Annotated in this window: 38 protein-coding genes; 16 read left to right on the top strand and 22 right to left on the bottom strand. The window is 70.3% G+C overall.

Features of this window, described 5'->3' with window-relative positions; translation table 11 throughout:
* Positions 1–126: 126 nt before the first annotated feature.
* From ACIBBA_RS08965 to ACIBBA_RS08945, 5 genes are all read right to left on the bottom strand, one after another.
* On the bottom strand, positions 127–4866 hold the full coding sequence (locus ACIBBA_RS08965; protein WP_396695278.1) for a discoidin domain-containing protein: 4740 nt from the start codon (positions 4864–4866) through the stop codon (positions 127–129).
* A 139-nt stretch (positions 4867–5005) separates the two neighbouring features.
* Complete coding sequence (locus ACIBBA_RS08960) at positions 5006–6925, bottom strand: glycoside hydrolase family 127 protein (RefSeq protein ID WP_396695276.1); 1920 nt, start codon at positions 6923–6925, stop codon at positions 5006–5008.
* Positions 6926–6927: 2 nt separating this feature from the next.
* Complete coding sequence (locus tag ACIBBA_RS08955) at positions 6928–7845, bottom strand: carbohydrate ABC transporter permease (RefSeq protein WP_396695274.1); 918 nt, start codon at positions 7843–7845, stop codon at positions 6928–6930.
* Complete coding sequence (locus tag ACIBBA_RS08950; RefSeq protein ID WP_396695272.1) at positions 7845–8762, bottom strand: carbohydrate ABC transporter permease; 918 nt, start codon at positions 8760–8762, stop codon at positions 7845–7847. Before ACIBBA_RS08950 ends, ACIBBA_RS08955 begins: the two co-directional genes overlap by 1 nt.
* Positions 8763–8879: 117 nt before the next feature.
* Complete coding sequence (locus ACIBBA_RS08945) at positions 8880–10178, bottom strand: ABC transporter substrate-binding protein (RefSeq protein ID WP_396695270.1); 1299 nt, start codon at positions 10176–10178, stop codon at positions 8880–8882.
* Between the two features lie 788 nt (positions 10179–10966).
* On the opposite strand from ACIBBA_RS08945, the gene ACIBBA_RS08940 reads away from it, so the two are divergent.
* On the top strand, positions 10967–11362 hold the full coding sequence (locus ACIBBA_RS08940; RefSeq protein ID WP_396695267.1) for a VOC family protein: 396 nt from the start codon (positions 10967–10969) through the stop codon (positions 11360–11362).
* A 10-nt stretch (positions 11363–11372) separates the two neighbouring features.
* On the opposite strand, the gene ACIBBA_RS08935 is transcribed toward ACIBBA_RS08940, so the two are convergent.
* The 6 genes from ACIBBA_RS08935 to ACIBBA_RS08910 all read right to left on the bottom strand — a co-directional run bounded on the left by ACIBBA_RS08935 (position 11373) and on the right by ACIBBA_RS08910 (position 19093).
* Positions 11373–11867 carry a hypothetical protein gene (locus ACIBBA_RS08935; RefSeq protein ID WP_396695265.1) on the bottom strand — a complete coding sequence of 165 codons (495 nt, stop codon included), beginning with the start codon at positions 11865–11867 and terminating at the stop codon, positions 11373–11375.
* A 77-nt stretch (positions 11868–11944) separates the two neighbouring features.
* Positions 11945–12958, bottom strand: coding sequence for an ABC transporter permease (locus tag ACIBBA_RS08930; protein WP_396695263.1), 1014 nt, complete (start codon positions 12956–12958; stop codon positions 11945–11947).
* Positions 12955–13917 (bottom strand): ABC transporter permease, encoded by a 963-nt coding sequence (locus ACIBBA_RS08925; RefSeq protein WP_396695261.1) that lies wholly within the window; start codon positions 13915–13917, stop codon positions 12955–12957. Before ACIBBA_RS08925 ends, ACIBBA_RS08930 begins: the two co-directional genes overlap by 4 nt.
* Positions 13910–15436: a sugar ABC transporter ATP-binding protein gene (locus ACIBBA_RS08920; protein WP_396695259.1), complete on the bottom strand. Its 1527-nt coding sequence runs from the start codon at positions 15434–15436 to the stop codon at positions 13910–13912. The genes ACIBBA_RS08925 and ACIBBA_RS08920 overlap by 8 nt, the downstream gene beginning before the upstream one ends.
* A complete protein-coding gene (locus ACIBBA_RS08915) occupies positions 15436–16500 on the bottom strand; it encodes an ABC transporter substrate-binding protein (RefSeq protein ID WP_357054646.1) in 1065 nt (354 codons plus the stop codon). The genes ACIBBA_RS08920 and ACIBBA_RS08915 overlap by 1 nt, the downstream gene beginning before the upstream one ends.
* Positions 16501–16606: 106 nt before the next feature.
* Entirely contained in the window at positions 16607–19093 is a 2487-nt protein-coding gene (locus tag ACIBBA_RS08910) for a LamG-like jellyroll fold domain-containing protein (protein ID WP_396695257.1), read from the bottom strand.
* A gap of 260 nt (positions 19094–19353) precedes the next feature.
* On the opposite strand from ACIBBA_RS08910, the gene ACIBBA_RS08905 reads away from it, so the two are divergent.
* From ACIBBA_RS08905 to ACIBBA_RS08895, 3 genes are all read left to right on the top strand, one after another.
* Positions 19354–20190: a DeoR/GlpR family DNA-binding transcription regulator gene (locus tag ACIBBA_RS08905; RefSeq protein ID WP_350873850.1), complete on the top strand. Its 837-nt coding sequence runs from the start codon at positions 19354–19356 to the stop codon at positions 20188–20190.
* A 73-nt stretch (positions 20191–20263) separates the two neighbouring features.
* A complete protein-coding gene (locus tag ACIBBA_RS08900; protein WP_396695255.1) occupies positions 20264–21766 on the top strand; it encodes a sugar ABC transporter ATP-binding protein in 1503 nt (500 codons plus the stop codon).
* Between the two features lie 56 nt (positions 21767–21822).
* The gene (locus ACIBBA_RS08895) at positions 21823–22167 is read left to right on the top strand and encodes an MmcQ/YjbR family DNA-binding protein (protein ID WP_357054657.1); all 345 of its coding nucleotides are present in this window, start codon (positions 21823–21825) and stop codon (positions 22165–22167) included.
* Between the two features lie 14 nt (positions 22168–22181).
* On the opposite strand, the gene ACIBBA_RS08890 is transcribed toward ACIBBA_RS08895, so the two are convergent.
* On the bottom strand, positions 22182–23078 hold the full coding sequence (locus tag ACIBBA_RS08890; protein ID WP_396695252.1) for an RNA polymerase sigma-70 factor: 897 nt from the start codon (positions 23076–23078) through the stop codon (positions 22182–22184).
* Positions 23079–23270: 192 nt separating this feature from the next.
* Between ACIBBA_RS08890 and ACIBBA_RS08885 the strand changes: the two genes are divergently transcribed.
* A complete protein-coding gene (locus ACIBBA_RS08885) occupies positions 23271–23939 on the top strand; it encodes a HEAT repeat domain-containing protein (RefSeq protein WP_396695250.1) in 669 nt (222 codons plus the stop codon).
* Between the two features lie 6 nt (positions 23940–23945).
* The gene (locus tag ACIBBA_RS08880) at positions 23946–24950 is read left to right on the top strand and encodes a HEAT repeat domain-containing protein (protein ID WP_396695248.1); all 1005 of its coding nucleotides are present in this window, start codon (positions 23946–23948) and stop codon (positions 24948–24950) included.
* A gap of 19 nt (positions 24951–24969) precedes the next feature.
* Here the strand turns inward: ACIBBA_RS08880 and ACIBBA_RS08875 are convergent, their stop codons facing one another.
* From ACIBBA_RS08875 to ACIBBA_RS08865, 3 genes are all read right to left on the bottom strand, one after another.
* Positions 24970–25158 (bottom strand): ribonuclease, encoded by a 189-nt coding sequence (locus ACIBBA_RS08875; protein WP_396695246.1) that lies wholly within the window; start codon positions 25156–25158, stop codon positions 24970–24972.
* A 61-nt stretch (positions 25159–25219) separates the two neighbouring features.
* Positions 25220–26374, bottom strand: coding sequence for a GTPase HflX (gene hflX / locus ACIBBA_RS08870; RefSeq protein ID WP_396695244.1), 1155 nt, complete (start codon positions 26372–26374; stop codon positions 25220–25222).
* Between the two features lie 164 nt (positions 26375–26538).
* On the bottom strand, positions 26539–27954 hold the full coding sequence (locus ACIBBA_RS08865; protein ID WP_396695242.1) for a hypothetical protein: 1416 nt from the start codon (positions 27952–27954) through the stop codon (positions 26539–26541).
* A 274-nt stretch (positions 27955–28228) separates the two neighbouring features.
* Here ACIBBA_RS08865 and ACIBBA_RS08860 point away from each other — a divergent pair, with 274 nt between their 5' ends.
* The 5 genes from ACIBBA_RS08860 to ACIBBA_RS08840 all read left to right on the top strand — a co-directional run bounded on the left by ACIBBA_RS08860 (position 28229) and on the right by ACIBBA_RS08840 (position 34149).
* On the top strand, positions 28229–29527 hold the full coding sequence (locus ACIBBA_RS08860; RefSeq protein ID WP_396695240.1) for an RICIN domain-containing protein: 1299 nt from the start codon (positions 28229–28231) through the stop codon (positions 29525–29527).
* Between the two features lie 183 nt (positions 29528–29710).
* A complete protein-coding gene (locus ACIBBA_RS08855) occupies positions 29711–31627 on the top strand; it encodes a glycerophosphodiester phosphodiesterase family protein (RefSeq protein ID WP_396695238.1) in 1917 nt (638 codons plus the stop codon).
* 277 nt (positions 31628–31904) lie between these two features.
* Positions 31905–32606 carry a WXG100 family type VII secretion target gene (locus ACIBBA_RS08850; protein WP_396695236.1) on the top strand — a complete coding sequence of 234 codons (702 nt, stop codon included), beginning with the start codon at positions 31905–31907 and terminating at the stop codon, positions 32604–32606.
* An 11-nt stretch (positions 32607–32617) separates the two neighbouring features.
* Complete coding sequence (locus tag ACIBBA_RS08845) at positions 32618–33424, top strand: hypothetical protein (protein ID WP_396695234.1); 807 nt, start codon at positions 32618–32620, stop codon at positions 33422–33424.
* Positions 33425–33459: 35 nt separating this feature from the next.
* A complete protein-coding gene (locus ACIBBA_RS08840) occupies positions 33460–34149 on the top strand; it encodes a hypothetical protein (RefSeq protein WP_396695232.1) in 690 nt (229 codons plus the stop codon).
* A 20-nt stretch (positions 34150–34169) separates the two neighbouring features.
* Here the strand turns inward: ACIBBA_RS08840 and ACIBBA_RS08835 are convergent, their stop codons facing one another.
* Both ACIBBA_RS08835 and ACIBBA_RS08830 read right to left on the bottom strand, forming a co-directional pair.
* Positions 34170–34556: a VOC family protein gene (locus tag ACIBBA_RS08835; RefSeq protein WP_396695230.1), complete on the bottom strand. Its 387-nt coding sequence runs from the start codon at positions 34554–34556 to the stop codon at positions 34170–34172.
* 92 nt (positions 34557–34648) lie between these two features.
* Positions 34649–35539, bottom strand: a complete 891-nt coding sequence (locus ACIBBA_RS08830; protein WP_396695228.1) for a hypothetical protein — start codon at positions 35537–35539, stop codon at positions 34649–34651.
* 65 nt (positions 35540–35604) lie between these two features.
* Here ACIBBA_RS08830 and ACIBBA_RS08825 point away from each other — a divergent pair, with 65 nt between their 5' ends.
* The gene (locus ACIBBA_RS08825) at positions 35605–35934 is read left to right on the top strand and encodes a transcriptional regulator (protein ID WP_396695226.1); all 330 of its coding nucleotides are present in this window, start codon (positions 35605–35607) and stop codon (positions 35932–35934) included.
* Between the two features lie 157 nt (positions 35935–36091).
* Here the strand turns inward: ACIBBA_RS08825 and nhaA are convergent, their stop codons facing one another.
* Positions 36092–38023 (bottom strand): Na+/H+ antiporter NhaA, encoded by a 1932-nt coding sequence (nhaA, locus tag ACIBBA_RS08820; RefSeq protein WP_396695224.1) that lies wholly within the window; start codon positions 38021–38023, stop codon positions 36092–36094.
* Between the two features lie 148 nt (positions 38024–38171).
* Between nhaA and ACIBBA_RS08815 the strand changes: the two genes are divergently transcribed.
* Positions 38172–38699 (top strand): DUF488 family protein, encoded by a 528-nt coding sequence (locus ACIBBA_RS08815; RefSeq protein ID WP_396695222.1) that lies wholly within the window; start codon positions 38172–38174, stop codon positions 38697–38699.
* Positions 38700–38798: 99 nt separating this feature from the next.
* On the opposite strand, the gene ACIBBA_RS08810 is transcribed toward ACIBBA_RS08815, so the two are convergent.
* From ACIBBA_RS08810 to ACIBBA_RS08800, 3 genes are read right to left on the bottom strand one after another with little or no spacing between them, the layout of a single operon-like run.
* Complete coding sequence (locus ACIBBA_RS08810; protein WP_396695220.1) at positions 38799–40304, bottom strand: tripartite tricarboxylate transporter permease; 1506 nt, start codon at positions 40302–40304, stop codon at positions 38799–38801.
* Between the two features lie 23 nt (positions 40305–40327).
* On the bottom strand, positions 40328–40789 hold the full coding sequence (locus ACIBBA_RS08805) for a tripartite tricarboxylate transporter TctB family protein (RefSeq protein WP_357054708.1): 462 nt from the start codon (positions 40787–40789) through the stop codon (positions 40328–40330).
* 1 nt (position 40790) lies between these two features.
* Entirely contained in the window at positions 40791–41813 is a 1023-nt protein-coding gene (locus tag ACIBBA_RS08800; protein WP_396695218.1) for a tripartite tricarboxylate transporter substrate-binding protein, read from the bottom strand.
* Between the two features lie 146 nt (positions 41814–41959).
* Between ACIBBA_RS08800 and ACIBBA_RS08795 the strand changes: the two genes are divergently transcribed.
* Complete coding sequence (locus tag ACIBBA_RS08795; protein ID WP_396695216.1) at positions 41960–42643, top strand: response regulator transcription factor; 684 nt, start codon at positions 41960–41962, stop codon at positions 42641–42643.
* Between the two features lie 6 nt (positions 42644–42649).
* Positions 42650–44131 carry an ATP-binding protein gene (locus tag ACIBBA_RS08790; RefSeq protein ID WP_396695214.1) on the top strand — a complete coding sequence of 494 codons (1482 nt, stop codon included), beginning with the start codon at positions 42650–42652 and terminating at the stop codon, positions 44129–44131.
* Positions 44132–44166: 35 nt separating this feature from the next.
* Here ACIBBA_RS08790 and ACIBBA_RS08785 read toward each other — a convergent pair whose 3' ends face one another.
* On the bottom strand, positions 44167–45201 hold the full coding sequence (locus ACIBBA_RS08785; RefSeq protein WP_396695212.1) for a TAXI family TRAP transporter solute-binding subunit: 1035 nt from the start codon (positions 45199–45201) through the stop codon (positions 44167–44169).
* A 198-nt stretch (positions 45202–45399) separates the two neighbouring features.
* Here ACIBBA_RS08785 and ACIBBA_RS08780 point away from each other — a divergent pair, with 198 nt between their 5' ends.
* Positions 45400–45756: a YciI family protein gene (locus ACIBBA_RS08780; RefSeq protein ID WP_396695210.1), complete on the top strand. Its 357-nt coding sequence runs from the start codon at positions 45400–45402 to the stop codon at positions 45754–45756.
* Positions 45757–45915: the final 159 nt, after the last annotated feature.

The following is a 45915-nucleotide window of genomic DNA, read 5'->3' as shown; positions in this document are numbered from 1 at the left end:
CCGGGGCCCCCCCGGGGGCGGGGGGGGGGGCGGGGCGCCCCCCCGGGGGGCGCGCGGGGGGGGGGGCGCCCGGGGGGGGGGGGGGGGGGGGGGGGGCGGGGGGGGGGGCCCCCCCACCAGTGAGGGTCAGCCGCAGCTGATGGCGCCGTACGGCGCCTCGATCTGTGTGGTCACCGGCTGGCCGTCGACCGTCCCGGTGGCCTTCACCGTCGCGGTGCCGGCCTGGACGGTCTTGGCTCGCGCGTTGAACGCCTGGTAGGCGGAGTTCCCCGCGGCGACGTCGGAGACCGTGCGCGACCCGTACGGCGTGATCAGCTCGATGGTGAGCGGGACGTCGTCGCCGTTGCGAGCGTTGACCGAGACGTAGGCGTTGGTCCCGATGCACTGGGTACGCGCCTGGACCTCGACGTCCCACTCCGGGGGCGGCGGCACGTCGCCCACGGTGAGGGTCAGCGTGGTCCGGGTCGCGCCCGCGTTGCCCACGTAGTCGGGCCGGATCAGGTCACCGATGACGGTGTAGCGACCGGGAGTCTTGACGATGTTCTCGTCGAAGTGCCAGTCGACGCCGATGGCCTGGTTGTCCCGGGAGCCGTCGTTGTAGGAGACCTCCACCTTGTTCGGCAGGTACGGCAGCTCGCCCACGTCGACGGCCTGCTCGAACGACTCGACGCCCTGGATCGAAATGCCGCCCGGGGCCGTCTCCGGCCGTACGTAGACGCGGGCCTCGGCGATCAGGCCGTACGCGTCGTTGGTGCCGTAGACCACGAACGGCTCGACGTTGGTCTCCGCGACCATCTCGGGCGTGATCTGCTGCCAGTTGAAGGCGACGGCGCCACGAGCGCCGCTGGCGTAGACCGCGTCGAGCGTGCCCGGCAGAGTGGGCACCTGGCCGACGGCTGTCCGCATCAGCACCGGCGAGCGTACCGAGTCGACGGTCTCGCCGTTGGCGCGCCAACGCAGCACGCCCGTACCCGCACCGCCACTCATCACACCCCAGATGCGGATCCGCAGGTAGCTGGTCGTGACCGGCTGGAAATCGAGGTGGTTGTAGGTGTTGGTGGCCAGCGCGTTGCCGTACGACGAGCCCTCCGCGAGGGTGACCGGCGTCCAGGTGGTGCCGTCCGCGGAGCTTTCGATCGCGTACGTCGTGGCCGTGGGCCGGCGGGTGCCGCCGTTGTCGTCGTACCAGTAGATGTCGGTCGACGACAGCCGCACCGGCGAGTTCCACCGGTACTGGATCCACGCCGCCCGCTCGGTGCTGGTGCCGTTCTGTGGTTGGCCCCAGTTGCCCCAACCGCTCCCGGCACCGGGGTTCGAGTTGTTCGGCGTGGTGGCCTCGTTGACCCGCTGGTGGTTCTCCCACGACGCGGTGCCGCTGGTGCTGATCGTCGCCGAGGAGCCGAACTCCGCGGTGACCTCGCGCTCGGTGATGGTCACCGCGACGGTCGCCTCGGAGCGCTTCTCACCGTCGTTGGCGAAGAAGCGGAACACGTAGTCACCGGCGACCGTGCCGGTCACCCGGGTCGCGAGCGCCTTGGCGTCGGCGAAGATGACCGCCGCCCCCGCGGGGGCCGAGACGGTCTCCCAGCCGAAGGTGAGGTCGCTGTCGTAGGGGATGCCGTCGTCGGACGCGGTGCCGACGAGCCGGGTGGAGAGGTTGCCGTCCGCCGAGCCGTCGCGGGTGGCGGTGACGGTGGGCGCCTTGTTGGAGACGGGTGGCACGTCGCGTCCCGAGTCGAACACCTGGATCTCGGAGATCGCAGTGTAGAAGGTCGGGTTGTTCGTGAACGCGATGCGCACCTTGTTCGAGGTCACGGATCCGAAGAGCGCCTCGTTGAACTTCGCCGCCGGGACGGTGGGGTTCTTGAACTGGCCCGGCACCTCCTTCCAGCCCCCGTTCCCGTCGGGCACCTGGACCCACCAGCGTGCGGGCTCCCGGTAGCCGCCGGCCTGGCGGTCGCTGACGAAGGTCACCTTCACGTTGTCGAACGACTTGGCCGAGCCCAGGTCGAGTTCGACGTAGCCGTTGCGGTCGGTGGTGCCGTGGTTGCCCCAGTACGGCTCGTTGGCGGTGACGCCGTCGGTCACGGCCGCCAGCGACACCGGCCGCTCGGTCTCCTTGATCGCGCCGGGGGTGTAGTTCATCGAGGTGGTGCTCCAGCCGGGCGTGTGGAACTGCCGCCACGGCGTCGAGCGGGCGCCCTGCTGGGTGTACGACGATTTGAGGCTCGCGCCCGCCGCCAGGTTCGGCGCGTCCTCGGTGAGGTCGATGCCGGCCGTCTTGAGGTACGTGACGACGCGGTCGTCCTCGATCGAGGTGGTCACTGCGGTCGGGAAGGTGGTCCCGGTGGTCGCGGTGAAGGTGACGGTCAGGCCCGCCTCGGCCTGGACCTGGTTGGTGTTCGGGTCGTAGGTGAGCTTGCCGATCTGGTCGGTGCTGACCTTCTTCTCGCCGTTGAGGAACAGGCTGTAGCCGGCGCCCAGCCCGTATCTGCTGCCGTCGGGGTCCCAGACGATCGTGACGTCCTGCCCGTGGTACCGCAGGTTGTTGACCATGAAGTGGTCGTAGCCGAACTTGATCGGCCACAGCTCGATCTTGTCGTCGGAACGCGGCTGCAGGCCCGCCATGTCCTCGACGAAGATGTAGTTCATGTTCCCGAGCATCACGTGGTTCGGGTTGTTGCGGTTGTAGGTCTTCTCGGCCGCGTTCCAGTTGGAGTAGTACTCCGCCTGGTTCGGGGCGCGCAGGTCGGCGTTGGGGTAGATGCTCCAGGCCATCCAGTCCAACAGCCGCTTGGCGTACGCCGGGGTGACGTACTTCTGCTCCCGGTCGTAGTGGCGCAGCGCCGAGCGGACGCCCCGGTACTGGACGGTGAAGTTGATGTTCGAGAAGTTGTTGGAGCCGCCGACCCCGTAGGCCGTCCGGTCGTACTGGTTGGCGGTGTAGAACGGGAAGATCGGGAAGTTGTCGCCGTAGGTCAGGAAGCGGTACCCGTCGACGTAGGTCTGCCACTGGTCGAACGGGATGAGGTTCTCGGCGTAGACGTCGTAGAGGTTCGACTCCTTGGCCGGGATCAGGTCACGGGCCTCCGCCGGAAGCGGGTTGGCCCGGCCGTTTGAGCTGGCCGCGGAGGTGGCTCCGTGCGAGGTGCCGGCCAGGAACATCCGCATCTCCGGGCTCCACAGCCGCCCGAGAATCGCCTCGCGGATGCCGTCGGCCGAGGCGGCCATGGCGTCGACCTTCGCCTGGTCGGCGCCGGAGATCTGGTAGAGCTGCCGGGCCGCGTCGAACGCGCCCCACACGTACGCCGACTCCGGGCGTTCGATCGTGCGGGCGCCGGGCGCACCGCCGTTGGCCTTCGGGAAGCCGAAGGAGATGGCGTCCGCGTCGTTGCCCGGCATGTAGTTGGTGTCGTAGGCGATCAGCTTGTCGCCGTTGCCGTCGTAGTGCTCGAGCTGACCGACGCCGTCACCCTCGAAGTAGCCGGCGAACTTGCGGGCGATCTCCGCTCCCCCGCCGTGCACGTTGTAGGCCTCCAACCCGGCGGTGCCCAGGTACTGCGAGTAGTGGTTGTTCCAGCTGGTGTGGCCGGGGCTGTCCAGGAAGGCCGAGGAGCCGGACAACTCGCCGATGTTGAGGATCTGGCCGTACGGCAGATAGGGCGTACGGATCCACTTGGTGTCCTGCAGGTGCATCGGCTGGGTCAGCGCGACGGAGTTCTGGTAGAGGTTCACCCCCTCGATCGTCGTGGGGTACTGGTAGACGTAGCCGGGCGCGTTGGCGTCGAGGCTGTTGTAACGCTCGCCCCACCAGCGGTAGACAATCGCCTTCTCCATCGCGGGGTCCGGCACGTCGATGTAGGGGATGTCCTGGGCCCAGCGCCGGTTGAACTCGGTGATGCCGTTGCGCACGGCCTCGGCCGGCGACAACGCGGCGTAGTCCCGGTAGCTCTCGACCGTCTCCGGCAGGGTGGGCGAGGAGACGGCGCCGACGACCGACAACGACACCGAGCCGCCGGCGGGCACCGTGACCTCGCGGTCGAGGTTGGTGCCGCTGCGGGTGAAGCCGGCACCGGTGAGGCCGATGCTGACGGTGTTCCAGGCGGTGTCGACCAGCCCGTTGTTGGAGCCGCTGGTGATCGTACGGGTGCCGGAGAGCTCCGCCGGGCCGCTCCCGGCCTGGGTGGCCAGGGGCGAGGCGGCGCGGACGGTGAACGTCGCGGGCGCGTCGCCGGGGTTGCTGAAGTCGATGGCGGTCACCGCCACGTTGTCGTACGTGATGAACTTCGTCAGGTTGGCGGAGACCCCGGTGGCGCCGATCGTGTACCGGCCCCTGGCGTGGCTCGGGGCGTTGAACCGATCGGCGTTGACCTCGGTGACCGTCTGCCCGGGCACGGTGACGGTGTACAGGTTGCCGAGGTTGTTGGGGCCGCCGACGAAGGTGCTGCCGGCAAAGCCCATGACGGTGAAGTTGTTGTTGCTCGCGCCGCGCATGTACAGCGAGCGGCCCCGGGTCATCAGCACCGCCGACCCGACCGGCCCGCTGACGCCGAGGACCCGGTCCAGGTAGTAGTCGGTGCCGCCGGCGGCGAGATCCTTGTCGAAGATCGACTGGTGCATGCTCGTCGCGGTGAACGGCACGCCGGGCTTCAACTGGTTGGCGACGTCACCGACGTTGTTGTAGACCGGATCCCCGATCTCCATGGCATGGCTCTGCCCGTTGGTGTAGACGCCCACGTCGCTTTCGTTGCCGGGCAGGACCGGGCTGTCGGCGTGTGCCGGGGACGGCACACCGACAGCCCCTCCCACCACGAGCGCGGTCAGGGCGGCCCAGAGGGGCGCCCTCCGCACGCGCGGACGGATCATGTCTTCTCCTCCTCGTTATCGGTGCGGCCGGCATTCGAGGCGCCGCCGGCGCCGCACCTCGGGTGGTGGGTTCGATCCGGTACGTGTTAGCGCTAACATGCGGCACGTTGTTCAGCTTGCTCAAGGCGTTTCCTGGTGATCAGTCCTCGGTGGAGAGCCAGACGCGCATCGTCGAAGGCCCACGGTTGGCCCAGGCGTGATACGCCACCAGCGGCACCTCGTCGAGCTGCTCGTCCACGAGGCGAGCCGGCTCAGGGTTGACCCGGTAGGGCCAGTCGTCGTCGTCCGGGCGCACCCGCCGGCAGCGCACGGTGACCCTGCCGTCGACCACGGTGGGCGGCCCGCTGGTGTCGACGCGGAGCTCGTCGACGGTCTCGACGCCGGCGACGTCCACCGACTCCAGAGCGAGCACCACCGGGCCGCGCTCCACCGCGACACAGCCCCGGACGGCGTCGATGCGGGGATCCGGGTAGGTGAACCGCGGCGACATCGGCAGGGACAGGACGACCTCGTCGCCGCGTCGCCACCTCCGCCGCTCGGTCACCACCCCCGGACCGACCGGACGGGTGCCGCCGGCAACGGTGACCGTCGCGCCCTCGGCCGCCCAACCCGGCACCCGCAACGACAGCGACCAGGGCTGGTCGTCGTCGCTGTCGATGCGCACCCGGACCTCGCCGTCGTGGGGATAGTCGGTCGCGATGCTCAGGCGCCGCTCCCGCCCGTCGGCGAGGCGGTGCTCGACCGTGCCGGCCAGGTACTGGTGCAGCTGGAGGCCGTCGTCGTCGGACGTCGCGACGTACGCCGCCAGGCTGGCCAGGGTGCGGGCGACGTTGGTCGGGCAGCAGGAGACCTCGTACCAGGGCGCCCGCAGGGACGCCGCCGCGCGCAGGCTGGGCCGGTCGGCGTCGGGTAGCGTGCCCAACTCCCGGCGGTGCAGGGTGTTGGTGTAGAAGAAGCTGCGCCCGTCAGCCGACGGCGAGGCCGACACGACGTTGAACAGCGTCCGCTCGATGAGGTCGGCGTAGCGGGACTCACCTTCGGCGAGCAGCAACCGCCAGGCAAGCATCACCGAGCCGACACCGGCGCAGGTCTCGGAGTAGGCCCGGTCGGGTGGCAGCACCCAGTCCCCACCGAACGCCTCATCCTGGTGGCGGGAGCCCTGCCCCCCGGTGACGTACGTACGCCGGGCGACCGCTCTCTTCCACTGGTCGCGCACCGCCTCCAGCAGGCCGGCGTCCTTCAGCTCGACCGCGACGTCGGCGGCGCCGGCGGCGAGATAGTTCGCCCGCACCGCGTGCCCGCGCAGCACCGCCGCCTCCCGCACGGGAAGGTCGTCCTGGAAGTACTCCCGACCGAACTCCACATCGCTGAGCCGGCCGTGGCCCCTGCGGTCGACGAAGAGGGCGGCCTGGGCGAGGTAGCGGTCGTCACCGGTGGTCCGGGCGAGTTCCACCAGCGCGCACTCGATCTCCGGATGCCCGCACAGGCCGTCGATGCCGTCGGGCCCGAACGTCTCGCACACGTTGTCGGCGGCCCGCCGGGCGACCTCGAGCAGCCCGTCGTCGGCGCCGGGACGCGTCCGGGCGCGGGCCACCGCGGCCTGGAGCAGGTGACCGACGCAGTAGAGCTCGTGGCCCCATTCGAGGTCGGACCACCGCGGCGCCTGCCCCCGACGGCCGAACCTGGTGTTGAGGTAGCCGTCGGGCTCCTGCGCCGCGGCCACCCGCCGCACCACGGCTCGGAACCGCGACTCGAGCCCGGCATCGCCGGTCCGGCCGATCTCCCACGCCAGCGCCTCGAGGAACTTGTAGACCTCCGAGTCGGAGAACTCCCGCCCCCGACGCTCGCCGGACAGGTCGCCCTGGACGGCGAGGTCGAAGTTGCGGATCCAGCCCTCCCGCTCGAGCCAGTACTGGACGTGCTCCAGGCTCGCGCCGGCGTTGACCGACTGACGCTCGGCCCAGAATCCGCCGGTGATCCGGACCTCCCCCAACCCGAGCGGCCGAAGCCGGCCACGGGTCGGCAGGACGGGCGCGGCCGTGGGTGCCGTGCCGCTCATAGTCATCCCTTCAGCGCGCCGGACATGAAGCCGCGCACGTAGTGTCGTTGGAGCAGGAGGAACAGGACGATGCACGGCAGGGCCAGCACGACGACGCCCGCTTCGGTCGCCCCGTAGTCGACGACGCCCTGTACCTGCCCGCGCAGGTTGGAGACCGCGAGCGGCAGGGTCATCCGCTCGGTGTCGTTGATGAGGATCAGCGGTGCCATGAAGTCGTTCCACGCGGCCAGGAACGCGAAGAGCCCGACCGTGATCAGGCCCGGCTTGACCGCGGGCAGCAGCACTCGCCACAGCGCGCCGAAGGACGAGCAGCCGTCGACCATCGCGGCCTCATCGAGTTGGCGTGGCACCGCTTCGAAGGAGATGCGCATCAGGAAGGTGGAGAAGGGCAGCTGGAACATGGTAAGCACCAGCGCCACCCCGACGAGCGAGTTGTCCAGCCCCACCTCGTTGAGCAGCACGTAGAGCGGAATCAGCAGCGTCGCGTACGGGACCATGAGGATGGCGAGCGTGACCAGGAACAGGACGTTCTTGCCGGGGAAGCGGAACCGTGCGAACGCGTAGCCGCCGAGCAGGGAGAGCAGCAGCGTCAGGGCGACCGTGAGCAGCGACACGAAGGCCGAGTTGCCGAGGTAGACCCAGATGCCGGCCTGGTAGTCGGCCAGGGTCTTGTAGTTGCCGAGTCCCCAGCCATCCACCTGGTTCGTGCCGGCCTGCGGGGCGACCGAGGCGACCGTGGTCCAGACGATCGGCGCCAGGAAGATCAGCCCCACCGCTCCGGTGAACACCCAGTACGGCGTCCGTAGCGCGATCCCGGCGAGGGTGACGCCACTCGACCTGCTCCGGCCGTTCCGGGCCGTGCCGGGCGGGCGGGGCGGTCCGCCGGCAGCGGTTGACGTGGCACCGGTGGCGATGGCCATCAGCTCTCCTCGGACCGGAAGGCGCGCAGTTGCAGCGCGTTGATGAGGATCAGGGCGAGCAGCACGATGACGGAGAGGGCCGCCGCCACACCGAGGTCGTTCTGGCCCTGGAACGCCATCATGTAGATCAGTTGGACGACGGTGATCGTGCTGCTGTCCGGGCCGCCCTTGGTGAGGATGTAGAACTGTTCGAAGGCGAGCAGGGAGCCGGTCACGCTGAGCACGGTCGTCAGTGCCAGCGTGGGACGCAGCAGCGGCAGGGTGATCTTCCGGAAGGTCTGCCACCGGCTGGCGCCGTCCGAGCGGGCGGCTTCGTAGACGTCCGCGGGAATTCCTTGCAGGCCGACGAGCATGAGCACCATGTAGAAGCCGGCGTAGCGCCACACGATGAGGAAGGTGGTGGAGAAGAGCGCCGCGTTCGGTGAGCCGAGGAACGTCACCCCCAGGCTCTCCATCAGGGGAGCCAGCGGACTCGCGTACGGCGAGTAGAGCACGTAGAACAGCAGTGACGCCGAGGCCAGCCCCAGGGCACTGGGAATCAGGAACGACGCGCGGAGCAGGTTGTTCCACCGGCTCGACTCCTGCACGAGCAGGGCCAGACCCAGCCCGAGGACCAGCAGCAGTACGGTCGCGAGCACGGTGTACTTGATGGTGAACACCACCGAGTCGGTGAAGAAGCGGTGGTCGATCGCCTTCACGAAGTTGTCGGGGGCGTTGATTCCCTGGTCGCCGGTCAGCAGAGGCCATCTCGACACCGACATCTTGATCACGAGCAGCAGCGGCACCGCGAACAGCGCCACCACGAAGACCGCCGTCGGCGTCGCGTAGAGCCAGCCGAGCAGGGCGTGGCGGCCGCGGGAACGGACACGGCCGCGCGTCGCCACCGTGGGCGGGCGAGACGGCGCGTTGACACTCATGGGAACCCCTCGTTCATTCGGCAGCGAGCAGATCGTCGACGCGTCCCGGGCAGGGCCGCGCCGCAGGCGTATGTCGGCCGATGGACCCGTCGGTCGCCATACGCCCGCGGGCAGCGGCTACTGCTTGAGCACGCCGGTGATCTCGTCGTTGTCCTTCCGGACGTCGCCGCCTCCGTTGAGCACCTGGTTGCGTACGAGGGTCAGCCAGGGGCTGCTCGGCGCGTTGAACGCCTGCTGGAAGTTCAAGGCGACGGGCGTGTCGCCCTTACCCGCCACCTCGTTGATGGTGACCAGCCGCGGGTCCTCGGCGGCGTACTTGTTGCTCGCCAGGTCGGAACGCGACACCACGTCCTTGTTCTTCGCCAGTACCTCAACCTGGGCGTCCTCGGACATCATCCAGCTCAGGAAGTTCCAGGCCTGGGCGGCCTTCTTGGAGTCCTTCGAGACGCCGATGCCGTCCCCGCCGACGAACGTGGAGGCCCCGCCGCTCGGGCCGGGGATGCCGGCGACACCGACGTCGAACGGGGTCGACGAGAGCAACGTCGCCGGGTAGAACATCAGGCCGACCTTGCCCTCGGTGAACGCGGCGGTCCAGGTCGGGCCGGTCTCGTCCGCCGAGGCGGGCAGCACGGCGCCGGACTTCCACAGGTCCTGCCAGGTGCGGTAGACCTTCTGGGCGGTGTCGTCGGCGAGCTTGGACTCCTTGCCGTCCGCGCTCAGCACCTCACCGCCGTCGGCCCACACCGTCGGGAACCAGGTGAAAACCAGGCACCCGCCGCAGTTCAGACCGGCCGCCGTGCCGTAGACGCCGTCCTTCTTCATCGCCTGGACCGCCTTGGCGGCGGCGGCGTACTCCTCGAGCGTCGCCGGAGCCTTCTCCGGGTCCAGCCCGGCCTCCTTGAACAGCTGCTTGTTCCAGAACATCATCGACAGGTCCAGCACGAAGGGCAGCACATGCGCCTTGCCCTCGACCGTGCCGGCCGACAGGTGCCCCTTGTTGATGGTGTCTTTGAAGCTGAGGCCGTCGATGTTCGCGCTGAGATCCTGGAACAGCCCCTGGTTCACCCAGTTCGGCACGTAGACGATGTCGGCGGCGAAGAGGTCCGGAAGGCCGCCGGAGCCCGCTGCCGCACCGACCTTGGCGACGTAGTCGTCGTTGGGGACGACGGTCAGCTGGACCTTGTTCTTGTGGCTGGCGTTGTAGGCGTCGACGAGGAGCTTCGCCTGCTTCTCCAGCGGGGCACGGGTCCACAGGGTGAGTTCACTGCCGTCGTCGACGCCGTTGGGTCCGGCCTCGGCCGCACTCGAACCGGCCGGGTCGTCGCCGCTGCACGCCGCCACCCCGACGCTCAGCGCCGCAACGAGGACTCCGGCCAACGACCGCAGGGCAGTTCGCCTGCCCAGAGGTCTTGTCATGGTTCTCTCCTAGGGTTCGTCGTTCACCGGGAGCCGCTGCGCGGTCCCGCGGAGCCGATGTCTCGTGTTCGTCACTTCGTGTTTCTCGATGAGGTGGAGCTGTCGCCGCTGGGTCAGCCGGCAGCAGGAGCTGTTGCGGCACCCGCGCTCGGCGGACCAGCGGCGCTCGATCGCGGTGTCGCCTGGCGCGCTCGACGCCCCACCAGATCGCCCGTCGGTGAGTTCATCGCAGTAGGAGCTGAAGGCCTGGCCGGCCGGTTGGCGACTTTCGCCGGTAGCGGCCGGAATCTCGTCCGGGTAACCGTGCATTCGTTCGTGGACGGCGCGGCCGTCCACCACAGCGCCCGGGACGTGAGCCACGACGGCCCGACCGGACAGCGCACCACAGTCGACACCCCGCCCTTGTCAGCGGAGTGAGCGATAACAGCGGGCGACGGCATCGGTGGCTCCTCACAGGGATAGTGCGAGGCCAAGGCGGGGGCTCCCGGGCCGTTGTGAGTGGAGTCACAGATGATGTTAGCGTTAACTTCGTCGTCGTCAATACTTGGTGACGTGATTGTTTCCGGCAGATTGCGGCCGGGAAATCCGGGCGGACGCGCCCACCGGAGCAGGGTCCCGGGACACCATCCGCACCGCCGTGGGGCCGTGACGTCCGTGCCTCACCGCGTCGGGACGGGCATCGGCCGGTCCCTCCCCCGCTCCGCCCGAGCGGCCCACCTACCGGTGTCCTGGCGCGCTCGAAGCGTCTCGCTCCCCGATCGGCGCGGCGAATTGCTTAGGCTCACCGCATGGCAGGCATCGCCCAGCTCAGCGGCATCGCCCTGGAATGCCCGGACCCGGCCGCGCTGGCGGCCTTCTACAGTGCCGTCACCGGCTGGCCGATCGTGTACGCCGCCCCGGACTGGTACTCCATCGGACCCAGCGAGGACGCCCCACTGCACCTGTCGTTCCAGTTGGCGCCCGGCCACCAACCGCCGACCTGGCCCGACCCCGCCTCGTCCATGCAGTTCCACCTGCACCTACGCGTCGACGACGTGGAGGAGGCCGAACGGAGGCTCGTCGAACTGGGCGCGACGAGGTTGGCCGAGCAACCCGACCTCGCAGACGTCCGGGTCCTGGCCGACCCGGCCGGCCATCCGTTCTGCCTCTGCCCCCGCCCGATGGCACCCGAAACGCCCAGCTGAACCCTGGCTGTCATTGGTAGTCGTGAAGGGTGGGTCCGTCGGTCTTGCCACGGCTGGCGGGGCTGGGCCAGGCGACGGCAGGGCAGGCCGGTGCGCCGGTGGCGGCGCAGCCGTTCTGTTCGCGGCTGCGGCGCCACTGCTCGTGCGCGGCGAAGACGCGGTTCAGCCCGTCGTACTCGTCGCGTAGCTCCAGGAACTCGTCGAGCAGGTCGAACAGGGTCTCGACGACCCGGGCGTCGAGGTCGGGATCCAGGTCTCGGAAGGGCTTGGGGCCGATGGGCTCGGTCAGGTGGGCGACGATGCTCCACCAGACGTGGTTGTCGAGGCCGTCGGCTCGCGTCACCAGCCACGGTTGGAAGCCGGTCAGCAGGCTCCGGGCGTTCGCCTGGTCGCATCCTTCGACGAAGGCCACGACGCTGGCGAAGTCCGCTCGGATGAGCCACATGCCAGGACGCCTGCGGATGTCGGCGAACAGGTCCCGGTAGTTGGTGATCGAGATCGGCACGGCCGAATTGTGCCTGGCGACGACCCCGGTCCGGGCGGTGGCCCGGCCGCGGCGGTGACGCCTGCCGCGACCCGACCTCAGGACAACCGCTGCGCCCGGTGCAGGAGCCGCTGAGTGACCACCACCAGAGCGAGGAACGCGCCGCTGACGACCTGCTGGAACGACGAGGTGAGCACCCCGATCTGGTTGATCAGGCTCTGGATGACGCCGAGCAGCAGCACGCCCGCCATCGTGCCGGTGAGTCCACCGGCGCCGCCGGTGAGCAGCGTGCCGCCGATCACGACGGCGGCGATGACGTCGAGTTCCATGCCGACGCCGAGGATCGTGACGCCGGAGGAGAGCCGGGCGGCGTTGAGCGCGCCGGCCAGCCCGGCCAGCAGACCGGAGATGAGATAGACGAGGACCTTGACCCGGGTGACCGGTACGCCCATGAGCACCGCGGCCTCCTCGCTGCCGCCGATGGCGAACACGTTCTGCCCGAAGCCGGTGCGTTGCAGCAGCACCCCGCCCAGCAGGACCAGAGCCAGGGTGATCCAGACCGGGACGGTGAGACCCAGGAAGGCCGCCTGGCCCAGGGCGCTGAAGGCGTCGTCGCGCACCAGGTAGGTGTTCGCCCCCTCGTCGGAGACCGCGAGCATGAGGCCTCGCATGCCGAGCAGCCCGGCCAGGGTCACGATGAACGGTGCCATGCCGGTACGCGCCACGATCAGCCCCTGGATCAGCCCGATCGCGCCGCACACCGCGAGCGGCAGCAGCAGCGCGACGAGCAGCCCGTACCGGGAGCCGTAGGCGGCCAGCACCCCGGCGAGCACGAAGGACGAGCCGACGGAGAGGTCGATGCCGCCGCTGATGATGACGAAGGTCATCCCGATCGCGACGATGGCCAGGAACGACGACGACACCACGATGTTCGCGGCGTTCTGCGGGGTGGCGAACGAGTCGAATGTGGCGGCCCCGACCAGGACGGTGACCGCCAGCACGACGAGCGCGCCGTGGTGCTGCAGGAGGTGGCCGATCCGTTCGCGGCGCAGCGCGCCCGGTCCGCGTCGCGCCTCGGCGCCGGTGTCCGCGTCGGCGATGGTGGTGGTCATGCGCGCCTCCCTCGAGCGGCGTAGACGGCGGCCAGGATGATGACCGCCTGGGCCATCTGGGTCCAGGACTGCGGCAGGTTGTGTTTGATGAGCGTGGCCTGGAGCAGCTGGATGAGCAGGGCGCCCATCACCGTGCCGAGGACCCGGACCCGACCGCCGGTGAGCGGGGTGCCACCGACCACCACGGCGGTGATCGCGGAGAGCTCCATCAGCAGGCCCAGGGAGGTGGGGTCGCTGGCCTGCAGCCGCGACGTGGCGAGGACGCCGGCCACCGCGGCGAGCACGCCGGAGATGACGTAGACGGTGACCAGGATGCGCCGTACCGGTAGGCCGGACAGCCGGCTCGCGGCCCGGTTGCCGCCCACGGCCACGAGTTGGCGGCCGAAGGTGGTGCGCTTGACCAGGAACGCGACCAGCACGGTGAGCACCGCCGCGATGACGACCACGAGCGGCAGGCCGAGCACCGACCGACTGCCGAGCGTGATCAGCGTGGGGTTGCGGAACTCGGTGAGCTGCGGCACCAGCACGTTCGCCAGGCCGCGTACGCCCACGAGCAACGCCAGCGTCGCCACGATGGGTTGCACCCCCACGTACGCGACCAGCGCGCCGCCGCCCGCGCCGACGGCCGCGCCGGCGATCAGGGCGGCGATGATCGCGACCGGGGCGCCGTATCCGAGGTAGAGCACCACCATCGCCGAGGCGAGGGCCATCACCGAACCGACGGAGAGGTCGATCCCCTCGGTGCCGATCACCAGGGCCATGCCGAGCGAGGTGATCACGATGGGCGCCACCTGGATCAGCTGGGTCCGGAAGTTCGCCACCTCCAGGAAGTGCGGCGTGAACGCCACGTTGAACAGCAGGAGCGTGAGCACCGACGCGTACACGCCGTACTCCTGCAGCCACGCGAGCAGGCGTACGCGCCCGCCCCACGCGCGCGGCGCGGCCGCGGTCTCAGCCATCGGTGTCTCCCGTCGCGGCAATCGTCGCCATGATCGCTTCTTCCGTCACCTCGTCACCGCTCAGCTCGCCGGCGACCGCGCCGTCGCGCAGCACGACGACCCGGTCCGCGCCCTCGACGAGTTCCTCCAGGTCGGAGGAGATCAGCAGCACGCCGAGCCCTTCGGCCGCCAGCTCGTCGATGAGCGCCTGCACCTCGGCCTTGGCGCCGACGTCGATGCCGCGGGTCGGCTCGTCGAGCAGCAGCACCTTCGCGCCGGTGGCCAGCGACCGGGCCAGCAGGACCTTCTGCTGGTTGCCGCCGGACAGCTCGGAGACCTTCTGGTGCGGCGAGGCGGCCTTGATGCGCAGCCGCCGCATGAAGCTGTCGACGAGCCGGTCGATCCTGGCTTCGGACACCACTCCGGAGCGGGACAGTCGGGGCAGGGCGGCCAGCGCGATGTTGTCCCGGACCGACAGGGTGGGCACGATGCCCTCGGCCTTGCGGTCCTCGGGGACGAGGCTGACGCCGGCCCGGATCGACGCGGCCGGGGAGCCACGCCGTACCTCCTGCCCGGCCACGGTCACGGAGCCGCCGTCGACCGGGAGTGCCCCGGCGATCGCCTTGGCGGTCTCGCTGCGTCCGGCGCCGAGCAGCCCGCCCAGGCCGACCACCTCGCCCGGGCGTACCTGCACGGACACGTCGTGCAGGACGGGCCGGCGGGACACCGAGCGGGCTTCCACCAGAGGTTCGCCGGCGGCGGCCGTGTGCTCACCGGAGAACTTCGTGGCGCCCTCCCGCCGGATCTCGGCCGGGTCGCGCCCGAGCATCAGCGCGACGAGGTCCACCCGCGGCAGTTCGTCGAGCGGCCCGGCGTGCGCCACCCGGCCGTCACGCAGGACGGTGACCCGGTCGCAGATCCGGTACAGCTCGTCGAGGCGGTGGCTCACGTAGATCACCGAGATGCCCTGGGACCGCAGGTCGGCGATGACGCCGAAGAGGGTGTCCACCTCTCGCGGTTCCAGGGCCGAGGTGGGCTCGTCCATGATCACCACGCGGGCCTCGACGGAGACCGCGCGGGCCAGGGCCACCATCTGCTGGGTGCCCATGCCGAGCGAGCGAAGCGGCCGGCGTACGTCGGTGCGGATGCCGTACCGGGTCATCACCCGCTCAGCCTCGGCGTTCAACCGCGCCGTGTCGATGACCCCGAACCGGCTGCGGGGCTCCCGCCCGAGCAGCAGGTTCTGCGCGAGGCTCATCTGCGGGACGAGGTTGACCTCCTGGTAGATGGTCGAGATCCCGGCCCGTTGGGCGGCGAGGGGGTTGTCGTAGCTCACCGGCTCGCCGTGCAGCAGCAGCATCCCGCGGTCCGGCCGGTAGACGCCGGTGAGCACTTTGATGAGGGTGGACTTGCCGGCGCCGTTCTCGCCGACCAGGGCGTGCACCTGCCCCGCGTCGAGCCGGAAGGACACGTCGTCGAGGGCGAGGATCCCGGGGAACCCCTTCGAGATTCCCCGGGCCTGCAGAACCGCGGTAGCCATCAGTAGGCGTTCCCCAGGCTCTCCTTGGCGTTCGCCGTCGTGTACTCCCGGTCGCTGATGATGACCGTGGCCGGGATCCCCTCCCCGTCCAGGAACTTCTGGGCGGTGGAGAAGGCGAGCGGCCCGAAGCGCGGGTTCGACTCGACGACCGCGGCCAGCCAGCCGTCGACGATGCCCTGCACGGCGGCGCGGGTGCCGTCCACGGACACGATCTTCACGTCGCCGGGCGACTTGCCCGCGCCCTTGAGCGCCGTGACGGCGCCGAGCGCCATCTCGTCGTTCTCGGCGTAGATGCCCTTGGTGCCCGGGCGGGACTGGATCAGCTGCTCGGTCACCTGCTGGCCCTTCTCGCGGGTGAACTCGCCGGTCTGCTCGAAGGAGATGGTGATGCCGGGCGCCTTCTGCTGGATCTGGTCCTTGAATCCCTTGGTCCGGTCGGTGGTGACGTTGTTGCCGGGCGCGCCGAGCAGGATGGCGACGTCGCCCTGGCCGCCGAGGGCCTCGATCATGCGGTCGGCCGCCCGCTGGCCCTGCTGGTAGAAGTCCGAGCCGATGAAGGTGAGGTAGTCGGTGCACGGCTGAGCGTTGATCTTGCGGTCGATGGTGATGATCGGGATCTTCTTCTCCGCCGCCTGCCGCAGCACCGGCTCCCAGCCGTCGGAGTTCAGCGGCGCGATGACCAGCAGCTTGGCGCCCTGGGCGATGAGCTGCTGCACGTCGGAGATCTGCTTGGAGAACTGGGACTGCGCGTTGGTGACGCGCAGGTTGGCGATGCCCAGCGTGGCGGCCTCGTCCTTGATGGACCTGGTCTCGGCGATCCGGAACGGGTTGGCTTCCTTCTCCGACTGCGAGAAGCCGACCACGTCCTTCTTGAGGTCGAACTTCTGCCCGCCGAAGCTCTGCAGGGTGCAGGTCGGACCGGTGGCGCCCGAGCTCTGCACGACCTGGTTGCCCGCGCTGCCGGCCGGCTCCGGCGTGCCTGCGCCGTCCTCGCTCTTGGCGCAGGCCGCGGTGGTCAGGAGGGCGGCCAGCGCGACCGCCACCAATCTGGATGTCCTGGACATGGCGTTTCCTTCCTGAGGCGGAGTTGTCAGTCGCGGGGGGATGGTGCGGGGGCGGCCGTCGCCGCGGCGAGCGCCGCCGCGGCGACGGCGGTGCGGCGAACTCGCCTCACCGGAGCCCGCCGGAGGAGTAGAGCTGGCCGACCTCGGCGGCGGACAGCGGGCGGTCGTAGACCCGCACCTGGTCGATCGCGCCGCGCCAGTAGTCGACCGGGCCGCCGTTGAACTTGGCCCGCCCGATGACGGTCGGCCCGCTGGACGCCTCGCCGAAGCAGGAACTGGCCGCGCCGGCGGGCTGCCCGTCGACGTACAGCGTCAGCGTGCCGGCGGCGGCGTCGCGCACGCCGACCAGGTGATACCAGCGGCCCGGCTCCGGTGGGCTCGGCGCGAGCGCCCGGACCCCGGCGAAGCTGAACGCGAAGCGGTTGTCGGCGCCCGAGTACTGCAGGAAGAAGGCGCTGTGGTTGTTGCCGTCCTGGCTCACCGCGGTGGCGAAACCGCCGAGGCTGTCCAGCTTGACCCAGGCCGAGGCGGTGTAGTTGCCGGTGGTGTCGAGGATCGCGGCGCCGGTGTCGACGTACTGGTCCACCCCGTTGAGCTGCACGGCGCCGCCGGTGCGGCCGGTCGTCCAGGTCGCGCCGTTCACCAGCGTCCCGTCGTGCTCGCCGGCCCGGTCGTCGGTGACCGTGCCGCTGCCCTCGTCCAGCGGCCACCAGCCCACGCCGGTGAGGCCGGGCGTGCCGGGCGGCAGCTGCGGCGTGTCCCCGCCGGTGCCGTCCACCGAGCGGACGATGGCCCGGTTGATGTCCCGGACCCGGTCGAAGTCCATCTTCTTGATCTGGCGGTCGTAAGTGTAGAAGCCGTTGACCTCGTGCTCCACGTCCGTGGTCTGGGTGTAGACGGCGCCGGAGAGCCCGCACCGGTTGGCCACGGTCAGCAGGTCACGCTGGTTCTCCACGTAGCGCCGGGTGAGGGTGGCGCTGTCCGGCGTCATCTCGTAGCCGTGCCCCTCGCCGAACCACATGTGCCCGGGCACCTCCAGTCCGAGCCCGCCGTGCTCGCCGTCCACGGCGACCCGGTCCCCGCTCGGCGTCGGCGAGGCGGGGCCGAGGTACTGGTGGAAGTCGATGATGTCGCCGCGTCCGGAGTCGCCCTTGGAGTCACAGCAGTTGACCCCGCTGTGCGCGTTGACCATCCGGCTCGGGTCCTGGACGCGCAGCTCGTCGGCGATCCGCCCGGTGGCCGTACGGTCCCACTCGCCCCAGCCCTCGTTGAACGGCACCCAGACCGTAATCGACGTCCAGCTCTGGTGCTCGGCGACGATCTCCTTGAGCTGCCGCTCGAACTCCTGCTGCGCGTCGACCGGCGGGATACCGCCGGTACGCATGGACGGCATGTCCTGCCACACCATCAGGCCCAGCCGGTCGGCCCAGTAGTACCAGCGGTCCGGCTCCACCTTGATGTGCTTGCGGATCGTGTTGAAACCGAGCCGCTTGGTCTCGGCGATGTCGAAGCGCAGCGCCTCGTCGGTCGGCGCCGTGTAGATGCCGTCCGGCCAGTAGCCCTGATCCAGGGTGGACATGTTGAACAGGATCTTGCCGTTGAGGGCCAGGTGCAGCTTGCCGTCGGCGCCCCTGACCTTGCTCACCTCGCGCATGCCGAAGTAGGAGTCGACCTGGTCGACCACCTTCCGGCCGTCCAGCACCCGCACCTTCAGGTCATAGAGGTACGGGGAGTCGGGCGACCAGAGCCGCGGTTTCGGCACCGGCACGCGCAGCTCGGTGCCGGCCGGGCCGGACGCGCGGCCGACGACCTTGTTGCCGGCGTACGCGACGGCCTCCACCGTACGACCGTTGCCGCCCGCGACCTCGGGGGTGACCCGCAGGCTGGCGTCGTCGAGATCCGGCGTCATCGGCAGCCGCTCGACGTGGCTCGCCGACACCGGCTCCATCCAGACGCTCTGCCAGATGCCGGACGACGAGGTGTAGAAGATGCCCCGGTCCGGCACGTTGCGCTGCTTGCCGACCGGCTGCCACGTCTGGTTGGTGCGGTCCTCGACGCCGACCACCAACTCCTGGGCGCGTCGGCCGCGTAGGGCGTCGGTGATGTCGACGCTGAAGCTGTCGTAGCCGCCGCGGTGGGTGGCGACCTGGACGCCGTTGACCCAGACGGTGGCGTCGTAGTCGACGGCGCCGAAGTGCAGTCGCAGCCGCTCGGCGCCGCCGACCCGCCAGTTCGCCGGCACGTCGAACGCGCGCCGGTACCACATCCGGTCCTCGTGCCGCTGGATGCCCGACAGCGCCGACTCGATCGGGTACGGCACGAGCACCCGCTCGCTGAGCTGTTCTCCGATCGGCGGGGCTTCGCCCTCGTGCGCCCCGGCGAACTGCCAGACCCCGTTGAGGCTCGCCCATCTCGGACGGACGAGCTGCGGGCGGGGGTACTCGGGAAGCGCGTTGTCCGGTGACACCTGGTCGGTCCAGGGGGTGGTGATCGGTGGCGTCCCCGGTTGCCAGCTGGCCTCGGCATGCGCGACGCTCGGCACGCCGGCGACGACGCAGGCCGCGGCGACCAGCGCGGTGACTGCTTTCCTCATCGTTCAGGGCCCCTTTCTCACGAGCGTGGCGTGAGAGGGCAGGCCGCAGCGCCCGGGCACCTGGCCGGGTGGAAACCGGTCGGGGTCGGGTGGCGGTCTGCCGGAAATCGTTGAGAAACAATCAATCACCGTCACGATCCCAAGTCAATACTGTTCGATCAGTTCCGATCAGAACCGATCTCGAAACGCGGTCACCAGGCGTGGGGGCGGCACCGAGTACGATCAGAACCAGACCGACTCGTTCACGAGGAGAGGACCACGTGGCACCTGGCGACGACGCCCGGACGGCGACCGAGGGCCGGCGGACCATGTTCGCCGCCGAGCGCCGGCAACGCATCCTCGAACTGATGCACGCCAACGGGGCGGTCTCGCTCCGGGACATCGCCCAGGCCGTGCAGTCCTCCGAGGTCACCGTCCGGCGCGATCTGCGGATCCTGGAAGCCGACGGGCTGCTCAACCGCCATCACGGCGGCGCCACCCTGCCCGGCGCGCTTGCCACCCTGCCCGGCGCGCTCTCCCGCGAGCCGACGTACGCCCAGAAGGCCCAGCTGGCCGCCACCGAGAAGGCCGCGATCGCCGAGCTGGCGGCCTCCCTCGTCGAGGACGGGGACGCCATCGTCGTCGGCGCCGGCACCACCACGCAGCTCTTCGCCCAGCAGCTCACCCGGCACGCCGAACTCGCCGTGGTGACCAACTCGCTGCTGGTGGCCCAGGCGCTCGCCAACGCGCCGCGGGTCGAGGTCGTCCTCACCGGCGGCACGCTGCGCGGCGCCATCCTCGCGCTGGTCGGCAGCGCCGCCGAGCGCTCGCTCGCCGGTCTGCGGGTGCGTCGAGCCTTCATCTCCGGCAACGGGCTCACCGCCGAACGTGGCGTCTCCACGCCGAACATGCAGGTCGCCAGCGTCGACCGGGCCCTCGCCGCGGCGGCCGAGGAGATCGTCGTACTGGCCGACCACACCAAGATCGGAGTCGACACCATGGTGCAGACCGTCCCCACCGACGAGATCGACCACCTCGTGACCGACGACGCCGCCCCGCGCGACGTACTCGACGAGCTGGCCAACCGGGCCGTCCGGCTGCACGTCGCCCGACCCTGACGTCTTTACCTTTCCACCCGCCGTACGCAATCATTCGCCTCAATCGGCTCGCCGGTCCCTGCGAGGAGGCACCGTGGCAGGCACGAGCACCGTCATCGAAGCCGCCGGCGTCGTCCGGGACTTCCCCGGCACCCGCGCGCTCGACCATGTCTCGTTCACACTTCGCCGGGGCGAAATTCACGCCGTCCTCGGCGAGAACGGCGCCGGCAAGTCGACGCTGGTCAAGGTGCTCTGCGGCATCGACCCACCGGACGCCGGGATACTCCGGCTGCGCGGAGCGCCGGTACGGTTCGCCTCGCCCCGGGACGCCGAGCGCGCCGGGATAGCCGCCGTGCACCAGGAGGCCAACCTCGTCCCGCAGATGAGCGTCGCCCGCAACCTGTTCCTCGGCCACGAACCGCGCCGGCTCGGCCTGATCAGCGTCGCGGCGATGAACACCCGGGCGAGCGACATCATGACCGGCTGCGGCCTGCGGATCGACGTACGCCAGCCCCTCGAGTCGTTCGACGGCGGGATCCGCCAGCTGGTCGCGGTGGCCCGCGCGGTCGCCATGGGTACGTCGGTGATCGTGCTCGACGAGCCCACGGCCGGCCTGGACGACGAGCAGGCCGACCGGCTGCTCACCATGCTCGACACGCTGCGGGCCCGGGGCCGGTCAATCGTCTACGTCAGCCACCGCCTTGCCGAGATCGAGCGGATCTGCGACCGCGCGACCGTGCTGCGCGACGGCCGCGTGGTGCACACCGGCCCGCTCGCCGGCCTGGACCGGATACGGCTCGTGTCGCTGATGCTCGGTCGCCGGGTGACGCTCGGGACGCCCAGCCCCGGAGGCGTGGCCACCGAGCCGGCCGACCCGCCGATCCTGCAGGCCACCGGGCTCACCCGTCGCCACGTGCTCGGTGGCGTGTCGATCAACCTGCGGCCGGGTGAGGTGGTCGGCCTCAGCGGGTTGCTGGGAGCCGGCCGCAGCGAGACGGCGAAGGCGATCGCCGGCGCCATGCCGCTGGACGCCGGTCAGGTGACGGTTTCCGGCGCCCGGCTGCGCCGGCGCTCGATCGCCGGCGCCGTCCGCGCCGGCGTCGGTCTGCTGCCGCGGAACCGTACGACCGAGGGCATCATCGCCTCGCTGTCGGTACGCGACAACATCGCGCTCGCCGCGCTCCCCCGGCTCTCCCGCGCCGGCATCATCTCCGACGCCCGCCTCGACCGGATCGTCGACACCTTCATGCGCCGGCTACGGATCAAGGCGACCAGCCCGGGCCAGCCGGTCGGTGAACTCTCCGGCGGCAACCAGCAGAAGGTGCTGCTGGCCCGCTGGCTCGCCACCCACCCGCGGGTGCTGATGCTCGACGAGCCCACCCGGGGCATCGACATCGGCACCAAGTCCGAGGTGCGCTCCCTCATCGACGATCTGGCGGTGGACGGGCTCGCGGTGATGCTGATCTCCTCCGATCTGGAGGAGCTCGTCGGTTCCTGTGACCGCGTTCTGGTGCTGCGCGACGGCGCCGTCGCCGGGCAGCTGACCGGCCCCGACGTCACCGAGAAGAACATCATGGCGCTGCTCGCGGCGAGCTGAGCACCGCGGTCACTAGGCTGTAGCGATGCGGCGGGCGGTGTACTGGAGCGACCTCGATGGCTGACGCCGACGATGTGCGTCGGCTGGCGCTGGCGCTGCCGGACGTGGTCGAGATCGACAGCGCGGGCTTCGACTTCCGGGTCGCCGACAAAGGGTTCGTCTGGTCCTACCCAGAACGCAGACCCGGCGCTGCGCGCCGCATCCGCACCGACATCGCCGTGCTCTACGTCGGCGACGAAGCCGAGAAGCAGGCCCTGCTCCTCGGCGAGCCCGAGGTCTTCTTCACCACCCCCGCCTACGACGGGCTGCCCCTGGTGATGCTGCGGTTGACGCAGGTGAGCGTCGAACGTCTGACGGAGCTCGTCACCGACGCGTGGCGCATGCGCGTGCCGGGCGGTTGACGCACGCCCCTGCCTCAACGGCTCAGCACGGTCTCCCGTTCCACCCGCGACAGCTTCTCCGGATTGCGGACGTAGTAGAGCCCGGTGACGAGGCCGTCGTCGATGCGCAGGGCCACGACACCGTCGATCTCCCCGTCGAGCCGCATGATCAGAGCCGGGCAGCCGTTGACCTGTACCGGTTCGAGCGACGCCTCGCCACCGACCCGGCTCACGCCGGCGGCCAACAGGCGGGCCACCTTGTCGGCACCCACGACGGGCCGGGGCACCGCCTGCTTGACCCCGCCGCCGTCGCTCAGGGCGACCACGTCCGGCGCCAGGACGTCGAGCAGGCCCTGCAGGTCACCCGTCTCGACCGCCCGCTGGAAGGCCTTGAGCGCGGCCCGCGTCTCGGCCGGGGAGACCACGTCTCGCGGGCGGCGGGCGGCGACATGCGCCCGGGCCCGGTGGGCGATCTGCCGGACCGCGGCGGGGCTCTTGTCGACCGCTTCCGCGATCTCGTCGTACCCGAGGTCGAACACCTCGCGTAGCACGAACACCGCCCGTTCGGTCGGCGAGAGCGTCTCCAGCACCAGCAGCATCGCCATCGAGACGCTGTCGGCGAGCGCGACGTCCTCGGCCACGTCGGGCGCGGTCAGCAGCGGCTCGGGCAACCAGGGGCCGACGTACGTCTCCTTGCGGCGGCCGAGGGTACGCAGCCGGGTGAGCGCCTGCCGGGTGGTGATGCGGACCAGGTAGGCACGCTGATCCCGCACCGCGTCGAGGTCGACGCCCGCCCAGCGCAGCCAGGTCTCCTGCAGGACGTCCTCCGCGTCCGCCGCCGAGCCGAGCAGCTCGTAGGCGACGGTGAAGAGCAGGTTGCGGTGGGCGACGAACACCGCGGTGGCGGGGTCCGGGCGGCGGTCCGCGCTCATAGCCCCACCGCGCTCTGCGTGCTGGCCATGCTGGCTCCCGTCTTGTCGTTCCCGAGCGTGTCACCCACCAGACGCCGGCCCGCGCTGTTCTGTGACACCGGGTCGGCAGGGGTGGTTCGCCTATTCACGGCGTGGCGCCGCTTGACCTTGACACAGTGACAAGGTCTTCACTGTGCCGAGGAGGTGGTCCCAATGACCAGGCCACAGGAGGACACGATCGCGATGCGAGCTCTCCAGGGGCTGGAGAACGGCAGCTCGTCGGTGCGGCTGCAGGCAGCGCTGGCGGTCGGCACGGCCCCTGACCCGCGGTTCATCGACAAGCTCGTCGAGCGGTGCGCGATCGAACCCGACTTCTACGTGCGCGAGATGCTCACCTGGGCACTCACCCGGCACGCACCGTCAATGACGGTCCCGAAGCTCGTCGGCGAACTCCGCTCCGCGCGTACGCAGGCACGAAGCCAGGCGTTGCACACGCTGTCCAAGATCGGGGATCGACAGGCGTGGCCGGCGATCACCCGGGCGCTGCTGACCGACGCCGACGACGAGGTGGCGCGGAGCGCCTGGCGAGCAGCGGTCGCACTGGTGCCCGAAGGCGAAGAAGCCGAGTTGGCCGAAGTGTTGGCGGCCCAGCTCGGGTGCGGCGGGCGTACGACGCAGTTGAGCCTCAGCCGGGCGCTGATCGCGCTCGGCGAGGTGATCATGCCGACCCTGCGTGCCGCGATGACGGATGTCGAGCCTCGCCGGCGTCAGCACGCGATCGCCACGGAACGGCTGCTGCGCGACCCGGATGCCGGATTCGAGCTCGCGATCGAGGAGGCGAAGCGCATGGTCGCCCTCGGCAGGACCGCCCAGGAGGGGTGATAGCCGGTGTTGATCGGTGATGTGGCACGACGGTCCGGGGTCAGCGCCCGCATGCTCCGGCATTACGACTCGCTCGGCCTGGTGCGGCCGACGGGCCGTACCGAGGGCGGCTATCGCGAGTACTCCAGTGAGGACATCCGGCGGATCTTCCAAATCGAGAGCCTGCGGTCGTTGGGGCTGTCGCTGCGTGAAGTCGGACGCGCGCTGGATGATCCCGGCTTCACCCCCTCGGAGCTCGTCGATGACCTCATCCGCCAGACACGCGAACGCATTGCCGGTGAGATGGAGCTGCTCACCCGACTCCGTCGGATCGGCGCCGCGGAGCCTGCCGACTGGGAGGACGTCCTCCAGACCGTCGCGCTACTGCGGGCCCTGGGATCGGAGAGCGCCGGGAAGCGGCAGCGCGCGGCCCTGTCCTCGGTCGAGAGGGTTCCGGTGCCGGTGGAAGCTCTGGTCGAGGCAGCGTTGAGCGAGACGGACCCGAACGTCGCCGGTGCCCTTCGATGGGCTCTGGCGCAATCGGGCGACGGCGGATTGGCGCTGCTGGCGGAGGGCCTCGACGCACCCGTGGCCGAGGTGCGGGACCGTGCCGTCCGGTCCATCGCCGAGATTCCGGACGGCGCGGCGACCGCATTGCTGCGGGACGCCCTCACGAACTCCGACCTCGTGGTCCGCAGGCGTGCGGCGCTGGCGCTCGGGGCACGTGGAGTCGTCGAGGCCGTCCCGACGCTCATCGACATGATCGTCGAGGAGAGGAACGACGTCGATGCGGCCGATGCGCTGAGCGCGCTGGCGAGTGATCCCGCGTCGGCGGATCAGATCGTCACCCGGCTTGTCGACCGCCTCGGCCACGGCACCACTGAATCGTCCGCCCGTCGACGGCTGACCCAGGCGCTCGCGGACATTCCGGGGAGCACGGCGTCACGTGCCCTCGCAGGACTGTCCCAGGACGAAGACCGCGCCGTCGCGCTCACCGCGGCCTACATTCTCGACCTACGCAACGGGCGATAACGGTTGGAGCTGGCGCTCCCTACTCTTCCGGGACGCCGGGACCGACCTCGCCGCGACTCAGGTGCTCGGCGTTGCGGTCGGCTTCGCTGTCGGCGTGCTCGGCTCCGGCGCCCGGGTCTCTGGTTCGCCGTCCCTCGGCGTCCTGATACAGCGCACCGGTCTCGAGCGCGTCCTCCTGCCGCTGCTGACTCTGCTCAGGGTTCGTCACAACCGCCCCATTACCCCACGACCGCACCAGCAAACGAAACGCACAGCGGTGGCGTCGGTGGTCAGCGCTGGGAGAGTCGCGCGGCCAGCTCCGCGCGAAGCTGGTCGATCCCCTGCCCGGTCAGGGCGGAACCCGGCACCGCGTCCGGATACGCGCGGCACAGGGCGTCGACCCACTCCGGTGGCGCAATGTCGATCTTGTTGAGCACCAGCAGCTCCGGCACCTGCCCGGCACCGATCTCGTGCAGCACTCCGTGGACGGTGGTGATCTGATCGAGGGCGTCGGGCGCGGAGGCGTCCACCACGTGCATCACCAGGTCGCTGCGGCTCACCTCCTCCAGCGTCGAGCGGAACGCGTCGACGAGCTGGTGCGGCAGGTGCCGGACGAAACCGACGGTGTCGGTGACGGTGTAGGTCAGCTCACCGGTGCTGATCCGCCGCACCGTCGGGTCCAGGGTGGCGAACAGGACATCCTGGACCTGGGCGTCCGCGCCGGTGAGCCGGTTGAGCAACGCGGACTTGCCGGCGTTGGTGTAGCCGGTGATGGCGACCGAGGGCACCTGATTGCGCGCCCGGCGGGCCCGCGTGCGTTCCCGCCGCCGGCCAAGCTCCGCGGCGTTGCGGCGCAGCCGGGAGGCCCGCTGCCGCAACGTGCGCCGCTGCGTCTCCAGTCGCATCTCACCGGGACCGCGCACACCGATGCCCGCGCCGCCGGCGACCCGTCCACCACCCACCCGGGACATCGACCGGCCGTCGCCGCGCAACCGGGGCAGTTGGTACGCGATCTGCGCCAGCTCAATCTGCACCCGACCCTCACTGGTCCGGGCGTGCTCGGCGAAGATGTCGAGGATCAACGCCGTACGGTCCACCACCCGCACGCCGACCCGCTCCTCCAGGTTGCGCACCTGGCCGGGGCTCAGCTCCCCGTCGGCGATCACCAGCTCGGCCCGGACGCGCTCGGCCGCCGCGGCGAGTTCGTCGACCTTGCCGGAACCGACGAAGGTGGCCGGGTCGGGCCGGGACCGGTTCTGCACCACGGCCTCCGCGACGACGAGGCCATCGGTGTCGGCGAGCCGGCGCAGTTCCGCCAGGGACACGTCGCTGCCGGGGCCGCTGCCGTCCGCGTCCTCCTCCTGCTGATGCACCGCCACCAGCACGGCCGTGGGTCGGCGCCCCGCGGGGCCACCGTCGGGGCCGAGCAACCACGATCCCGCCATCGTCCACCTCACCTCATGTCCGGTGGACTTCGAGCTACCCCCGACCCCGCCAACCATGCCGGTCACCGTCGCTCCGCCGGGCGCGACCCCGGCGGCTGATCACGACATACACCTCCAGAGCAGCTGTAACGCCGCAACGCGGCCGTCGCCGCTGGGCGGGGCTGTCAGTCGAGGGGCCCGCGACGCACGCCTCGGACGGTGGGCCACTCGACCCGCCGGCGCAGCCGCCGCATCCACCCGGGCGCACCCCACCGCGTTGTGCGGGTTCGGGTGGGTCGCTGGCCCGCCCGCTCCGCCGTGAGGCCGGCGCGTCCGAGCAGCCGGATCAACAGCCAGCAGAACACCGCCAGCGTGCCGAACAACGCGACCGTCACGATCCGCCAGGACATGCTGTTGACCTGCAACATCTCCGGCAGGAGCGCGGCGACACCGGCCACCGCGGTGATCGAGAAGAGCCATTGGAGCCGCTGCTGGAACAGCGCCGTCTGCAGCCCGAAGAGCTGGCTCAGATTGCTGCGGAGCAGTTCCAGACGCTGCCGGGCGGCCGCCAGGTGCCGGGTCACCCGCAGCCCTTCGATCAGGAAGGTGGCGACCGCGATCCGCACGGGATCCCGGTACATCAGGTCCACGTTGCCGACCTCGGCCAGGCCCCGGGCGAGTTGCAGTTGCACCCGCGCGAGCTGCGTGATCCGAGCGCCGAGGGAGTGCCCGGGCCCGACGAGTTCGTCGCGGTCGTTCGGATCCACCCCCACCCAGAGTTGGCAGAAGAACCACTGCGCATGGATCTGCCCGTACATGTCCTGGACCAGCCGCAGGGCCGCGGTGCCGCCCTCGACTCCGTCGTGCAGGACGGCCACCGTCGACCATCCGGTGGTGCGCACCACCAGGCCGCGTAGCCGCAGCGGCCCGTCGTCACTCGCCGCGCCGGTGGCCTCCGGGAGGGTGGCGAGCCGCAGCAACGACTCGACGACAGGCTCACCTTCGTCCTGCTCGGGGCCGCGCAGCACGAAGAACTGCCGCATGTTCTGGAACGGATAGCACCGCTCCCGCGGCTCGAATCCGGCCGAACCCTGGAGGATTCCGCGGATCGCCTGGACGTAGGCCGAGACCGTCAGCCCACCTGGTTCGGGCGTCTCTGCCTCGACCGTGCGCAGGTGCCCCGCCAGGTTCGACGGGAAGGTGTCCAGGTCACGCAGATAGCGGAAGTAGTCGAGGGTGTTCTCGTGGACCAGGTCGTCGTAGAACCGGCAGATGTCCTCGGTGCTCACCGGTGGCTCCGGTGCGGCGAACCGCAGGTCCACCGAGAGCACCCCGAGCGCCGGGTAGATCACGACCTGCGTGCTGGTGTCCCACGTGGTGCGGCCGATCCGCACCGCCGACGTACCGAGGGAGAGTTGCAGCACCGGTGGATGGGTGGCGAGGTACGAGATGTTGTAAGCCCGGGTCTCCTCGTGCTCGACCACGTCGACCGTGACAGCGCCCAACCGGGCCAGCAGCGGGATCACCGGCTCCATGTCCTGCACCGTGCCACCTAGGTCGAACTTGACGGGCACGTAGATGTGGTCGATGTCGAGGCTCACTGGATCATTGTCACCGCCAGCCCGATCCGGTTCTGCCCCGTCCGCGCCGTCTCCTAAATGGACGCGCGCGGCCTCTGTTGTGGATCGGACGGGTTTGCTGCGACTATTGGTAAAGAGTCATTACAGTTAGTCCGGGTATCGCCGCAAGACTCGCAACTTGCTTAATTCGCTTAAGTCCGATATTGACACAAGATCCGGACAGACATAGCGTGTCATCGATCGTTGCGCCCCGTCTCGACACCCCTCAGCGCGACGACGACCGAGAGGACGCGCCATGATCGCCCGTACCCGCAGCACCGTGACCCGAAGATTGGCCCAGTTCCTCGCGCTCTGCCTGGCGCTGGCGACCGTCTTCGCCCAGCCCGCCCACGGCAGCGCCCGGGCCGCGGCCCCGGCCTTCAACGTGATCGCCTTCTACAACGGCACCTGGGACGCGGCCCACATCAGCTTCGTTCGGGAAGCCAACCAGTGGTTCCCGCAGCGCGCCGCGGAGTACAACTTCTCCTACACCGCCACCAACGACTGGAGCCGGCTGAACACCGCCAACCTCGCCCAGTACCAGGTGGTGATCTTCCTCGACGACCTGCCGCCGGCCGCCCAGCGACCCGCCTTCGAGCAGTACATGCGCGGCGGTGGCGCCTGGCTCGGCTTCCACGTCTCGGCGTACACCGACAACCCGGGCGGTTGGGACTGGTACCACAACCAGTTCCTCGGCACCGGCGCGTTTCAGACCAACACCTGGGGACCGACCACCGCCACGCTGCGGGTCGAGAACCGCACCCACCCGTCGACCGTCCGATTGCCCGCCACCTTCACCTCGTCGGTGAGCGAGTGGTACAGCTGGAGCCGCGACCTGCGGACCAACCCGAGCATCAACATCCTGGCCTCGGTCGACCCGAGCAGCTTCCCGCTGGGTACCGACCCGAACCAGACCTGGTACAGCGGCTACTACCCGATCATCTGGACCAACACCAACTACAAGATGCTGTACGCGAACTTCGGCCACAACGCCATGGACTACGCCAACAACGTGCCGCTGTCGTCCACGTTCGCCAGTGAGGTGCAGAACCGCTTCGTCATCGACGGGCTGCTCTGGCTCGGCGGCGGTGGTGGCACCACTCCCCCGCCCACCGACCCGATCTCCCCGACCGCCTGGTACAGCCTGGTCAACCGGGGCAACGGCAAGTGCGTCGACGCCCGCGCCGCAGGCACCGCCAACGGCACCGCGATCCAGCAGTACGCCTGCAACGCCAGCTTCGCCCAGCAGTACCAGTTCCAGCCCACCAGCGGCGGCTACGTCCGGGTGAACAACCGCAACAACAGTGCCCGGGTGCTCGACGTGACGAACGTGTCCACCGCCGACAACGCGCCGATCCAGCTCTGGACCTACAGCGGTGGCAACAACCAGCAGTGGCAGGCGGTACCGGAGACCGGCGGCTACTACCGGCTGGTCAACCGGCTCAGCGGCAAGTGCCTGGACGTGCCGGGTGGCTCCACCGCCGACAGCGTCCAGCTGGTGCAGTACGCCTGCAACGGCACGGCCGCCCAGTCGTTCCGCCTGCAACAGCGGTAGCCCCGACACCGATCGGGCAGGTCGCCGGGCGACGTGCGCGCGCCCGGCGACCTGCGCCCGTCGCCGCCTGGCGGCCTGGGTCCGTGGCCCGCCCCGCCGGGGCGGGCCACGTACACCCGGCGTTCCGGCGCCGGCCACGTCCAATTGATCATGGATTCGGGTGCGCTTCGTAGCGTCCCGACCATGACTGTCCTTCCCGCACCATCGCCGCTCGGGCGCGCCGCGACGAGGCTCGTCGCCACGCGTACCCGGGCCGCAGCCGTCATCGCCGCGCTCGCCGTCACCGGCGGCGCCGCCGCGGTGGCCATCGCGACCTCGGCGCCCGCCGCCGCCGAACCGGGCAACGTCGTGGTCTCGGAGAACTTCTCCTCGGGAGCCCTGCCGGCCGGGTGGAACGCGGTCGACGGCGCCTGGAAGGTCGAGAACGGCCGGCTGTACGGGACCTCGGCCAGCTCGAGCGCGAACAACAAGATCACTTTCGGTCGGCACCTGAACGACTTCCGGCTCGAGGCGACCATGCGGTTCGAGTCGGTCTCCGCCGCGACCCGCTGGGCGTCGCTCGGCATCGACGTCCCGGCCGACGGCGCCACCCCGTGGTGGATCGCCACCATGCGCAGCGGCACCACCGCCGCCAACGGTCTCGAGTTCGCCCAGCGGACCTCGGCCAGCGCCTGGGTCGTGACCAACACCGCCTCCGCCCCGTACGCCGCCGGCACCGGCCGCGACGTCCGGGTCGCCGTCGAGGTGCACGGCAACCAGGCTCGCTGGATCTTCGACGGCCGGGAGGCGATGCGCACCAACAGCCTCCAGCGCTCCGCCGCCGGCGTCCAGGCGCTCTTCGTCAACGGCGCCACCGTCTCGTACGACGACGTCACCGTCACCGAGCTGCCGCCGAACGGCTACATCCGCCCCGAGGGCAGCCCGTTCACGGTCATCGCGCACCGCGGCGCGTCCGCCGCCGCGCCGGAGAACACCCTGGTCGCGCAGGAGATCGCGCGCAAGGGTGGCGCCGACTGGATCGAGAACGACGTCCAGCCGAGCAAGGACGGGATCCCGTTCATCCTGCACGACGGCACCGTCGACCGGACCACCGACGGAACCGGCAACATCCGCGACCTGACCGCCGCGCAGATCAAGGCGCTCGACGCAGGCTCCTGGTTCGGCCCGCACTATGTCGGCGAGCGGGTGCCGACCCTGGCCGAGCAGCTCGCCGACCTGCGCACCCGGGGCGGCAGCCTGCTGCTGGAGATCAAGGGCAAGCACACCAGGGACGAGGTCGCGACGATCATCCAGGTGATCCGCGACGAGCAGATGATGGGCCGGGTCTTCGTCCAGAGCTTCGAGGTCGACGCCCTGAAGTACACCTACGAACTCGCCCCCGAGCTACCGCTCGGCCTGCTCCGCAGCAGCCTCGACGCCGACCCGGTGGCGATCGCCAGGGAGCTGCACCTGACCGCCTACAACCCGGATGGGAACGCGTTGCTGGCCAAGCCGGAGCTGGTCGCCCCGCTGCACGCCGCCGGGGTCGCCGTGATGGCCTGGACGATGGACTCCGCCGGCCTGTGGCAGCGGCTGGAGCGGATCGGCACCGACGCGATCATCACGAACCGCGCGTCCGAGCTGGTCGGTTGGAACTCGGCGTTCGTGCAGCGGGCTTCCGCCGACCCGACCGTGGAGGTCACGTCGCCGGCCGACGGAGCGCGCCTCGACCGGGCTCAGTCCCCGGTGATCGCGGTCGCCGCGACCAACGCGGACACCGTCACCGTCACCCTCGACGGCAAGAAGTCGGCCGCGGGCCGCAAGCTCGACCTGGGCAGGTTGACCGCGGGCAGGCACACCATCCGCGCCGAGGTCACCGGCCCGGAGGGCACCGCGATCGCGACCAGCACCTTCACCGTGACGGTGAGCCAGGCCGGGCTCGGCTACCTGATCCTCACCTCCGGCGCCGATGCCGCCGCGATCAACGCGATGACCGTCAAGCTGGCCCACGCCCAGTACGCCGAACTGGCCAACTACGTCGACCGGCAGGCCGGCAAGCTGGTGCCGGCCGAGGTGGCCAGCGTCATCGCCGCAGACGCCCGGACCCTCGCGCTGAAGTAGTCCGTCGCACCACTGTGGAGTTCCCCGTCGTCCGCCGGACGGCGGGGACTTCCGTTCTCGACTGCCGTACCCAGAGCCATGCCGTACCCACCGAATGTGAGTCGGTGTTCTACAATCGACGCCGTCCTGCGAGGCGTTCGGAGACACTGCGATCTCCACTCCCCGGGGGCTACTCGGGGGAGGCGCGCATGGACAGCGGGGCTCTGGGCAAGGGGTCGATTCCCGGGCAGATCCGTGGCTGCGCCGCGGGCGTCGTGGACAGAAGCTGGCTGGGCGGATGACCGACGATTCACTGGTCGCGGATGTCACATCCACCCGGGAGGTGTGGACCGGTTCCTCGCTCGCCGACGGCGTCGAGGGGCTCGTGGACGCGATCCGCAGCGAGGGGTGGGTCGACGACCTGCTCGCCGGGGCGGCCTTCGGCCTGGACGTCGTGGCCACGGTGCTCGACCCGTTCAGCGCGTTGCTGGCCAACGGCCTCGGCTGGGCGATGGAGTACTTCGAGCCGCTGCGAGAGATGCTCGACTGGCTGACCGGCATGCCCGATGTGGTCGCCTCACACGCGGCGACGTGGGACAACATGGCCACCCACCTGCAGCGGATGGCAGCTGACCTGCAGACACATCTGGCCGGGGACGTGCCGGACTGGCAGGGGCACGCCGCCCAGGCGTACCAGTCGCTGATGGTGAACAACGTCGACGCGATCGCCGGCCTGGGCGGGACGGCCGCCGCGATGGGGGCCGCCACCCAGGCCGCGGGAAACCTGGTCTCCTTCACCCGCGACATCGTCCGTGACCTCATCGCGGACCTGGTCGCGCGCGTCGTCGTGTGGGCCGTCGAGGCGATCTTCGTGGTCACCATCCCGGTGATCGCCGTGCAGATCGCCGCCGCCGTGCTCAAGTGGGCGGGCCGGATCCTGAGCTACACCACGGCCCTGGTCACCAGCCTCACCAACCTCTCCAAGCTCATCAACGGCTGACCGGGGGGATCGTGGCGAAGCCCAAGGGACCGCACGGCGACGGTGGTGACGGGAGCGATGGCGGCGACGGCGGCGTGCCGCGCCCCAGGAGAAGCCACAACGGCAAGTCCACCACCATCGCGGAGGGCCACCAGGCCATCGCCGAGGCCGCGGCGGACGGCCGACCCGGCGGACCAGGCTCCCGCGACGGCAAGCCCACCGATTCGCAGGGTGACGGATCGGATTCGCGGCGCGCACAGAACGACCCCGAGCTGGGCAAGCACGACAAGAGCACGCTGGAGGAAATCGAGAAGGCGCGCAAAGAGGTCGCCCCGCGACTCCAGGAGCTGGTCGACGAGGCGTGGGACCACGTCGACCAGAACAAGGACGAGATCCTGCAACGGGAGGGCTATCAGCGACAGCGCGAAGAACTCATCGCGAAGGGCTACCCCGACGAGGTGGCGGACCTGATCGTGGAGCGCACCGCGATGGGCACCGAAGCTCACCGCCAACTCGCCAACTCGATCGACGCCGAAGCGAACACCCTGTTCACTGCGGATTCCGGTTTCCGGCTGCGTACCGAAATCGGCTTCGACAGCGCCGGCGTCGAGACTCGGCCGGTACGTGACCAGGAATTCCGGCCCGACGTCATCCTCGAGCGGCAGTACAAGGACCCCGTGACCGGTGACCTCGATTGGGAGGTCGCGCACGCCTACGACCTCAAGACCGGTCTCAAGACCGGCATCGCCCCGGGCTGGGCCAACAACGTGCAGACGACACTGGATCTACCCAACGCACCGGAGGAGCTCCGCCCGACGAAGCGACCATTGGGCGGATAGACTCACCAGGCCTGCACCCGCTGCGAAAGGTTCGTATGTCGTCTGCTGAGAAGGCCCGGCGGTGGCGGCAGATCCTGTCGGAGCTGCGGCCCCAACTGCCGGGAGAGTGGTCCATTCGCGGAACCGGCGTCGGGACGACGCTGGTGCGGGAGCCGCTGGACTGGTCCCTGGCCTGGATCGGCTACTCTGGCTCGCCCACTCGCCCCGTGGGCTGGGTGTCCGCCGGCGTACAGCCCCTCGTGGCACCCTTCACCAGCTGGATCATGACCTACGGCGTCCGGATGGACGAGGTCCGGTCCGGCCCGCGTACGGTGGATCTGCTCTCCGACGCGGCGGCCGATCAGACACGGCAGTTCGTGCTGGAGACCGGCCTGGAGAAGATCGACGGCTGGCCGCCCGAGCGCCTCGCCGACGTGGCCGAGCGGGACTTCGCCCAGGATCCGCGCAAGCGCCGCACGCACTGGCATCAACTACCGGGCTGGCGGGTGGTCAACGGCACGGCGTCGCCCGTCGAGCCCGCGACGCAGCTCGCCGAGCTGTGCCACGAACGGGCCCGCGCGGCGTCCGCCAAGGGCGCGCGGCAGTTGTCGGAGCAGGCCGCATTCTACGAGGGGCTGCGCGAGAGCTGGGACGAGGGCGGACGCGACGCGGCGCTGCGATTCCTGACCGAGCAGCGGGACCAAGCCCTAGCCGCACAGAAACTCGACAAGGTCCTGGCTGCGTAGACCGCCGTGCGGGGGCTTCCCTAAAGCTCCTGGGCAGGGCGAGAGAGCAGGCAGAACTCGTTGCCCTCAGGATCAGCGAGCACGACCCAGCTCACGTCGGAGGGCTGTCCCACGTCGACGCGGCGCGCGCCGAGGGTGAGCAACCGGTCGAGTTCCTCCGCGGTGGTCACACCGTCGGCTCGCAGGTCGAAATGCAACCGGTTCTTGATCACCTTGTCCTCTGGCACCGCCACCACGTCGATCACCGGCCAGGAACGGTCGGCGGCCGCGATGGTGATCACCTCATCGTCCTCATTCACCACCTGCCAGCCGAGAACCGAGCACCAGAAGCCGGCGATGAGTCGTGGTTGGCTGGCGTCGATGGCGATGACGGCAAGACGGCTCGGCATGCCGTCATTCTCGCCCACCTGCGGCGTCGCACCAGCGCGGCGTTCGTCTCGACACAGCGACCAGATCAAGTGCCACGGCGCCCACGACTTCGGTACAGGCGCCAGCGCGCTCAGTGATCGCGGTCCAGCCGCTCCACGACCGCGGCGAGCGCCTCCGGCACTCGGACCTGCACCGTGCCGGCTTCGCCGGCCACGATGCGTACCGGATGGAACTCGCCGTCGTGCCACCAGAAGATCTCGTCGGAGCAACGGTCGTCCGCCGCGGTGAACATGGACATGGCCAGGCGTTGCAGTGCCACGGCGCTGTCGTTCACCGGGGCATCCACGCGGTGCAGCAGCACCGCGCTGTAGCGCGGCGCCGCGACCAGCGCGCCGTACTCGGCGGCGTCCGGCAGGAAACGCTTGAGCGACATGAGCGCGGTCGTGACGAAGGGGTTGCCGTCCGCGGCCAGCAGGCGAACCGACCCACCCCCCGGCATCGCGTGATCGCGTATGTCGAGCGCGGCCAGCTCGTGCTGCACGGTCTGCCGCACGGCGAGGCGGATCAACTCCACGGGCTCGCGTCCGAGCTGCCCTGCCTGGGCGATGGTGAGCATCTCCAGGCGATCGGACCGGTTGATCACGACGGCCGCGGTGAAATGCTCGCCGAACGGCATCGCGAGGTAACTGTTGGCCTCCGCGGTCGCGGCCGCCGGGGTGAGGCGTAGCCGGAGCTGCCCGACGTCGGCCGGCCCGAGTTCGTCGGGGGTGACCCGCGCGGGCAACTGGCGGCGGATCCCCGCGACCCAGTCGGCCAGCAGGTCGGGCCACATCTGGCGGGGCTGATCCAGACAGAGGCGCAGCAGCGGAACCAGGGAGACACGGGCCCGACCGCCGGGTACGGCGATGATGACCTCATCGGTGTCCGGCGCGACGCGGGCTCCCGGCATGAGGATCGGCAGCGCATCCTCGGCCAGTGCGCGGACGTTGCCCATCAGGTCTACGTTCTGCGACGACGCCACATTGCATTCATACCATCGCCGTACGACGACAGCGACGTCCGCCGGTCGGGAACTAGGGTGGCGCCATGGCGGCCCGCGAAGCTCCCGAGAAGATCGCCCGCACCCGGACAGTCACTGCGGACGCGGTCCTGGGCAACCGCGTCGACCTGCACGGCTACCCCTACCGGTTGCTGTCCGTCGTCTCCCATGGCGTCGGCGGCGACGCGGTCACCCAGGCCATCGCCGCCGCGGAGGTCCTGGAGACGTTCGGCTGGGAACTCGTGACGGTCTCCGAGTTCGGGAGCAGCAGGATGGTGTACGCCGTGCTGAGGCGCGTCGCGGGACCGGGGCCGGTGGGTGTGCCACCAGGACCGGCCCCGCTACCCCGCTACCCGGACGGGTTCCGACCCGCTTAGCGGCCCGAGGCGTAGAGGACGGTGACCTCGCCCTCGTTGACCACGTGGCTGGGTGAGGACAACTCTTGTTCACGGTCTGCTGGCGGCGCGGGTTGGCCAGGGTGCGTGCCGCCGGTGCCGGTCATCAGATGGATGGCGCCACTGTCGTGCTCGGCGTTCAGCTCGCCGGCCCGCCCTCGTGACGACGCCCGGGATCCCGACGGTACTCGGGGCGCAGCTTCGCGCTGGCGAACGCCGCCTTCACCGCCGCCGAGAGCGCGGTGATGTCGTACGCGCCGTGGTGGCGCCGGCCGTTGATGAAGAAGGTCGGGGTCCCGGTGACGCCGCTCAGGTCGGCAGAGTCGACGTCCTCGGCGATCCGGTCGACGGCCTCGCGCTCGACCATGTGCTCCCGGAACCGGTCTAGGTCAAGGCCAAGCCGTTCGGCGTAGCCGAGCAGGTCGGTGGGATTGAGCGCGTCCTGGTGTACGAGGAGCAGGTCGTGCATCTCCCAGAACGCGCCCTGTTCGCTCGCCGCCTCGGCCGCCTCGGCGGCGAGCTGGGCATGCGGGTGGACGTCGGTGAGCGGCAGGTGCCGCCAGACGTAGCGGATGTTGGCGAAGTCGGCCAGCAGTTCCCGGACCACCGGCTCGGCCTGCCCGCAGTAGGGGCACTCGAAGTCGCCGTACTCCACGACCGTCACCGGCGCCTCGCGCGGCCCGCGCATGTGGTCGCGCTCCGGATCGACCGGAAGCATCAGGTCGACGATGCCCTCGGCGACGCCCAACAGGGCACGGGCACGCCGCACCGGTGACAGCCGGGCAGCGGCGCGGAACACCAGCCAGGTGATGACGGACGCACCGATCGTCGCGACGAGGATGCCGAGTTTCGCCTCCTCCAGGGCGGGGCCGTGCAGCGCGTGGGTGGCGATCAGCAGCGCCACGGTGAACCCGATGCCGGAGACCGTGCCGACCCCGGCGACGGCGAGCCAGCCGACCGGTGGCCGGAACCGGTTGCCGCTCAGCCGTGCCACCAACCACGAGGTGGCTACGATGCCGGCCGGCTTGCCGATGACGTACGCCGCCACGATGCCGAGGGTGACCGAGGAGGTCACGGCCCTGGCCAGCAGATCGCCGTCGATCACGATCCCGACGTTCGCCAGCGCGAAGAGCGGCACGACCACGTAACTCGCCCACGGATGGTAGATGTTCTGCAACCGCTCGTTCGGCGACAGGGCCGAGGCGAGCCCGGCCTGGGCCGAACGGGCGAGCTGCGGGGTGGGTTGTTCCCGGAAGAGGCGGAACTGGTCGCTCGCCCGCTGCAGTTCGGTCCGACCGGGCGCGTAGGCGTAGGTGAGCAGTCCCATCACCAGACCCACCACGACCGGGTCGACACCGGACTCCGAGACCGCGACCCAGGCCGCCACCCCCAGCAGCGCGTAGACCGGGCCGAACCGCACGCCGCCAGCCCGGACGAGCAGGACGAGGCCGAAGATTCCCGCCGCGACGATCAGCGCCGTCGACGAAGGATGTTCCGGATAGGCGATCGCCAGCACCGCGATCGCGACCAGGTCGTCGATGACGGAGACCGTCAGCAGGAAACCCCGCAACCGATCCGAGAAGCGCGGCCCGAAGACTGCCAGCGCGCCGAGCGCGAGCGCCGTGTCGGTGGCCATCACCGCTCCCCAACCCGCGGCGGTGGTGTGGCCGGCGTTGAACGCGAGGTAGATCAGGATCGGCAGGAGCATGCCGCCGAGCCCGGCCAACATCGGCAACGCCAGCCGACGCCGCTCGCGCAGCTCTCCGATGTCGAACTCCCGGCGCAGCTCCAGCCCGGCGACCAGGAAGAAGAACGTCATGAGGCCGCTGTTGATCCAGGTACGCAGGTCGTGAGACACGGGCCAGTCGCCGAGCTGGACGGTGAGCGACGTGCTCCAGAGCGACTCGTACGACGACATGTGCAGGTTGGCCCACAGGAGCGCCACCACCGCGGCGACCAGCACCACCCGTGCGCCGCCGGTCTCGGTGCGCAGGAACGCGCGCAGCGGAGCGTTGAGGCGGCCGGCCCAGGCGGTCCGGTCGGACCATCGGTGCGGGTTGTCACTCGTCACGTGGACAATCCTGCTGGACCGGATCGCCAGCCGGTCCGGATTCGGGCACAAGGCGGCCGGCCGGTCGTGAAGGCCTGGCGGTCCGGCGGCCGCGGGTTCTGGGTGAAAGCGCGTGCATCCCATTCGTCGGTGCGGTTTCCTGACGCTTATGGCAGAGGCGCTTCTCACCGTCGGCCATGGCACCGCAAGCCAGGCGGACCTCACCAGCCTGCTGCTCGACGCGGGAGCGACCCGGCTGGTCGACGTGCGGCGCTATCCCGGCAGCCGTGCCCATCCGCACGTCAGCCGCGACGCTCTGGCCCAATGGCTGCCGGCGGTCGGCCTGGACTACCGGTGGGCGGAGCAGCTCGGCGGACGCCGGCGCGTGCCGGCCGATTCGCCCGACCGGTGGTGGCAGGTCGAGGCGTTCCGCGGCTACGCCGCCCACATGCGTACCCCGGAGTTCCTCGAAGCCGTCGACGACCTGCTCGCCGAGGCGCAGGATTCGCGTGTAGCGATCATGTGCAGTGAGAGCCTGTGGTGGCGCTGTCACAGGCGCTTGATCGCCGACTTCCTCGTCCGCGCCCGCGACATCCCGGTGTGCCACCTCGACCACCGCGGCCGGCTCGTTGCGCACACCGTCGCCGCCGGAGCACGGCTGACCCCCGACCGGGTACTCGTCTATGACCTGCAGTGAGACGAACGGACCGTGCCGATCTGCGATCGGACCCGCGCAGAAGCGTCACCAGGTGCACGATGCTGCTCCACCTGGGTTCTATGTCCCGTCGAGACTCTCCTACTCCTCCTCGGCGAACACGACCGCGCGGCGCTCGCGAATCGTCGGGAGGACGGCGACGACGAGCGCTGCCACGGCCAGGGCCAGGAGCACCGCGGAGATCGGTCGGGTCAGAAAGACCGACGCGTCGCCGCGGGAGATGATGAGCGCGCGCCGCAGGTTCTCCTCGAGCAGCGGGCCGAGGACGAAGCCGAGCAGCAGGGGCGCCGGCTCGCAGCCGCACTTGATCAGGATGTAGCCCAGGATCCCGAAGAACACGATCGCGTAGACGTCGTACGCGTTGAAGCTCAGCGAGTAGGTGCCGATCGCGGCGAACAGGATGATCATCGGGAACAGCACCTGGTACGGGATGCGCAGCATGCGCACCCAGATGCCGATCAGCGGCAGGTTCAGCAGTACGAGCAGCACGTTTCCGATCCACATCGACGCGATCAGGCCCCAGAACAGCGCCGGCTCGTCGGTGATGACGTTCGGGCCGGGGGTGATGCCGTGGACGATGAACGCGCCGACCATCAGCGCCATCACCGGGTGGGCGGGCAGGCCCAGGGTGAGCAGCGGGATGAACGACGTCTGCGCGGCGGCGTTGTTCGCCGACTCGGGGCCGGCGACGCCCTCGATCGCGCCGCGCCCGAACTCCTGCTGCCGCTTCGAGATCCGCTTCTCGACGGCGTACGAGGTGAACGAAGCCAGCACGTGGCCACCGCCGGGCAGGACACCGAGCGCGGCGCCGAGACCAGTACCCCGCAGGATCGGGCCGACGATCCGGCGCCGGTCCTCGCGGGTCGGCCACAGGTTCTTCACCTTGCTGACGACCGCCGTGCGGGACTGCTCGTTCTCCAGGTTGCGCAGGATCTCGGCCACCCCGAACATGCCGACGGCGACCGACACGAAGTCGAGGCCGCCGTACAGCTCGCGCTGGTCGAACACGAACCGGGGCGTGCCGGTGTAGAGGTCCTGACCGGCCGTGCCGAGCAGCACGCCGAGCGCGATCATCGCCAGGGCCTTGAGCGCCGTGCCGCGCGCCAGCGCGATCGACACGATCAGGCCGAGCAGCACCAGCGAGAAGTAGTCGGCCGGGCCGAACTTCAACGCGACGTTGGCAAGCGGTGGGGCCGCGACGGCCAGCGCGACGGTGGCCACCGTACCCGCGATGAAGGACCCGACCGCGGCGGCGGCCAGCGCCGGGCCGGCCCGGCCCTGCCGGGCCATCTCGTGCCCGTCCAGCGCGGTGACCGCCGCCGACGACTCACCGGGCAGGTTGATCAGGATGGCGGTCGTCGAGCCGCCGTACTGTGCGCCGTAGTAGATGCCGGCCAGCATGATCAGCGCCGTCACCGGCTCGAAGCTGAACGTGATCGGCAGCAGCATCGCCACCGTCGCCGTCGGTCCGATGCCGGGCAGCACGCCGACCGCGGTCCCGAGCAGCACTCCCACGAAGCAGTAGAGGACGTTCTGGACCAGGAGGGCCGTCGAGAAGCCCAGCGCGAGGTTGTCGAGGAGTTCCATGCCTCAATCCGGATGCCGCCGCGTCAGAACCCCAGCCACGGGCCCCATAGCGGGATCCGCAGCTGCAGTCCGACGACGAAGATGAGCGTGCTGGCCACGGTCAGCCCGGCGGCCACGGCCACGGCCGTGAGCAGCCGTACACGTGAGCTGGCCAGCGTGGTGAGCAGGGCGGTCACCGCCGACGTCGGTACGAATCCGAGGCGCCGGACGGTGAATCCGAAGAACAGGACCGCGAGCACGATGACGGCGACCGCACGCCAGGGAACCGGTCCGAACGAGACCACCTCGCCGGCGATGAGCCCCTTGATGACGATCGCCAGGCCCAGGACGGCCACGGTCGCGCCGACCAGCAGCGGGAAGGCGCCGGGGCCCATCCGCAGTGGGGTGCCCAGCTCGTAGCCGAGCGACCCCAGCGCGAACGCGCCACCGATCAGGACGAAGATTCCCCCGGCGAGGACGTCCGGGAAGGACCGGCGGCGTTCCACCTCAGGAGACCTTGACCCCGGCGTCGGCGATGATCTTCGCCCAGGTACCGAGCTGCTCCTCAAGCTTGGCCCGGTGCGCCTGCGGGGTGGCGTCCTGGGCCGGGACCGGCGCGGTGCCGAGCTTGGCCATCTGGTCGACGACGCCTTGGTCGGCCAGTGCCACCTTCAGCGCCTCGGACAGCTTCTGGACGATCTCCTGCGGCGTGCCGGCCGGGACGTAGAGACCGTGCCACACGCTGACCTGGAGCTGGGGCAGCCCGGCTTCGGCCGTGGTGGGCAGGTCGGGCAGGCTCTTCACCCGCTCCGGCGTGGTGACCGCGTACGCCTTCACCTCGCCCGCGGCGATCTGGCCGCTGGTGTTGGTCGTCTGGTCGCACATGAAATCGACCTGGCCGCCGACGAGGTCGGTCAGGGCAGGGCCAGTGCCTTCGTACGGGACCTCCTGGAGCTTGACCCCTGCGGCGGTCTGGAACAGCAGGCCGCACAGGTGGGACGCGGCGCCGATGCCGGCGTTGGCCAGCGTGACCTTGTTGGCGTTCGCCTTCACGTGGGTCACGAGGTCCTGGAGTGTCGCCGGCGCGAAGTCCTTGCGGGCGACGACCGTCATCGGCACCTCGGTGACGAGCCCGACCATCTCGAAGTCCTCGAGCGGCTGGTAGCCCAGGCTCTTGTACAGGGCGGGCGCCGTTGACATACCGATGTGGTGCATGAGCACGGTGTAGCCGTCCGGCTCGGCCCGCGCGACCTCGCCGGCGCCGACCGTGCCGCCGGCGCCCTCGACGTTCTGGACGACGATCTTGGCGCCGAGCTTGGCGGCCATCGGCTCGGCGATCATGCGGGTGACGGTGTCGGTCGGGCCGCCCGCGCTGAACGGCACGACGATCGTGATGTTCTGGTCCGGGTAGCTTTCGGCGTCGCCTCCGCCGGCGGCGCCTCCGTTGCCGGAACAGGCGGCGACGAGCGAGACGACGCCGATCGCGGCGATGATCCGCGCGGTGGCCCGGTACCTGCTGGTCGTTTTCATACAGCGGCCTCCTCATCGGCGCATGCACATTCCTCGGTGAATGAGTGGCCCCAGTCTCGGCTGGCCGGGACGCGGATGGTGTCAGAGAAATCCCAAGAACTCGCGGGCTGACACGAACGCCGGCCCGGGCCGTACAATCCGCCGGTATGCGGATAACCGTCATCGAGGATGACGACCGCGTGGCGCGGGGTCTGGTGACCGTCCTGACCCAGGCGGGCTTCGAGGTTCACCGCATCGCCACCGCCGCGGAGGCCGTGCGTGCCGCGCCGTCCGACGTGGTCCTCGTCGACCTGGGTCTACCCGACGGCGACGGGCTCGACGTGATTCGGAGGCTGCGGGACCACCCGCAGACCGCCGTCATCGCGGTGACCGCGCGATCCGAGGAGTACGAGCGGGTCCGTGGCCTGCGCGCCGGCGCCGACGACTACATCGTCAAGCCGTTCGGCATCCCTGAGTTGCTCGCCCGGATCGACGCCGTCCTGCGACGCACCCGGGCCGCCCGTGCCCTCAGCCACTCGGACGAGCCGCTCCTGCTCGGCCCCATGCGGATCGGCGTCGGCACCCGCGAGGTCACCGTCGACGGCACGCCCGTGCCGTTGACCCGCAAGGAGTTCGAGCTGCTCCTGCTCCTGGCCCGGCGGGCGCCCAACGTGGTCAGCCGCGACGTCATCCTCGACCAGATCTGGGGCGCGACCTGGGAGTCGTCGAGTCGCACCCTGGACACCCACATCGCGGCGTTACGGCACAAGCTGGGACCGGACGTGGTCATCCGCACGATCCACGGCGTCGGCTATCGGCTCCTGGCCGACCAGCCGGAGCTGATCGGCTGACGCGCCGTGCACCGCCGCCTGCTCGTCGTCCTGGTTCCCCTCGCGGTGCTACTCGTCGCGGCACTCGGGGTGCCGCTCAGCGTCACCGTGGCCGAACGGGAGATGCAGGAGACGTACGTCAACCGGCTCAACGACGTCGGCCGGTTCGCCTCGCTGGCCGAGACCGCGCTGTCGACAGGGCGGACCGAGGCGCTGCAGCAGGAGCTGACGCGCTACCACGAGCTCTACGGCATCCCGGTCGCGCTGATCGACACGTCGGGCGAGGTGCTGCTCGGACCGGCCGGTGCGTACCAGGAGGCGGCGCGCGCCGAGCCGGCGTTGCCCCGGATCGTGACCGCGGCGCTGGCCGGGGCGCGGTCCGAACCGTCCTGGGAATGGGCGCCGTGGGACGACTCCGCACTCGTTGTGGCCGAGCCGGTGGGCCGGGACAGTGAGGTCGTCGGCGCCGTCGTGACGATCTCCGACCTGTCGAAGACACGCGAACTCATCCTCGTACGCTGGGCCCGGCTCGCCGGGCTCGGGCTGCTGCCGTTGATCGCACTGGCGGCCGTCGCCTGGCCGGTATCGGCGTGGGTGCTGCGGCCGGTGCGAAAACTGGACGCGGCGACCTCGCGGATCTCCGAGGGCGACCTGACGATCCGCGCCGACGCCGAGGCCGGCCCGGTGGAGCTGCGTCGGCTGGCGGAGTCGTTCAACACCATGATGGACGCCGTCGAGAACGCCGTGCAGCGGCAGCGGGCGTTCGTGTCCGACGCGTCGCACCAGTTGCGCAACCCGTTGACCAGCCTCCGGCTCGCGGTGGAGAGCCTCGCACCACACCTGCGGCCCGAGGGCGACGGGCAGCAGGTGTACGACGTCGCCGTCGACGAGCTGAAGGCGATGCAGCGGATGCTGAACTCGCTGCAGGCCAGCGCGCGGATGGAGAGCATGCGGAAGGCGTCGCCGGTGGATCTCGACGAGGTGCTGGCGACCCGGGTGGACCGGTGGCGGGCATTGACAGCCACAGCGGGGCAGACACTGGCCGTCGACGTGCCGCCGGGGCTGCGGTTGCTGGAGCCGCCGGGCGGACTGGGCAGCGTCCTGGACGAGCTGATCAGCAACGCGTTACGGCTGTCGGACGCGAAGGTCGTGGAGGTGACCGCCCGAGTTGTCCCCGGTGATACGAACACCGGACACCGCAACGACCCCGAGGCCGGTGGCGTGGTTGCGCTCGCTGTCCGTGACGACGGCCAGGGAATCGACGTTTCCGAGCGGGCCCAGGCGCTACGACGGTTCTGGCGATCGCCGCGGCACCAGAACGTGACCGGGACCGGCCTGGGACTGGCGATCTGCGCCGACCTGGTCGCGGCGGCCGGGGGCGAGCTGCGGTTGGAGGAGGGCCTGCCGCGTCCGGACGGGTCCGGGCACGGGTTCGCCGCGGTGGTTGCGTTGCCGCGCGTTCCGCAGGTGACGTCGTCGTCCAACGCCCCGGCTCCGTCGCCGGTCTGAGGACCCGGTCCCGTTGTCGGCCTGGCTGTCCCGGGTCAGCGCTTGCGGTCGCGGAACCAGGCCGCCGCGCCCGGATGGAGCGGGACCGATGCGGTGGAGATCCCGGTACGCACGTTGATCTGCCACGCTTCGGGAAGGGCTTCGGCGCCGTCGCGGCCGGCGGAGGTGATCGTGCCGGTGTGCGTGAAGATGGTGTCGGTGATGGCGTAGACCAGGTCATCGGGCAGGTCGTTGCGCGCGAGCAGCACGTTCGGCACGGCGACGGTGCGGGTGGCCGGGACGCCGGCGTAGGCAGTCGCGTGGATCATGGCCGGAGCGTAGGGACCCGGGTACGCAGTGAAGAGCGCGTCCGCCTGTGCGTCCATCGGGATCAGCCGGATCGGGTGCCGCTGCGCCAGCTCGGTGATGGCCGGTGTCGGGACCCCGGTCAGGGAGAACATCGCGTCGATCGTGCCGTCGCGCAGCGCCGCCGCCGATTCGGCCTGGCTGAGGTACCGGCCGTCGGCCTTCACCGGGCCGAGTTCCAGAACCCGCAGCGACGTGAACTCTGTGCCCGAGTCGTGGGCACCGAGGGATATGCGTTTGCCCTCAAGATCCCGGAACTCGTCGATCGCCGAACCGGCCATGACCACGAGATGCAGGTGACTGTCGTAGAGCCGGCATATCGCCGAGAGCCCCTCGGGCGCGCTGCCGTCGGTCGTGATCAGCGCATCCAGGCTCGTCAGCCCCAGGTGCACCTCGCCGGCCCGCAGCATCCGGATGTTGTCGGTGGACGCGCCACTCGGCACGGTGGTCACCGTGGCACCCGGCACCTGCTCGGAGATGTGTTCGGCCAGCGCACCGCCGATGCGCCGGTAGACCGCCCCCGCCGGCCCGGTGGCCAGTCGCAGGTGGACCTTGTCGGCCTCGGGCTGCTCTGAGCAACCGACGAGTAGCCCTCCGGCAGCCAGGAACACTGCCCGCCGGCTGAACCGCACCTGCGGGTTCAGCACCATGCCGAGATGATACGGACGGTGGCCTCCCCGAAGCCAAGCAACTCGACCGGCTCCAGTCAGCACCAGGGTCGGCACGGGGCGCGGGATGGGCGCGCCGCGGGACCTACAGGCGGTAACCTCGTGCAGCGCACTCCTGACCGGATCGTGAGGCCTGCGATGATTCCCAGGTCATCGGGCCCAGAATTTCGTTCCAGCTGTCGATCTGCCACCCTCCCGGCTCGTCGTGATGTAGAGGCCACCACAGAGGGGCCGGCACACGATGGGATATGAGATATGGCTAAGTACATGATCCTCATTTACGGCGACGCTCAGCAGTGGGACGCGATGACCGACGAGCAGTGGAAGGCACACGACGCCGCCCACGAGGCGTTCGTGGCCAAAGCCGGCTCGCGGATCATCGACGGGCAACAGCTGGAGCTGGCGCCCACGGCCACCTCGTTGCGCTCGGACGCGCTCGGCCAGATCATCACGACGGACGGGCCGTTCCTGGAAACCAAGGAAGCACTCGGCGGCTACTACCTGCTCGAGGCAGCCGACCTGGACGAGGTTCTGTCTGTGGTGACGCTGCTTCCCGAGGTGCACGCGACACACAGCGGTGTGGAAATCCGTCCGGTGGTCGACCACGGATGAAGTGGCTAACCACGGATGAACGATGAGGTCGTGGGGGGGGGGGGGGCGGGGGCCCCCCCCCCCCCGGGGCCCGGGGCCCCCCCCCCCCCCCCGGGCCCCCCCCCCCCCCCCCCCCGGGGGTGGGCCCCCGGCCCGGGCGCGCAGGGCCAGGTGGACCGG

Source organism: Micromonospora sp. NPDC051006 (genome assembly GCF_044456245.1).
In the GTDB taxonomy this organism is placed as follows: domain Bacteria; phylum Actinomycetota; class Actinomycetes; order Mycobacteriales; family Micromonosporaceae; genus Micromonospora.
The sequence above is the reverse complement of the archived record's forward strand: the minus strand, read 5'-3'. Positions and strand labels throughout refer to the sequence as shown.

Coding starts and splice junctions, on each gene's coding strand:
- ACIBBA_RS08960 (WP_396695276.1), bottom strand. CDS start 6,925: ATGAGCGGCACGGCACCCACGGCCGCGCCCGTCCTGCCGACCCGTGGC.
- ACIBBA_RS08850 (WP_396695236.1), top strand. CDS start 31,905: ATGACCGACGATTCACTGGTCGCGGATGTCACATCCACCCGGGAGGTG.
- ACIBBA_RS08895 (WP_357054657.1), top strand. CDS start 21,823: ATGGCTGACGCCGACGATGTGCGTCGGCTGGCGCTGGCGCTGCCGGAC.
- ACIBBA_RS08950 (WP_396695272.1), bottom strand. CDS start 8,762: ATGAGTGTCAACGCGCCGTCTCGCCCGCCCACGGTGGCGACGCGCGGC.
- ACIBBA_RS08965 (WP_396695278.1), bottom strand. CDS start 4,866: ATGATCCGTCCGCGCGTGCGGAGGGCGCCCCTCTGGGCCGCCCTGACC.
- ACIBBA_RS08840 (WP_396695232.1), top strand. CDS start 33,460: ATGTCGTCTGCTGAGAAGGCCCGGCGGTGGCGGCAGATCCTGTCGGAG.
- ACIBBA_RS08815 (WP_396695222.1), top strand. CDS start 38,172: ATGGCAGAGGCGCTTCTCACCGTCGGCCATGGCACCGCAAGCCAGGCG.
- ACIBBA_RS08810 (WP_396695220.1), bottom strand. CDS start 40,304: ATGGAACTCCTCGACAACCTCGCGCTGGGCTTCTCGACGGCCCTCCTG.
- ACIBBA_RS08890 (WP_396695252.1), bottom strand. CDS start 23,078: ATGAGCGCGGACCGCCGCCCGGACCCCGCCACCGCGGTGTTCGTCGCC.
- ACIBBA_RS08795 (WP_396695216.1), top strand. CDS start 41,960: ATGCGGATAACCGTCATCGAGGATGACGACCGCGTGGCGCGGGGTCTG.
- hflX (WP_396695244.1), bottom strand. CDS start 26,374: ATGGCGGGATCGTGGTTGCTCGGCCCCGACGGTGGCCCCGCGGGGCGC.
- ACIBBA_RS08925 (WP_396695261.1), bottom strand. CDS start 13,917: ATGGCTGAGACCGCGGCCGCGCCGCGCGCGTGGGGCGGGCGCGTACGC.
- ACIBBA_RS08860 (WP_396695240.1), top strand. CDS start 28,229: ATGATCGCCCGTACCCGCAGCACCGTGACCCGAAGATTGGCCCAGTTC.
- ACIBBA_RS08940 (WP_396695267.1), top strand. CDS start 10,967: ATGGCAGGCATCGCCCAGCTCAGCGGCATCGCCCTGGAATGCCCGGAC.
- ACIBBA_RS08780 (WP_396695210.1), top strand. CDS start 45,400: ATGGCTAAGTACATGATCCTCATTTACGGCGACGCTCAGCAGTGGGAC.
- ACIBBA_RS08825 (WP_396695226.1), top strand. CDS start 35,605: ATGGCGGCCCGCGAAGCTCCCGAGAAGATCGCCCGCACCCGGACAGTC.
- ACIBBA_RS08800 (WP_396695218.1), bottom strand. CDS start 41,813: ATGAAAACGACCAGCAGGTACCGGGCCACCGCGCGGATCATCGCCGCG.
- ACIBBA_RS08955 (WP_396695274.1), bottom strand. CDS start 7,845: ATGGCCATCGCCACCGGTGCCACGTCAACCGCTGCCGGCGGACCGCCC.
- ACIBBA_RS08910 (WP_396695257.1), bottom strand. CDS start 19,093: ATGAGGAAAGCAGTCACCGCGCTGGTCGCCGCGGCCTGCGTCGTCGCC.
- ACIBBA_RS08930 (WP_396695263.1), bottom strand. CDS start 12,958: ATGACCACCACCATCGCCGACGCGGACACCGGCGCCGAGGCGCGACGC.
- ACIBBA_RS08855 (WP_396695238.1), top strand. CDS start 29,711: ATGACTGTCCTTCCCGCACCATCGCCGCTCGGGCGCGCCGCGACGAGG.
- ACIBBA_RS08945 (WP_396695270.1), bottom strand. CDS start 10,178: ATGACAAGACCTCTGGGCAGGCGAACTGCCCTGCGGTCGTTGGCCGGA.
- ACIBBA_RS08915 (WP_357054646.1), bottom strand. CDS start 16,500: ATGTCCAGGACATCCAGATTGGTGGCGGTCGCGCTGGCCGCCCTCCTG.
- ACIBBA_RS08885 (WP_396695250.1), top strand. CDS start 23,271: ATGACCAGGCCACAGGAGGACACGATCGCGATGCGAGCTCTCCAGGGG.
- ACIBBA_RS08920 (WP_396695259.1), bottom strand. CDS start 15,436: ATGGCTACCGCGGTTCTGCAGGCCCGGGGAATCTCGAAGGGGTTCCCC.